The organism is Mucilaginibacter sp. NFR10 (genome assembly GCF_900100445.1).
In the GTDB taxonomy this organism is placed as follows: Bacteria; Bacteroidota; Bacteroidia; order Sphingobacteriales; family Sphingobacteriaceae; genus Mucilaginibacter; species Mucilaginibacter rubeus.
On record NZ_FMTV01000001.1, the window covers coordinates 288,358 to 346,028 of the forward strand.

At 43.4% G+C, this 57,671-nt stretch carries 43 protein-coding genes (2 of these 43 only partly in view); 24 read left to right on the forward strand and 19 right to left on the reverse strand.

The genetic code is table 11. The features are described 5' to 3' along the window. Positions 1–707: the 3' portion of a VWA domain-containing protein gene (locus tag BLP33_RS01315; RefSeq protein ID WP_090524046.1), read on the forward strand. The gene continues 436 nt to the left of window position 1, outside the view; the window shows 707 of its 1,143 coding nt (coding positions 437–1,143); its start codon lies beyond the left edge, outside the window; it ends in the stop codon at positions 705–707. A 111-nt stretch (positions 708–818) separates the two neighbouring features. Here BLP33_RS01315 and BLP33_RS01320 read toward each other — a convergent pair whose 3' ends face one another. Further along, the gene (locus tag BLP33_RS01320; RefSeq protein ID WP_090524049.1) at positions 819–2,498 is read right to left on the reverse strand and encodes a GH39 family glycosyl hydrolase; all 1,680 of its coding nucleotides are present in this window, start codon (positions 2,496–2,498) and stop codon (positions 819–821) included. 262 nt (positions 2,499–2,760) lie between these two features. Between BLP33_RS01320 and BLP33_RS01325 the strand changes: the two genes are divergently transcribed. From BLP33_RS01325 to BLP33_RS01340, 4 genes are all read left to right on the forward strand, one after another. Further along, positions 2,761–3,567, forward strand: a complete 807-nt coding sequence (locus BLP33_RS01325) for a phosphatase PAP2 family protein (RefSeq protein WP_090524051.1) — start codon at positions 2,761–2,763, stop codon at positions 3,565–3,567. 129 nt (positions 3,568–3,696) lie between these two features. Then, a complete protein-coding gene (locus BLP33_RS01330) occupies positions 3,697–4,098 on the forward strand; it encodes a BlaI/MecI/CopY family transcriptional regulator (protein WP_090524054.1) in 402 nt (133 codons plus the stop codon). Positions 4,099–4,113: 15 nt separating this feature from the next. Further along, positions 4,114–5,685: a M56 family metallopeptidase gene (locus BLP33_RS01335; RefSeq protein ID WP_090524056.1), complete on the forward strand. Its 1,572-nt coding sequence runs from the start codon at positions 4,114–4,116 to the stop codon at positions 5,683–5,685. 150 nt (positions 5,686–5,835) lie between these two features. After that, a complete protein-coding gene (locus tag BLP33_RS01340) occupies positions 5,836–6,726 on the forward strand; it encodes a hypothetical protein (protein ID WP_090524058.1) in 891 nt (296 codons plus the stop codon). A 137-nt stretch (positions 6,727–6,863) separates the two neighbouring features. On the opposite strand, the gene BLP33_RS01345 is transcribed toward BLP33_RS01340, so the two are convergent. Further along, positions 6,864–7,442, reverse strand: coding sequence for a Crp/Fnr family transcriptional regulator (locus BLP33_RS01345; RefSeq protein WP_090524060.1), 579 nt, complete (start codon positions 7,440–7,442; stop codon positions 6,864–6,866). Positions 7,443–7,577: 135 nt separating this feature from the next. Here BLP33_RS01345 and mgrA point away from each other — a divergent pair, with 135 nt between their 5' ends. The 8 genes from mgrA (at position 7,578) to BLP33_RS01390 (ending at position 19,886) form a co-directional block, all read left to right on the forward strand. After that, complete coding sequence (gene mgrA, locus BLP33_RS01350) at positions 7,578–8,576, forward strand: L-glyceraldehyde 3-phosphate reductase (protein WP_090524062.1); 999 nt, start codon at positions 7,578–7,580, stop codon at positions 8,574–8,576. A gap of 462 nt (positions 8,577–9,038) precedes the next feature. Further along, positions 9,039–9,632: an RNA polymerase sigma-70 factor gene (locus BLP33_RS01355; RefSeq protein ID WP_090524064.1), complete on the forward strand. Its 594-nt coding sequence runs from the start codon at positions 9,039–9,041 to the stop codon at positions 9,630–9,632. A gap of 55 nt (positions 9,633–9,687) precedes the next feature. Further along, complete coding sequence (locus tag BLP33_RS01360; RefSeq protein ID WP_090524066.1) at positions 9,688–10,770, forward strand: FecR family protein; 1,083 nt, start codon at positions 9,688–9,690, stop codon at positions 10,768–10,770. Positions 10,771–10,930: 160 nt separating this feature from the next. Then, a complete protein-coding gene (locus tag BLP33_RS01365; RefSeq protein WP_090524068.1) occupies positions 10,931–14,278 on the forward strand; it encodes a TonB-dependent receptor in 3,348 nt (1,115 codons plus the stop codon). A gap of 28 nt (positions 14,279–14,306) precedes the next feature. Further along, entirely contained in the window at positions 14,307–15,863 is a 1,557-nt protein-coding gene (locus BLP33_RS01370) for a RagB/SusD family nutrient uptake outer membrane protein (protein ID WP_090524070.1), read from the forward strand. Between the two features lie 170 nt (positions 15,864–16,033). Beyond that, a complete protein-coding gene (locus BLP33_RS01380) occupies positions 16,034–17,521 on the forward strand; it encodes an arabinan endo-1,5-alpha-L-arabinosidase (RefSeq protein ID WP_217633091.1) in 1,488 nt (495 codons plus the stop codon). 537 nt (positions 17,522–18,058) lie between these two features. Further along, on the forward strand, positions 18,059–18,493 hold the full coding sequence (locus tag BLP33_RS01385) for a CBS domain-containing protein (RefSeq protein WP_090524079.1): 435 nt from the start codon (positions 18,059–18,061) through the stop codon (positions 18,491–18,493). Between the two features lie 100 nt (positions 18,494–18,593). Further along, positions 18,594–19,886 (forward strand): DUF885 domain-containing protein, encoded by a 1,293-nt coding sequence (locus BLP33_RS01390; RefSeq protein WP_090524081.1) that lies wholly within the window; start codon positions 18,594–18,596, stop codon positions 19,884–19,886. A gap of 123 nt (positions 19,887–20,009) precedes the next feature. On the opposite strand, the gene BLP33_RS01395 is transcribed toward BLP33_RS01390, so the two are convergent. Next, positions 20,010–20,636, reverse strand: coding sequence for a CatA-like O-acetyltransferase (locus tag BLP33_RS01395; protein ID WP_090524083.1), 627 nt, complete (start codon positions 20,634–20,636; stop codon positions 20,010–20,012). A 143-nt stretch (positions 20,637–20,779) separates the two neighbouring features. Here BLP33_RS01395 and BLP33_RS01400 point away from each other — a divergent pair, with 143 nt between their 5' ends. After that, positions 20,780–21,622 (forward strand): isocitrate lyase/PEP mutase family protein, encoded by an 843-nt coding sequence (locus BLP33_RS01400; protein WP_090524085.1) that lies wholly within the window; start codon positions 20,780–20,782, stop codon positions 21,620–21,622. Here the strand turns inward: BLP33_RS01400 and BLP33_RS01405 are convergent, their stop codons facing one another. Next, positions 21,623–22,105 (reverse strand): hypothetical protein, encoded by a 483-nt coding sequence (locus tag BLP33_RS01405; protein ID WP_090524087.1) that lies wholly within the window; start codon positions 22,103–22,105, stop codon positions 21,623–21,625. It lies immediately after the preceding gene. A 108-nt stretch (positions 22,106–22,213) separates the two neighbouring features. Here BLP33_RS01405 and fabF point away from each other — a divergent pair, with 108 nt between their 5' ends. Next, positions 22,214–23,458 (forward strand): beta-ketoacyl-ACP synthase II, encoded by a 1,245-nt coding sequence (gene fabF / locus BLP33_RS01410; protein ID WP_090526151.1) that lies wholly within the window; start codon positions 22,214–22,216, stop codon positions 23,456–23,458. Between the two features lie 87 nt (positions 23,459–23,545). On the opposite strand, the gene BLP33_RS01415 is transcribed toward fabF, so the two are convergent. Together BLP33_RS01415 and BLP33_RS27290 are read right to left on the reverse strand one after the other, a co-directional pair. Further along, on the reverse strand, positions 23,546–25,219 hold the full coding sequence (locus BLP33_RS01415; protein WP_090524090.1) for a patatin-like phospholipase family protein: 1,674 nt from the start codon (positions 25,217–25,219) through the stop codon (positions 23,546–23,548). A gap of 94 nt (positions 25,220–25,313) precedes the next feature. Next, positions 25,314–25,487 carry a hypothetical protein gene (locus BLP33_RS27290; protein ID WP_175489889.1) on the reverse strand — a complete coding sequence of 58 codons (174 nt, stop codon included), beginning with the start codon at positions 25,485–25,487 and terminating at the stop codon, positions 25,314–25,316. Positions 25,488–25,613: 126 nt separating this feature from the next. Between BLP33_RS27290 and BLP33_RS01420 the strand changes: the two genes are divergently transcribed. After that, positions 25,614–26,006, forward strand: a complete 393-nt coding sequence (locus BLP33_RS01420; RefSeq protein WP_090524093.1) for a VOC family protein — start codon at positions 25,614–25,616, stop codon at positions 26,004–26,006. 14 nt (positions 26,007–26,020) lie between these two features. On the opposite strand, the gene BLP33_RS01425 is transcribed toward BLP33_RS01420, so the two are convergent. Together BLP33_RS01425 and BLP33_RS01430 are read right to left on the reverse strand one after the other, a co-directional pair. Then, positions 26,021–26,848 carry a hypothetical protein gene (locus tag BLP33_RS01425; protein WP_090526152.1) on the reverse strand — a complete coding sequence of 276 codons (828 nt, stop codon included), beginning with the start codon at positions 26,846–26,848 and terminating at the stop codon, positions 26,021–26,023. A gap of 14 nt (positions 26,849–26,862) precedes the next feature. Continuing rightward, positions 26,863–28,680 (reverse strand): PAS domain-containing sensor histidine kinase, encoded by a 1,818-nt coding sequence (locus BLP33_RS01430; protein WP_090524095.1) that lies wholly within the window; start codon positions 28,678–28,680, stop codon positions 26,863–26,865. Between the two features lie 275 nt (positions 28,681–28,955). Here BLP33_RS01430 and BLP33_RS01440 point away from each other — a divergent pair, with 275 nt between their 5' ends. The 6 genes from BLP33_RS01440 to BLP33_RS27295 all read left to right on the forward strand — a co-directional run bounded on the left by BLP33_RS01440 (position 28,956) and on the right by BLP33_RS27295 (position 35,446). Next, positions 28,956–29,423 (forward strand): nuclear transport factor 2 family protein, encoded by a 468-nt coding sequence (locus BLP33_RS01440; protein WP_139159908.1) that lies wholly within the window; start codon positions 28,956–28,958, stop codon positions 29,421–29,423. 176 nt (positions 29,424–29,599) lie between these two features. Further along, entirely contained in the window at positions 29,600–32,506 is a 2,907-nt protein-coding gene (locus tag BLP33_RS01445; protein ID WP_090524102.1) for a ligand-binding sensor domain-containing protein, read from the forward strand. A 2-nt stretch (positions 32,507–32,508) separates the two neighbouring features. After that, on the forward strand, positions 32,509–33,135 hold the full coding sequence (locus BLP33_RS01450; protein WP_090524105.1) for a response regulator transcription factor: 627 nt from the start codon (positions 32,509–32,511) through the stop codon (positions 33,133–33,135). Between the two features lie 592 nt (positions 33,136–33,727). Next, complete coding sequence (locus BLP33_RS01460) at positions 33,728–34,093, forward strand: VOC family protein (protein ID WP_090524110.1); 366 nt, start codon at positions 33,728–33,730, stop codon at positions 34,091–34,093. Between the two features lie 12 nt (positions 34,094–34,105). After that, positions 34,106–34,972 (forward strand): helix-turn-helix transcriptional regulator, encoded by an 867-nt coding sequence (locus BLP33_RS01465; RefSeq protein ID WP_090524113.1) that lies wholly within the window; start codon positions 34,106–34,108, stop codon positions 34,970–34,972. Between the two features lie 300 nt (positions 34,973–35,272). Continuing rightward, the gene (locus BLP33_RS27295; protein WP_175489890.1) at positions 35,273–35,446 is read left to right on the forward strand and encodes a hypothetical protein; all 174 of its coding nucleotides are present in this window, start codon (positions 35,273–35,275) and stop codon (positions 35,444–35,446) included. 79 nt (positions 35,447–35,525) lie between these two features. On the opposite strand, the gene BLP33_RS01475 is transcribed toward BLP33_RS27295, so the two are convergent. From BLP33_RS01475 to BLP33_RS01525, 11 genes are all read right to left on the reverse strand, one after another. Then, positions 35,526–37,598 (reverse strand): alpha-amylase family protein, encoded by a 2,073-nt coding sequence (locus tag BLP33_RS01475; protein WP_217633092.1) that lies wholly within the window; start codon positions 37,596–37,598, stop codon positions 35,526–35,528. A gap of 158 nt (positions 37,599–37,756) precedes the next feature. Beyond that, on the reverse strand, positions 37,757–40,096 hold the full coding sequence (locus BLP33_RS01480; RefSeq protein WP_090526154.1) for a glycoside hydrolase family 95 protein: 2,340 nt from the start codon (positions 40,094–40,096) through the stop codon (positions 37,757–37,759). A 31-nt stretch (positions 40,097–40,127) separates the two neighbouring features. Beyond that, the gene (locus BLP33_RS01485; protein ID WP_090524119.1) at positions 40,128–41,435 is read right to left on the reverse strand and encodes an alpha-L-fucosidase; all 1,308 of its coding nucleotides are present in this window, start codon (positions 41,433–41,435) and stop codon (positions 40,128–40,130) included. A gap of 95 nt (positions 41,436–41,530) precedes the next feature. Beyond that, positions 41,531–42,760, reverse strand: a complete 1,230-nt coding sequence (locus BLP33_RS01490; RefSeq protein WP_090524121.1) for a DUF4998 domain-containing protein — start codon at positions 42,758–42,760, stop codon at positions 41,531–41,533. A gap of 27 nt (positions 42,761–42,787) precedes the next feature. Continuing rightward, positions 42,788–44,026, reverse strand: a complete 1,239-nt coding sequence (locus BLP33_RS01495) for a DUF5000 domain-containing lipoprotein (RefSeq protein ID WP_175489891.1) — start codon at positions 44,024–44,026, stop codon at positions 42,788–42,790. A gap of 43 nt (positions 44,027–44,069) precedes the next feature. Continuing rightward, positions 44,070–45,980 carry a RagB/SusD family nutrient uptake outer membrane protein gene (locus BLP33_RS01500; RefSeq protein ID WP_090524123.1) on the reverse strand — a complete coding sequence of 637 codons (1,911 nt, stop codon included), beginning with the start codon at positions 45,978–45,980 and terminating at the stop codon, positions 44,070–44,072. A gap of 26 nt (positions 45,981–46,006) precedes the next feature. Next, complete coding sequence (locus BLP33_RS01505; protein WP_090526156.1) at positions 46,007–49,324, reverse strand: SusC/RagA family TonB-linked outer membrane protein; 3,318 nt, start codon at positions 49,322–49,324, stop codon at positions 46,007–46,009. Positions 49,325–49,517: 193 nt separating this feature from the next. Next, positions 49,518–51,506: an SGNH/GDSL hydrolase family protein gene (locus tag BLP33_RS01510; RefSeq protein WP_090524126.1), complete on the reverse strand. Its 1,989-nt coding sequence runs from the start codon at positions 51,504–51,506 to the stop codon at positions 49,518–49,520. A 351-nt stretch (positions 51,507–51,857) separates the two neighbouring features. Continuing rightward, entirely contained in the window at positions 51,858–53,156 is a 1,299-nt protein-coding gene (gene fucP / locus BLP33_RS01515; RefSeq protein ID WP_090524129.1) for an L-fucose:H+ symporter permease, read from the reverse strand. A gap of 15 nt (positions 53,157–53,171) precedes the next feature. Then, the gene (locus BLP33_RS01520; protein WP_090524131.1) at positions 53,172–53,936 is read right to left on the reverse strand and encodes an SDR family NAD(P)-dependent oxidoreductase; all 765 of its coding nucleotides are present in this window, start codon (positions 53,934–53,936) and stop codon (positions 53,172–53,174) included. Between the two features lie 9 nt (positions 53,937–53,945). After that, positions 53,946–55,175 carry an enolase C-terminal domain-like protein gene (locus BLP33_RS01525; RefSeq protein WP_090524134.1) on the reverse strand — a complete coding sequence of 410 codons (1,230 nt, stop codon included), beginning with the start codon at positions 55,173–55,175 and terminating at the stop codon, positions 53,946–53,948. 219 nt (positions 55,176–55,394) lie between these two features. On the opposite strand from BLP33_RS01525, the gene BLP33_RS01530 reads away from it, so the two are divergent. Further along, positions 55,395–56,270: an AraC family transcriptional regulator gene (locus tag BLP33_RS01530; protein WP_090524138.1), complete on the forward strand. Its 876-nt coding sequence runs from the start codon at positions 55,395–55,397 to the stop codon at positions 56,268–56,270. Positions 56,271–56,648: 378 nt separating this feature from the next. Beyond that, a protein-coding gene (locus tag BLP33_RS01535) for a ThuA domain-containing protein (RefSeq protein ID WP_217633093.1) crosses the window boundary here: on the forward strand, positions 56,649–57,671 show its beginning. The gene runs 2,418 nt beyond the window's last position; 1,023 of the gene's 3,441 nt are visible here — the first part of the coding sequence; it begins with the start codon at positions 56,649–56,651; the stop codon falls past the right edge of the window.

Here is a 57,671-nt window from a genome sequence, read left to right on the forward strand (position 1 = left end):
CCATAACCGGTAGTTTAAATCGTAGTACCCGCAATACAAGGCCGCGGCATAATGAAATAAACTGGGGGGCAACTATTCTTAAAAACCTTAAGCATTATCAACCCGAATATCAAACCATTATTCCCGAAACAAGGATTGGTTACGGTCGTAAGCGCTCATCATTAAAGGATGTGATCCTCTGTCTTGACCAAAGCGGATCGATGGGATCATCAGTGGTTTATTCGGGGATTTTTGGAAGCGTTATGGCTTCTATCCCAGCCATAAAAACTAAAATGGTGGTTTTTGATACGGCTGTAGCCGATTTAACCGAAGAGTTAACCGACCCGGTTGAGTTATTATTCAGCGTGCAATTAGGTGGTGGCACGGATATCAATGCAGCTTTAACATATTGCCAGCAGATAGCTCCCCGGCCCACGGATACCGTGTTGGTGCTCATTACCGATCTTTACGAAGGAGGTAACGTTGCCGAAATGCGCCGTCGTGCGGTAGAACTGGTTGCGGCAGGTGTGCAATTGGTAGTATTGCTTGCTTTAAGCGATGACGGCTCTCCATCGTATGATCATGGCAATGCACAGTTCCTGGCCGATATGGGGGTGCCCGTTTTTGCCTGCACACCCGATAAATTTCCCGATCTGATGGCCGCCGCGCTCACTAAACAGGATATTGGTATGTGGGCGGCCAGGGAAGACCTTATTATAAAAAAGTAAAGGATTGGCGATTTTACCGATAACCCACCCACCTATACGCTCGATACTTTATCAAAAGTATTACGGTTAGGCAGGCTGGAACAATTTTATAGTTTGATAGATGCTGTTTGCTTACCAGCTAAACTTTAAAAGAGCCACCCCTTGCCTTGGTAACAATACAGTGGCACCTGCCAGCCCTGATTTAGCCTGCAGCGTAACCTGTTTGCCAAACTGTTGTAATTGCCCTGCTTTTTCAAGTTCCTTAATTTGCGCAGCTGTAGGTTTTTGCGGTGAACCCATCTTTTTCCACACTTCGTAGGCATTGCTATGCTCTTCATCAATGCGGTATTGAGTTAGTTTTACAAAGGTGGGAGGTAGGTTTTCTATCCTGATCTTTACGGTTTTCCCTGCATCGTGCAGGTCATCATCATGATAGTTCCACAGCAATACGGTCATTTCTTTTTTATCTGCGGCTGCCAAAGCACCGATATCTGTATTATTTCCCCTGATGCTTGAATCGGCCACGGTTTTAAGCGAATACATCTGGTCGCCGGTTACTTTCAGGCGTTTGCCTTTCATCATGCCCAGCATCCGGAAAATGTTAAGTACCGGCTTATCAACTCCGTTTGTAGCCAAATCGCGGAACCCATAAAACCAGGGCTGGTTTTCAAACTCGAACGACCATGATACGGAGCCCATGAAGTTTACACCTAATGAGTCGGCCAGTTGATACTCGCGGGCAATAGAAGCCGCCGTATAGCTCGAATACATGGTGCCGTTACGATAGGCATTTGACGGATTGGTAGCCATACCGCAGGCCGCGCAACCTTCCGGATCCGATTCGCCTATTACTATCGGGGTGTTTTTAGTTTCGGGATATGATGCTACAATTTTAAAGCCTTCTCTGATATCGCGGATCTGCGGGGCCATGTTCATGCGCACCCGCCCATTGATCAGCGTTGGCTGCCCTTTAGCATGGAAAGAGATCACATCAATAGGTGAACCTATTTTGCCTGTTGCGTAATTGGTATCAGCAATACAATGTTTAATAAATGCGTTCAGGAATTTCATTCCGGCAGGGCTCGAGCCGCCTGCAACTTCCGGTCCGCCCACGTGCGCGGTAGGCAGGGCGCGTTTTACACCATGGGCAGCATAATCGTATAGTTTAAAGAACTCTTTCATAGTACCTTTCCAGTAGCCTATGTTTGGTTCGTTCCACACTTCCCAGTACCAGCTTTCAACCTCGGCCTGGCCGTAGCGCTGTACACAATGCTTTACCCATTGATAAATAAGCTCTTCCCATTTATTGTAATCTTTGGGAGGATAAGCCCAGCCGGTATAAACATCATCATAGTTATCGCCGGGTTTCCAGTAATGGCGATAAGGTTTGGGGTGGGTTGACAAGGCCTCGGGCATAAAACCTATCTGGGCATAAGGTTTCATACCCAGTTTAACGTAAGTGTCAAATATGCTGTCAACCAGGTGCCAGTTATAAATAGGTTTGCCGCTGGCATCCTCAGTATAGGCATTGGTTGATCCCCACTTTAACGCGGCTGTACCATCGCCGGTGGTAAGCAGGTTGTGCACACGCATGCGTACCGGTACCGGGCTCAAAGCGGCCAACTCCGACAATAGTTTACGGCCATCCTTCATGTAGGTATAGTTAGGCTCGTCGTGACCAAACCATGCCCAAAAGGGGTACATATCGCCAATTTTATCATTTAGGCTGATGGCGATATTGGCCTGGTTCTGGGCAAAAATACGGCCGCTGATAAATAATAAAAGGAAGGAGATAAGTTTGATGGTCTTCATTCAGGTAGTTTGGTGATTTATAAGGAGTACAGATCAAACATAGGTAATTTTATTTATTGTAAAAAGAACAATTAAAATAAGGGGCTGGCCTTTCAATCAATTTTAAATCACATACAACATATTGAATATTATTTACGTTAACAGCGTGTTAATTTATTGTTTACGCGCTTCAGAAATTCTACAGAATTAAATTGTATAATTGTGCTTACCAGCGCTTAATAAGGGGGATTCTTTGCAAAAGTTTAGGTTTTATTTTATTTCGATGCTATTGGCAGCATCATCTTCGCTGCCTGTTTATGCCCAGGTTAAGGATACATTACAAAAAGTTGCCGTAAAGAAGGATTCCTTGCAGAAAGACTCTGCAAGGAATATCCTGACATTGCCCGATACGGTTAAACACCTTCAAAGTAAGTTTCCGTCATACATACCACCGGCGGCTTTTATCACTTATGGCCTGCTATCGTTTAAAGTAGGATTTATACGTAATATTGATTATCGCGTACGGAATGATATGAACAAGGATCATCCCGGCTTCCATACCAAGGTTGATAACTACATGCAATACGCGCCTATCGTGTCTGTTTATGCGCTTAACCTGGCTGGTGTTCATGGTAAAAATACATTTATCGACCGTACTATGCTGCTCGTGCTTTCCGAAGCCATATTTGCCGGTACCACTTTTGGCTTAAAACGTGTTACCCACCGTGAGCGGCCCGATGGCTCTGATAAGTTTTCGTTCCCTTCAGGCCATACCGGTAACGCCTTTGTTTCTGCCGAGTTTATGGCGCAGGAGTACGGCGACCGCTCGCCCATATACGGCGGCGTTGGTTATGGCTTTGCTACCACTACAGCTATTTTGCGTGTATATAACAACAAGCATTGGTTTAGCGACATCATAGCAGGAGCCGGTTTTGGGATCTTATCAACAAAAGCGGCTTATTACCTGTACCCGCTTATCCGTAATGGCATATTCCGTGGGGGGAATGAGAAAGGAAAAAACAACAACTCCTTATTGTTGCCAACTTACCAGGACGGAAGGGTTGGATTAACTTTCGCCAAGAGTTTTTAAACGACTGATCTTATATTTATAATGTACAACCACCTTAGTATTAGGGTGGTTGTTTTGTTTTAGAGTTTTTTTTTAATAAAAAATAACTTAGCTATTGCAACGTACGTTTTTGATACGTACCTTTGGTTTATGAGTTTGTTTAAAAAGGATATTACTGCTGATTTAACGCCAACCAAAACAGAAATGGACGTTTTGCGGGTGTTGTGGCAGCATGGCCCGTCGACGGTGAGGTTTGTGCATGATAAGCTTAATGAACAAAAGGAAGCGGTAATTTACACCAGTACCCTTAAGCTGATGCAGGTAATGAAAGAGAAGGGGATGCTTGAACGTGACGAAACCAATATGAAGCACATTTACAGCGCCGCAGTTGAAGAAGACAAGGTGAAAGGGAACATGCTTGGGCGCTTTGTTGATTCGATGTATAATGGTTCGCCGAGCGATTTGATGGTAGCCCTGTTGGGTAACGACAAAACATCGGCCGAAGAACTCAGAAAAATAAAAGAGCTGCTCAAAAAAATGGACGATCAATAATTAAACTTTACAGATATGTACCTGCTCCTTAATACCAACACCATTTCCCACAGCCTGATACAGGCTTTTAGCTGGATGCTGATCCATTCGCTATGGCAAGGGATGTTGCTGGCGGTTATCAGCGCGGCGGTGATGTTCTTCACCAAAAAAGCAAGCGCGGCAGTAAGGTACAACCTGGTACTTGTACAGTTTTTATTATTTGTTGGGGCCTGCCTGTTCACTTTTACCTGGGAGTGGAGCAAGCATCCGCAGCAAAATATGGTACAGTTTGGTGATGCGATGGGCGGCAGGGCATCAGCTTTATTGAGCCTTAATGCTAATGAGATCCGGGTTTTTGCCAGTACCTGTATCGGTTATTTTACAGCCAACGCGCCAATGGTTGTGCTGCTGTGGTTTGTGTTTTTCCTGTTCCGGTCGGTACGGATGATGCGCGGGCTCATGTTTGTCCATACCGCAAAACACAGGCTGGTGTCCGAGCCTGTTGGCTATTGGAAAAACAGGGTGGAACTGCTTTGCAAAAAGCTGCAGCTGAAACGGGCAGTTAAACTACTTGAATCAGGATACGTGAAAATGCCTATGGTTATCGGGCACCTGAAGCCGGTGATCCTGATTCCTGCAGGCTTATTGGCTGGGCTGCCGTCCGAGCAGGTGGAGGCTGTACTGTTGCATGAACTGGCGCACATTCGCAGGCATGATTATTTCGTTAACTTTTTACAAACCATTGCCGAAACCGTATTTTTCTTTAATCCCGGCTTATTGTGGATCTCGTCCCTGATTAGGGATGAGCGGGAAAATTGCTGCGATGATATCGCCCTCGCCCAAACAAAAAACAAACGCGATTTTATTCAGGCATTGATCAGCTTTAAAGAACATTCGCTTTACGGTGCAAATTATGCGGTTGCATTCCCCGGTAAAAAGAACCAGCTATTGCACAGGGTAAGCCGCATCCTGGGTAATAGAAACAAAACGGTAACCTGCGGCGAAAAGGTGTTTTTGATAAGCGGCGCTATTATCCTTTCGGCTATAATAGCAACCGCAGCCTTTGCACAGATCAGGAAAGTGAATTATCCTGAAAGCAGAAATAATCATACATATAAACAGGAACAACGCGTAACATCATTTGCCGATACCCAATCTGCAGCGATTGTTAGGCAAGGAGATAAGCCGAAACATTTAAAACATAAATATCTTGTCGCTGCCCGGAAACCCGTTCATGCAAATGGAAACCCAGTTATGGCTAATGATGAACCCGTGTCTCCGCAAGAGCAGCTTGAGAGCGACGCTTTAGCAGCAAAGCAGCGGGCCGAACAGGATAATCAGCAGTCGGTAAATAATAAAGCCGGACTTAACCCCGAACAGGAACAAGCTCGCCGTGCACAGGATCAGGCCAAACGTGACCTGGAGCAGGCGCGGCGCGATCAGGAACAAGCCATGCGTGATCAGGTGCAGGCTAAACTTGACCAGGAACAGGCCGAAAGAGATCAGGCACAAGCAAAGCGCGATCAGGAGCAGGCAAAACGTGATCAGGCACAGGCAAATAAACTAAAGACAGAACCGATAAAAAGTAAAACAAGCGTTCAGGATTAGGTAAAACCTTTCTTATTTAGTCTGTAAAGCAGGGATACATACTGCTTTATAAGCTATAGTAATCAGTCATTTCAATAATCAATTTTAAACTGCCAAATGGGCGGAATGGAAAACTATTGCCCAATTTTTAACCTTTAAATCAACAGAAAAATGAAAACAAATTATTTAAGAAGTGCCCTGTTGCTGATAGCGGCAACGGCATTAACAACTGCTGCAAACGCTCAGAAACCGGGAAAGAAAACGGCCTTAAACTCTTATAACAATTACGATACTTTTGACGGCAAGGGGCGCGAACGTATCCAAACCGACTGGAACGGAAAGACTTACCAAATGGAATTGGCAAACAACAAGCTGGTGGCTTTGGCTGTTGACGGCGAAATTATCCCGTCGACCAAATGGGGTGAATACAGCACAGTTATAGCTGCCATTCGTGAGCAGATCAGGAAGGACAGGATCCAGGCAAAAAAAGATCAGGCCCAAGCTAAACGGGATCAGGAGCAAGCCGGTCGTGATCAGCAGCAGGCTAAACGCGATCAGGAACAGGCAGAGCGAGATCAGCGACAAGCAAAAGTTGAACAGGAAGATGCCGCGCGCGACCAGCAACAAGCCAAACGCGATCAGGAGCAGGCATCTAAGGATCAGGTACAGGCTAAACGCGACCAGGAGCAGGCTTCCCGCGATCAGGAGCAAGCCAAACGTGATCAGGAACAGGCCAGCCGAGATCAGGTACAAGCTAAACACGACCAGGAACAGGCGCACTTAGATCAGATTCAGGCCAAAAAAGATCAGGAACGCGCCGCCGAAGATCAACGACTGCTAAAACAGATGACAGGTGATTTAGTAGCTGATCATATTATTCCTAATGAAGATGCCCTGCGTGAACTTTCAATGAATGGCGAAGAAATGATCGTAAACGGAGTGAAGCAACCTGAGAGTGTATTTAAGAAATACAGTGCAAAATATCCGCGCTTTGCCCAAGGCAATACCAGTTATGAAAATGGCAAACGGCAGTTTAACGGCTTGCATATTCATAGGAATTAAGTATAATGCAGATGCTATAACTTTAAAATTGTTAAAGGCAAACAAGGCGTCATTGCTGCGAGGTACAAAGCAATGACGCCTTTATATTAAATGCGTTAGTTAAGTTATTAAAGAGTAAAGCTAAGTCAGCTCGCCAGTTACTTTTTCAAATTCCTCGCCCTCAGTTTACTCAAAAACTCGGGCGAGATCCCCAAATACGAGGCTATATAATGCTGTGGCACCCTTTGCGGGATGCTGGGGTAGCGATTAATAAACTCCAGGTATTTTTCCATAGCGGTAGTGGAGATGGTTTTAAACAATCGCTTTTGAACCACGGTAAGGTGCCTTTGCAGCATTAGCCTGAACATGCGTTCCAGTTTGGGAACTTCGTTAAGCAGCTTTTCTTTTGAGTCGTGGGTAAGGATGAGCAGTTCGCAATCTTCCAATGTTTCAATATTCATGTGGGCAGGGCTTTGATCCTGGAAGCTGGCCAGATCGCTTACCCACCAGTCTTCAACCGCGAATTGCAGGGTCACTTCTGCGCCGTTTTCGTCGATGATATACTCGCGGATGCAGCCTTTGTTTACGTAGGCTTCAAAATTGCAGATGTTGCCGGCAGTAAGCAGGCGGGTTTTTTTAGGGATTTTCCGATATTCCAATATCTCATTAAAAAGGGCTGTTTCCTCTGCAGTTAAACTAACCGACCGAGCCGCATAATTATTGATATTTTGAAACATGGCTCAAATATAAGCGCGATTAGGGTTACACCCGCAAACATCAGACCGCTAAATAATTTCATTTCTTGTCCCAGTTCAATGGATTTTTAAGATAGATAAGTCAATTTTGCCTCATACAATTCTTATTGATCAAATATGACTTATCTACCTGATGCAAACCGTTACCAGGATATGGAGTACCGCCGTTGCGGTAACAGTGGTTTAAAACTGCCGGCGGTATCGCTTGGCTTATGGCATAACTTCGGTGGTATCGACAGCCTGGAGAACGCCCGCAATATTTTACGTTTAGCCTTTGATAAAGGCATTACCCATTTTGACCTGGCCAACAACTACGGCCCGCCGCCGGGCTCGGCCGAGGAAAGTTTTGGCCGTATTTTTAAAGATGATTTTAAAAACTACCGCGACGAGCTTATCATTTCAAGCAAAGCCGGATGGGGTATGTGGGAAGGCCCGTATGGCGACTGGGGCTCAAAAAAATATTTGGTAGCCAGTTTAGATCAAAGCCTTAAACGTATGGGGCTTGATTATGTAGATATTTTCTATCATCACCGTCCTGACCCTGAAACTCCCATCGAAGAAACTATGGGCGCGTTGGATCTGATAGTACGCCAGGGCAAAGCTTTATATGTTGGGATCTCAAGCTATAGCGCTTCTGAAACAGAAAAAGCCATCGCGGTGTTGAAAGAACTTGGTACACCTTGCCTCATCCATCAGCCTAAATATTCCATGTTCGACAGGTGGGTTGAAGGTGGTTTGCTTGATGTGCTGGAAGATAAAGGTGTTGGCTGTATTCCATTTTCGCCACTGGCCCAGGGTTTATTAACCAATAAATACCTGAAAGGTATCCCCGAAGGCTCGCGGGCTGCAGCTCATCGTGGTAATGGTGCTATTGATGAAGATGCTATAACCGAACAAAATATAGCCAAAGCAGCAAAGCTGAATGAAATTGCATTGCAGCGTGGTCAAAACCTGGCGCAAATGGCATTATCATGGATTTTGAAAGATAAACGCATTACCTCGGTATTGATTGGTGCAAGCAAGCCCGAACAGGTAACTGATTCTATCGGTTGTTTAGCCAATATTTCATTTAGCGATGAGGAGTTGAAGTTGATCAATAATATATTGGCGTATTAGTGTCAAGTTCTGAGCCTTAAGTCTTCAGTTAAAAGTACAGAAAAGAAAAGCCTGACTAAAGACTTATAGCTAAAAAACGCAGGCCCCGCCGAAAGCCGGGGCTTTTTTGTTGTAAGTTTTTGCAAAATCTATTCCGGCTTTATATTAATTATTGTTTAAATGACACTTTATTTATAGGTTAATATGCCTTGAAAGAGCGAGAAGATTAACTAATTTTAAAGTTGAATTCTTAACAGATGCTTCCGTTAGTTATCTTTTGTAGAATAATTTAGGAGGGTGTTTTTTGGGTATTTGATTTTTTACTAAAAATATTTTAATTGTTTTTTGAACAATTAAAATAAATATTATACCTTAGATTTTCATTAGCGTGATAACCTCGCTTTAATGAAGCCAATTATATTAATTTAAACCATACTTAACCCGTACCGGGTTTTGATATAAGTAATTACAACCGATAAGGAGATGCTGGACACCGAGATTAGGTACTTGCTTAATGATATTGCTTTAAACAGCAGCAGGGCTTCCTTTAAAAGGCTGTACTTATTTTACTATGGTAAATTGTTTAGCCTCGCAAAATCGCTGGTTAAACAGGATGAACTGGCTGAAGAGATCACCAACGACGTTTTTATGAATCTGTGGACACGCCGTGCCTCACTGCCTGAAATCAATAACTTTACTTATTACTGCTACACATCGGTTAAAAACAAATCACTTACCTGCCTCGCCAAAAATCAGCTAAAAAGTGTGAATATTGATGATGTACATGCAGATGTTGCCGATTCAAGTGCAACAGGGGAGGATAAGCTGGTTTGCGAGGACCTTACCAAACTGATCAATACTACATTGAGCAAACTATCCGATCAATGCCGCCTTGTTTTTAAGCTGATAAAGGAAGACGGCCTGAAATACCGCGAAGTAGCCGATTTACTCGATATCTCCATTAAAACTGTTGAATACCACATGGGCAACGCCCTGAAAATGCTTGTGCTGGGGCTAAAGGATGCCCAAAAATTGCCCGCTGCAGTTAGTCCCGAAAAAATTTCGAAAAATATTTAATTCTCCACTGGGGTATCCCGATTATTTACAGTCTTTACATATAGAGCCGTAAATAATGATTAATAACATCTGGATACTTATTGGTAAAAAGTTAAATGGTGAAGCTTCGCCCGAAGAGTTACTTGAACTTGAGCAACTGTTACAGCAACAGGTGGATGTCGTTATGTACCCGATGGATAAGCTGGAGGAGATTTGGAAAAACGACCAGCAAATTGCCGAGGATGAAAAACTGCTAAGCAAGTGGGCTGCTTTTGACGCCGAACTTGATGCTGTTGAAGAAAAGGAAGCTGAAGAGGCTGCGCAGGTTATCGCTGTTCAAACCAAAAAGAAAAAAGCCAGGATCATTAAACTGGGCTCATTGCTGGCCGCGGCCTGTTTAATGTTGGGTGTTTTCTGGTTTACCCGTAAAGAAACCATGGTGCCGGGAAAGTCCAACGAAATAACTGCTCCTAAAAACGGGATCAGTAAAATTCAATTGCCCGATGGCAGCCGTGTTTGGCTCAATATGGGCAGCAAGCTTACTTATAATAATGATTTTGGTACCGAGGAAAGAAAAGTATCCCTGGTAGGTGAGGCTTTTTTTGATGTTGTTAAAGATCCGCAGCACCCTTTTGTAGTTACTACCACAACCATCAGCATCAGGGTATTAGGTACTAAATTCAATGTGCGTTCATATAATAATGATAAAACATCCGAAGCCGCACTCATTCGCGGTAAAATTGAACTTACCGTTTTAAAAAATCCCGAAAAAAAGATCATCCTTAACCCATCAGAAAAAATTACGGTGATCAACAACCAGGAACTACAACTTAAAAGTAATACCCCAACGTATAAGATAGCTGAAGAAACTCCGCTTATAGCACTGAGCCGTATCCACCAGGCCAAAAAGGACACTTTGCCATCAGAAGCCTTATGGCTTGAAAATAAACTGGCCTTTGACGCTGAAGACTTTGAAAACATCGCCCAAAAAATGGAGCGCAGATATAATGTGAACATCGTTTTTGAAAATGAGGATGTAAAAAAACTGCGCTTTACGGGGAAATTTCAAAAAGAATCGATTAACAAGGCTTTATTGAGCCTGCAGAAAACGGCGGCGTTTCGTTATAAAATTGACACTAACCAAATTGTAATTTATTAATTAATAAACCTTTATGAAAGAGCCTATGCGTAAATGAGTATCAAATCTGAAACCATAAAAAATGGGAAGATGTTCCCGCATCCCCCCATTATAATGTGGTACAAGTTAACTACCAGTCCTTCTATAAACCAAATAGTTAAAATAACCTTAATGCTAAATTATGAAAAAAAATGCACACCGCATTAACCCATTGCGGCTGAACCAATTTTTGAAAGTACTTCTTATGTTTAAATTTATCTGTATCCTGGTACTCGCCTCCTCGTTGCAGGCGTTTTCAAAGGGATATGGTCAGACCCGCATCAATGTTAATTTCCAAAACATGCCCCTGAAAAAGGCGTTAAAGGAAATCGAAAAAAAGTCTGACTATCGCTTTTTGTATAACGACGATATGTTGTTGAAAAACGATATGCCCGCCAGTTTAAATACAAAAGATGCATCGCTTGAAGAGGTGATGAAAATTGTACTTAACAATACCAACCTGAGTTATACGCTGGGTGATAATAACCTGGTTATACTTACAGAAAAGGGAAAGGCAATGGCCCCGGGCACTGTGAGCGGTAAAGTGACCGACGAGGCCGACCTGCCCATGCCTGGTGTTACCGTAAGGATAAAGGGCGCCAATGTAAGCGCCCAAACCGATTTGCAGGGGCGTTATACCTTAAATATTCCCGATAATAATACAGGTGGTGTAGTACTTGTTTTTTCGTTTGTTGGCTATGTGTCGCAGGAAATAACAGTTACCGGCAACTCGTTGATCAATGTACAGTTAAAAGCAGCATCCAACTCTTTAAACGAAGTAATAGTGGTTGGATACGGCACACAGAAAAAGGAAAACCTTACAGGTTCTGTTGCTGTAGTAAATCTTAAGGATGCCAATAAACGTGTAACACCTGACGTTGCCAGAGCTTTACAAGGCCAGGTTGCAGGTGTACAGGTAAATGGTTCGGGTGTACCGGGCGAAGGCGTTTCTATCCGGATCCGCGGTGTAAGCTCATTAAATAGCAATAACCCGTTGTTTATAATTGACGGTGTGCCAACATTTGAGCCTTTTGACTTCCCGAATACTGATATTGAAAGTTTGCAAGTGATTAAAGATGCATCTGCGGGCGCAATTTATGGGTTTCGTGGTGCTAATGGTGTAGTTATCATTACCACCAAACGGGGCAAAAATGGCCCGATGAAGATCAACTACAACGGTTATGCAGGCTTTCAGAAAAACCCTAAAACGTTATCCGTTACTGATAGGGTAGGTTACCAGAAAATTGTCAATGCCGCTGAAACCAACGCGGGTTTATCTTTAGCGCCGGGTAATGACCCATCATCGAGCAAATTTATTAGTAATGTAAATACCGACTGGCAAAAGTCAGGTTTCAGAACCGGCTATACGCAAAGCCATGACCTTGGTTTATCAGGCGGTAATGATAATATGAGCTATAACGTTGCTTTTGATTATTTTAACCAAACCGGTACAACCGTATCAGGCCCTTCATATACCCGGTATAACCTAAGCGGCAATATTCAAGGCAAAAAAGGTATCGTATCTTTCGGTACTAAGTTTGCCTATACCGAAGGTGATTATAATAACCTGGCATATCCGCATCTGCACGGTACAGGTAACCAGATAGTTGACCTGGTTACCGCTATCCCAACCATGCCTATTTATGATCCTAACCGCGTTGGCGGCTACGGGGGCGTTGATCAAAATACGCAAAGGGCTATCTCGCTTAATATTATAGGTGTCAATAATTTATTGAACAGCACAGGCCAGCGTAACCGTATGATGGCATCGGCCTGGATGGAGGTAGATATACTTAAGAACCTAAAATACCGCATCAGCGGAAGTTACGATCGCAACGATTTTAGAAACACTTATTTTGATCCTATTTATGATTTGGGCTGGTTTTATCCTAATACAACTGCTTATTACAGTGATGCCAGGGGCAACTATTATACCCAATTGATAGAAAACACGCTGAGCTATAAACTGAATGTTAAAAAGCATAATTTTGAGATTTTGGCAGGTACCGCGTATCAGAAAAATGCTACCAGCAATTTAACAGGTGTAGCATTAAACTTGCCCCAGCCTTATTTATTCTCACTTGACAACGTAAGTAACCCGGCTAATAAAACAGCTTACAGCAACAGCTTTATTACCAAATTTTATTCGCCGATATTTGCACGTATCAATTACAATTATGATGACAGGTATCTGTTAACCTTTAACTATAGGCGAGACGGTAGCTCCCAACTTACTCAACAGCATCGTTATGGGAATTTTCCGGGAGCATCAATCGGTTGGAACATCAATAAAGAAAAATTTATACACCTGCCAGAGGCTATTACGCAGTTAAAACTTAAAGCCGGGTACGGAATATTGGGTAACATAAACGCTTTATCTAATCCATATCCTTACCAAACCATTGTAAATGGAAATGCAAGCTATGTGTTTGGTAATACACTTGCTACAGGAACAACCCAAACCCAGGTGTTTGACCAAACCAATAAATGGGAAGGTAAAAAAACAACCAACATCGGCCTTGATTTAAGCTTGTTTCATGACCAGCTTGCATTTTCATCAGAATATTATATCAATAAAATTACCGGTGTATTGTTAGGGGTGCCTATTCCGCCTTCGGTAGGGGCAATTAATACGCCGCTGGTTAATGCTGCCTCTTTTACCAATAAAGGTATCGAGTTTACGGTAACTTATCGCAGCAGGGATACCGGTCCGTTCAATTACACCATTAGCGCAAATGCTTCAACCGTTAAGAATAAGGTGACATCATTAGGCAATGGCGGTAACCCGATATATGGTGCGTACAGCAAAACAGCAGTAGGCGGCGAAGTTGGTGAGCTATATGCTTTTAAAACCGAAGGCATTTTTAAAAATGCTGCCGAAGTGGCCGCCCATGCTACTCAAACAGGTGCCGCTCCCGGCGATGTTAAGTTTGTTGATACCGACCATAACGGTATTATCAATGATGATGACCGTGTTTATCTGGGCTCTGCAATTCCAAAACTTTACTATGGATTCAATTTTAGCGCCAACTATAAAAACATTGATGCGTCAATATTTATACAGGGTAATTACGGCAGCAAAATTGCCAATGGTGTTTATCAGGCTTTAATGACCGGTCAGTATGGCAATCAAAGTACTGATGAATTAAATTACTGGACACCATCCAATACCAATACTAATGTGCCAAGGCCAATTATCGGCGATCCGAACGCGAATGGTCGCAATTCGGATAGGTTCATTCAAAGTGCCTCATATGCCCGCCTGCAAACTGCACAATTAGGTTATACGTTGCCTGCTGCTTTATTAAACCGCACACACATATTCAGGAGCGTAAGGGTCTATTTGTCAGGGCAAAATCTTTACACAATAACCAAATACAAAGGTTACGATCCTGATTTTATTAATGATGGTACAATTAACCGCGGTTTTGATTATGGTTCGTTCCCTAATCCGCGCACTTTGCTGGTTGGTTTACAGATAGGCTTATAATTATTGATAAACATTAAACATTAGTATAATGAAAAATATATTTAAAAAGGCCATAGTTACTGGTTTAGTACTGTCGGCTTTTGCAATGGGGTGTAAAAAAAGTGATTTAAATACTGTAAACCCTAACGCGCAAACAACCCAAACGTTTTGGCAAACTTCTGATGATGCTGTAAAAGGGATAAATGCGGTATATGGCAGTTTAATTATTGATGGTTCATACATGCGTTTTTCGCCGATAGTGGAAAACACCAGGGGCGATGATGCTACAAGCTACAGTCCATGGGACCAGATCTATAACATGGGTAAGTTCAATATGCAAAGCAGTGGCGCGGGCGTACTGTTTTCATGGACAGCCTATTACCAGGGTATTTTACGCGCAAACGAAGTGCTGAAATATGTACCCGCCATTAATATGGATGCCGAACTAAAAAAACGTGTATTGGGTCAGGCCTATTTTCTGCGTGGCCTGTACTATTTTCACCTGGCCGATTTTTATAAAAACGTGCCTATGCCGTTGGTTCCTGCCGGCTCAAGTGCCGATTATTTCCAAAAACAACAGCCCCAGGATGTAGTTTGGGCACAGGTGATCAGCGATTTTAAAGCTGCCGAAGGCATGCTGCCAACAACTTACAGCGGCTTATCGCCCGATGGACAGATAGGTCGCGCTACCAGGGGAGCTGCAGCAGCGTTTCTGGGGAAAACCTACCTGTTTACAAAGAAATATGCCGAGGCGGCTGCCGAGTTCAAATCAGTTATTGATATGGGTACTTATAGCCTTGTGCCTAATTACTACGATAACTTTTTTGCCAATAATGAAAATAACTCCGAATCAATTTTTGAAGTTCAGTTTTCAAGGGATGCCGGAGGTACTGATCTGGGCTGGGGAGGCGATCCGTCATCAGGATGGGGCCGTACATCTGCCCGTGCCATCACCTTTGGCGCGGCAAGTTTTGGTTTTACAGATGTGCAGCCAACGCCTGCATTATACAATGAATATCTGCAGGAAAAAACAACCAGCGGCGGTGTTGATCCCCGTTTGGATGTAACCATGTATTACAACAAACCCGGCGAAAAATTATATAACCAGGATTTTGCCGCACGATACGCCGGCAGTTCCTCATTAAATGCCCTGTTTTGCCATAAGTATGAAAACGGCGACAGCGGCCAGGCCGATGAGTATGACTGGAGATCAGGTATCAACGAAAGATTGATGCGTTATGCTGATGTACTGCTGATGTACGCTGAGTGTTTAAACGAATTGGGCCAAACAAATGATGCTTATCAATACATCCAGCGGGTACGCAGCCGTGTTGGTTTGCCAAACTTAGCTACGGTAAAACCGGGCATGAGCCAGGCTGAGATGCGCGATCAGATAGGTCACGAACGTTTCCTTGAATTTTCGTTGGAGGGTCACCGTTTTGATGATATCCGTCGCTGGGGCTGGTTACAGGATGCAGCTAAACTGGCCTGGCTAAAGTCCCGCGACCCGGAATTTAATACCTACACCGCAGGTAAGGAGTATTTGCCGATACCGCTTAGTGAGGTGCAAACCAATGTTGGTTTGGTACAAAATACAGGGTATTAGAAAAAAGAGCGGGGGAGGTGCGATTCCTTCCCTGGGGAAGGAGGAGGAAGGGGTTTATGAATCATGGCAAATATACTGCTTGTATAAACCCCTCCCTGCCACTTCACAGTCCACCACACCCCTCCCGCGGGAGGGAATTAAAAAATTAAGTGAAAGAGATGACTAAGACGATGAATACAGCGAAAAATCTATACTTAATAACCGCACTGGCAACAATGCTGTTTTCTTGCTCAAAAAAGGAGACACCTGCGCCAACTAAAACGGATACTACCACAACTCCACCGGTAACAACAGCGTTTGATATCAACAGTATCAGTGATACTTATGCGGATATTGCGGCATTTACCTATTATCCTAAGTGGACAGTGTATAACGTGCATGACCCATCCATTAAAAAGTTTGGTGATTATTATTATTGCTACAGTACCGATGTGGCTTTTGGTACTGATGTAAGGCCGGGCTTGCAAATCCGCAGGTCGAAGGATTTGGTGCAGTGGGAGTATGTGGGTTGGGTATTTTCGTCATTGCCGGCGCAGGGATCTGCCTATATTGCGGGTAAAGGCGGTACGCCTTACAACGCCTTATGGGCACCTTATGTAATGAAGGTGGGTTCAGAGTACAGATTGTATTATTCGCTTTCATCGCCTGTAGCACGCCTGAGTGTTATCGGTATGGCGACGGCTTCATCGCCTGACGGCCCCTGGACGGAGAAAGGCCTCGTTGTAACATCAGCCAATGATGCCAGTATCCAAACAAACGCTATCGACCCAACCGTAATAACTACAACCACCGGCGAGCAGTATATGTACTACGGCTCGGCATGGGACGGCATCTATATCCTTAAACTTGACCCTTCAACCGGTTTGGCGGCCAATTCGGGCGATAAGGGCAAGCGCATTGCCAACCGGGGTTTCACCGGCGGCAAATACAATGGCAATATTGAAGGCGCGGAAGTGATCTACAACCCCGATCTGAAAAAGTATTTCCTGTTTATCAGTTATGACTGGCTGCAAACCAAGTATAATGTTAGGGTGGGGCGGGGCGATAGCCCGACCGGTCCGTTTTATGATTATAACGGGCATGACATCAATACCGATGAGGATCATGGCCCCATGATCCTTGCGCCATACCAGTTCAGCAACCAAAGCGGCTGGCAGGGCACAGGGCATTGTGCAGTGTTTGACAACGGTAGCGGGCAATATTACATGGCGCACCAGGGCAGGCCGGGTATTAACTCCTACTTTATGGACCTGCACGTTCGTAAAATATCATGGACAACCGACGGCTGGCCAATAGTATCGCCTGAGCGATATGCCAATGTTGCTCAAACAACTATAGCTGCAACCGATGTGGCAGGGACCTATGAAAAAATTACGCTGAATTATCATGTTGTACCGGGTTATGGTACCGAGCAAACCAATCCGGATTTCCAGGTTTCAACAACCTTTAAACTGGATGCTGCCGGTACTATTGATGGTAACGCTGCTGATAAATGGACATTTACCGCTCCGTGGCTTGAGCTTAAATACAGCAACGGCGATACTTACAAACTAAAAGTTGAACGTGAGCGCGACTGGGAAAATAAAATAACATCAACCCTGATATTTACCGGGTTAGATAACCATGGCACTGCCATTTGGGGAAAGAGAAAACAATAGGTTTGTTTTTATATAGGTTGGTAGCCCTTCGGTTTAATTATCGGGGGGCTTTTTTAATAAAATAAATTGAGATTGTTGGTGAAGCTATTTTGTCAGCGCCTTTTATTATTGGGGTAACTTATTCAAAAAATTACGATAAAAACAAAAAAACAAGTTGAATAAACATGGCGTCAAATCTTCTGTAAAATACGTATTGTTTTATTCTTATTAGTTTTATTTACTGACTATCAGTTAGTTGAATGTGTTTTACTGAATGGGTTAATTGTTTGATTATCAATTTGTTTCATTTTTATGCTGTCCTGCGTTTCAGACTCAAAAAATGGAACATTTATTTTTCTGCAAAAAAGACAGCTGGCGCTTCTTTAATTTTTTTTCGGGAATCAAAAAATTGGGACGCCCGTTTTGTTACAATATAAGGATTGGTTTAACTGCATGGCCGAACGGTTTTTTTAGCCTGAATAGATTTTGTTTTCCACAATCCATTGTTTTTCTGTTACTTATTCGTATCTTGAATTTACCAAATTAACCTGAGTATTTATGAAAAGTGTAAAGCATATCCTGGCCCGTAAGGGGAACAACGTTACTGCAGTACCTGCCGATACCACCGTGTTTAACGTGTTGAAACTGATGGCCGAAAAAAACATCGGCTCGGTAGTGGTAACCGAAAATGGCAGGTATATGGGCCTGATGACAGAGAGAGATTACTCCCGTAAAATCATTTTAATGGGTAAACACTCCGACGAAACCACCGCCGGCGAGATCATAAGTACCAATTTCCCGAGGATCACCCCCGAATCATCAGTTGATGAATGCATGCTGATCATGAGCGAAAATAATATCAGGTATTTACCGGTGTTTGATGTGGCCGATCAGCTATGCGGTATTATTTCAATGAGTGATGTGGTGTACGAAACTATCCATTCGCAAAGGGAAACCATTGAGCAGTTGCATAGCTATATCCAGTCAACATAAGCAAAAATGCTTTTGGATTGCTGATAATGGTTAACAGGAGATTTGTTTTTGCATAAATTAATCAAAGCAAATATTTAGGTTTGTTAACCACTCCGTTGTTATGAGGCGACCTCTTGTTTTTTTGTTTTTTATTTTAACTTCTTCTTTTGCTTTTGGTCAGCAAACGTTTGAGGCTTTTTGCAATGATTTTGTAACCGGTTACACTAAATTGCATTTGCCCCAACTGGAACTAAGCTACACAAGCGGATTAGAACATATCGGCACCGCTGCTGATGTGCAAAAACAGTTAGCTTTTTTTGAAAAAGTTAAGACTGATTTATCAGCCTTCAAAGCAGATCAGCTCAACGAACCGGAAAAAGTAGATTATCAGCTGATCAGCTATGAAGCCGCCCTTAATTTAGAGCGGATTAAACTTGAGCAGGATTGGTTAAAGAATAAACCTGCTGTAATCCCCACAGGCGGCATTATCACTATCCCCAACGGCAAAGCCTGGTATGCCTACCTGCTTAAACGCTGGACCAGTGCCAGCGCCACTCCTGATGAGATCTACCAGTTTGGCCTTACCGAAGTGGCCCGCGTTCAAAAGCATATTGAAGCTATCCGCCTGCAAACCGGGTTAAGCCAGGACGATTTTTATAAACACATCAATGATCCTTCCTTTTTTATCAGTGACCCGAAGGCAGTACAGCAAGCCTTCGAAAATACCAAAGCGGTCATTTATGCCAACATGTCCAAACTGTTTAGCAATACCAACATAGCCCCGCTAAAAATTGTAAAAGGCGAAAGCAGGCAGCTGGCACAAACGCCCGGCTATTACGATAGTAATGCGTTTTACTATAATCTTTTTGATAAGCCATACAATAAACGGCAGGTCGACTGGCTTTTTATGCATGAGGGAGTTCCCGGTCACCATTACGAGGCGAGTACGGAGGCGCAAACCAAAACATCAGCCGTGCAGCAGCTTTTTTATTATATGGGCTTTGCTGAGGGTTGGGCAGCATATACCGAAGAGTTAGGCACACAACTTGGCGTATACCAAACGCCTTATGATGAGCTGGGCAAATGGGAGTGGGACATTGTACGGGCGGTACGTGTGCCTTTGGATGTAGCGCTTAATTATTACGGCTGGACAGATGAACATGCACTGGCATTTTGGAGAAAGAATATCCGGGGGCAGGATGATATTGCCATACGCGAAATTGCCCGCATGCGCCGCTGGCCGGCACAGGTAGTTACCTACAAGTATGGCGCATTACAAATACTGCACTGGAAAGAGGAATTGCAGCAAAAGCAGGGTGCCCAATTTAACATCAGGGATTTTCATTCACGCGTGCTTGATCATGGCTCGCTGCCATTGTTTATGGTTAAGGAGAATGTGTTTAAAAAAAGTTAAACTTTTTATCTTGTAGATCAATAGACGGAAAGATAGCACCAGAGGTGCTAAAGGGTTGTAGAATAATTATTAAAGGGTTTTAGCGTGCCTGAGGTACGCAACTTCTGCGCGTTTTACGGCAGCCTAAAATCCTTTGTTCAGCAGCTCCTGGTAACAATCTATATACTGGCCCACGTGTATGCCATCAATCAACGCGTGATTTACATGGATGGATACCGGCATGGTGCGCTTACCATGATGTTCGGTCATTTTACCAAACGAAACCTTGGGGCAGCTGTCCATAAATGAAAACATGCGCGCATGCGACAGTGAGGTAAAATTGATCCAGGGTAGCGAAGAAAAACGGATCACATTGTTTAAAGCTTTGCGTTCAAGCAGGTTGTTACTTTGCACGCGTTCAATTTCTTTATTTGCATCGCGGGCAAAATCTTCGAACAAGGGATGAAAAGGCCATTCACCAAAGCCAAATGTGCCATTAGCCCGCGGAACGGTTGAGCTGGCATCAATCCGGTCATAAATAAAAATCTCGTCGCCCTCCATACGATATTTGAAAGGCTCAATAATTTGCGATGCCGCTAAAGACTGGTACATGGTATAAAGGAAAAATGAGATCCCGTTATCCTTCACAAACTTATAGGCCGCCGTTACATCAACGTTTACGTTTACGCCGTAATAGGGTTCCTCAAACTGTTTAAAAAAGTTGTAATGCTCTTTCCTGATCCAGTTTTCAATATCTACTTTTTGTTTCATAACTATTGCTGTTGCAATAATAGGGATATTAAGCCGGAAGTTAGAAGTCGTAAGTCTTAAGTCAAAAAGCAAATTTCTGACTTAATACTCGTGACTGCAGGCTAACTTTTGCTTAATTTCGATAAACATTAATCTGCCTTCAAATGTCATCAGCAATAAACAATTCCCAATATCAAAAAGCCGAAGTTTTTAAAGCACTGCATAAGCGTGATGGTTTATTCATTATCCCCAACCCCTGGGATGCTGGTTCGGCTAAAATTTTAACCGGTTTAGGCTTTGAAGCGTTTACTACTACCAGTGCCGGGTTGGCTTATGCACTGGGCCGGCCGGATGGGCATGCTCTGATCAGTCGCGATGAAACGCTTGATAATGCAAGGGCTATCATCAGTGCAACCCATTTACCGGTAGCTGCCGATTTGGAGAATGGTTTTGGCGATACGCCGGAGATTTGTGCCGAAACTATCTTAGCCGCAGCGGGAGTGGGACTGGTTGGCGGTTCGATAGAGGATGCTACGGGAAATGATAAAGATCCCATTTACAATTTCGACCTTTCGGTTGCACGGGTAAAGGCTGCTGTTGAAGCTGCGCGAAGCCTTCATTTTCATTTTACATTGACCGCCAGGGCCGAAAATATGATCCACGGGAAAATAGACCTGCAGGACACCATAAAACGCCTTGTTGCTTATGCCGATGTAGGTGCCGATGTGCTTTTTGCGCCGGGCCTCAAAACGAGGGAACAAATAAGCGAAGTAGTAAAGGCCGTTGCGCCTAAGCCCGTGAATATTGTACTTGGCGCAGCAGGTTTTGATATTAGCTTCAATGAACTTGCCGACCTGGGTGTAAAAAGGGTAAGTCTTGGTTCGGCATTGGCAAGGGCTGCTTTGGGCGCTTTTCAGCGGGCCGCTGTTGAACTTTCACAGGGAAGTTATGGTTTTGTAAATGATGCTGTTCCTTACTCGGAATTAAATAAGATTTTTGGGAAGTGATTAAACAATTTGCTTGTCATATTTAGCTAATACCCGTTGAACGGCAGGTTGTATATGCCATAGACCGATAGGAAAAAAAATAAGACAAATTATTGCTTTAAGGGCATCGCTATTGCCAACTATTTCTCCTTCAATTACTGATTCAAGCATTTTGCCTGCAAAACCACAGGCACATATGAAACCTATAACATAAATAATTCCTCCTGTTGCAGAAAACCATATTGCTAAATTATCTCCGCCAACTTGCGCAATCCTGGAGATTATTAATGCAATTATGATCAGCAGTAAAGAGAACCGAAAATATTTTATATCAGGTTTTATTACTGGAATTAAAGAATGCATAGTAACGCCTATAGCATAAATCCAGCTAAGGCCTATTAATAAGCTCAAATACATGAGTACTGTGTAGCTATTAGGGACGAAAGCCGGTATTACAATGAGAGCGAATAATTGCCATGATTTGAGTTTTAATAAAAAACGCATTTCAGATGTTTATGCATCGAAGATATGTAAAATTACACTATTTAAATGTTGAGCAAAATACCAAGTGGTATATATTTATATCTTTGCGCCGATTTTAATAAAACCATCATGTTAAACAGAGTAGTTATAACAGGTCTGGGCGCTTTAACACCGCTTGGAAATAATGTAGAAACTTATTGGCAAAACTTAATTGCCGGTAAAAGCGGTGCTGCAACCATCACCCGTTTTGATGCATCATTATTCCGTACGCAATTTGCCTGCGAACTGAAAGATTTCAATATCAAAGATCACCTTGATAAGGCCGAATTAAAACGTACCGATACCTTTACCCAGTACGCGCTTGTTGCAGCCGATGAAGCTATCAAAGATTCGGGTTTTGATCTGAGCAAAATGGATCCCTTTGATGTTGGTATTATCTGGGGCAGCGGACAAGGCGGTATGGAAACTTTTGAGGAGCAGGTAACTGAATACGCCAAAGGTAACGGACAGCCAAGGTTTAGCCCTTTCTTTGTGCCGAAGTTTATTTCAAACATGGCTTCGGGCATGATCTCTATCCGTAACGGTTTTATGGGGATCAATTATACCACGGTTTCGGCCTGTGCTACGTCCAATACCGCTATTATGGATGCCTTTAACTACATCCGTTTAGGTAAGGCTAAAATTATTGTTACTGGCGGTTCAGAAGCGCCTATTACGCCTGCTTCCATTGGAGGTTTCAGCTCAATGAAAGCGATGTCGGGCCGCAATAACGATCCGCAGCATGCTTCACGGCCATTTGATATTGATCGTGATGGTTTTGTTATGGGTGAAGGCGCCGGTGCCTTGGTACTTGAAGACTATGATCATGCAGTTGCCCGCGGCGCACATATTTACGCAGAGGTGACCGGGGCATCTATGACTGCTGATGCATACCACATGACAGCCACTCATCCGGAAGGATTAGGTGCTGCCCGTGCCATGCAGCAGGCATTGACCGAATCGGGTTTAAGCATTGAGGATGTAGATTACCTGAATATGCACGCCACATCAACGCCGGTTGGCGACTTATCTGAAATTAACGCTTTGCTTGCTGTTACAAAAGGTAAAGAAACAAACACCATCATCGGTTCAACCAAATCAATGACTGGTCACCTGCTTGGTGCCGCCGGTGCTATTGAAGCCATAGCTGCTATAAAATCAATTGAAAATCAAATAATCCCGCCAACAATCAATACCACAACTTTAGACCCCGCTATTCCGGATAATTTGAAGTTTGTATTGAAAGATGCCATCGACCATAAAGTGAAAGTAGCCATGAGCAATACTTTTGGCTTTGGCGGGCATAACGGGATAGTTGTATTTAAAGCTATTTAAAGCTCAAATGAGAAAGCTATTGAAGACTTACGAAGTTTTTTAAACTTCGTAAGTCTGGATTTTAGTAAGTTTAATTTCATGTGCTGCTTACGGCAGTAGCTTCCAGGTTTTTAGTTCGCCTTTTATCACCACCATAATTTTATTGGTTACCATTTTATTGAGGATCACCTTAGCGCCTATCCACAACAGGCTTTTGGTAAGCCACCCTAGATCTGCTACATTGAGCATAATGGTTTGAGCCCGATTTTTTAATCCATCACTAAAACGGTCTATATCCTGTTCTTTAATAGTGGGCCAGTTGTTGCCCGAACTAAATTTAATATCCGGGAATTTGATATCTTCTTCAAATACAGGGATGATCTGGTAACTATCACTTTGGGTTGATTTAAATTTGGCTTTGTCGGCATTAGCATAGCCATCTTTAAAAATAGGGTTGGTGGTAAGTGCTTTGGCTGGTATGGTAAAGTAATCGCGCAAAAAGATCTTACAATTGTGCCGGCCTAAAAAGAAATCATGCACCCTGAATTCTTTATTTAAAAAACCGCTAAATCCGCTCAGCGCACCGCAGGCTATGGCTTGCTCGCCGGTTAGGTCTGTCGATTTGCCATCGGGCGTATCTACGCGGCGCGATGGCGTGATCAGGTACTGACCTGCGCAATCCTCGTCCATAGCGTCTTTAATATTAACAGCCTTTGAGCGCATTTGCGATAGCATAGATGACAACGTTAAACCTACTACGTTTGATATAGACCTTGACTGTGAAATTGGCGTGGGCGCCTGGGTAGGGAAAGGTTCAATCATCAGCACAGTTGAAACAAACTTGTTAAAGTTGTTGTAGTCCACATCGGGCTGACCGGTAAGATCGTCCAAAACACTTCTGACTTTATCAAAAGGTTCGTTATTGATCATGCCGCCATCAACGTTGAGAGTTTGGTATGCACCGGCATCAATAGGGGTATTAACCAGGTAATTGCTTAACCATGGGTTATTGTTAACATATTGGGCATCGCGTTTAACTATCCTTGATTGCAATCCAACCGGAAAGGCGCCGGTGGCCATTGCAGCGTCGGCGGCTATATCCGTATTAATATTATTTTTCAGGTCAAGCGGCATCCAGCCGTTATTATGCCCGGCAATGGCGTTTTCTGTAAGTTCAAAGCATGCGTAATCATTATGGATGCGCATGTTATATTTGGTACGCTGCGGCGATGACGAATTAAACGGAACATTGTAGGCGTAGCCCTGCAGGTTTGTAAGCGTGGTAAAGATCTTTAAACCGGGTTTAATATAAGCGGGCAGCGGCTGCCATTGTTTTGGATCGGCAGCAACTACGCGTTTGGCAACATCATTAATAAAATCAGAATTAAGTGCCGATATTACACCCGAGCTTTTGATGTCGCTGGTATCCAGCATTTTTGTGAACATATCAGCCTGCACAAGGTCAACCCAGGAGTGGTAGAGCTTGTTTTCGGGATGTTCGGTTAAAAGATCTCCTGATGGCTTGTCGATATGGGTTATCGGGTTGTTAAGGGAGGATGCGGCCATGATACTGGTCATACCGCCTGCCGACGCGCCGCCCATTACCGGGATCTGCACCCTGTGCGATGGGACACCGGGTTCATTGCGATGCTTTTCCCATTCTGCTAATGCCTGAAGCAGGTAATCAATAACGCCTGCTGTATAGGCTCCGGCAGATACGGCGCCGGCCATACAAAGTCCTACATAAAATACTTGCTGATCTGAAGTTTTATCTGCTGCCATGAGATAGATATTAGGTTGGGTTGTTAAATTTAAAAAAAAGGATCGTACAAAATGATACGTGAAACTACGCGAGTTGATAGCGGGTTTTACCCGATCACATGGCTTTATGGGCTTTTTGAGGTTTGGGGTGTTCCCTTGGTTTAAGTTCCCGGTCAATGATCTGCCTTTCAAAGTCTTTTTCGTCTTCACGGTTAGTTTTAACTATCCATATCATTAATGCTATTAACAGGGTTGTCACAATGGCTACTATGAAATAATTGATCTGCATGTTTATATATTTGGTTAGCTCAATTTACTCCGGCTGTATTAACTGGCGATTAAATTTGAGTGTGAAATAAAATCAGCCAGGAACCCTGATTTCATGATTGGATAGGATCTAATAAAAAAATATACAATGCAGGCCCATCTAACCGCCATTACTCTTGCAGTTAAAGATCTTGACGAGGTCAAGGCATTTTATACCGGGAAATTCGGATGGCAGATGCTTGCCGAAAACGAAAAGGTAATAATGTTAAAGCTTGATAATTTGGTGCTTACCCTGTGCAGTGAGCTGCTTTTTTCAAAGTACACAAATATAAGCAATAATGCCGGAAGCAATCGTTTTTATCTTACTATAAATCTGGCTTCAAAAGCTGATGTTGAAACCAAAATAGCCCAATTGAGGTTGGCAGAAGTACAAATCCTGAAGCATCCGGCTGAAACTTTCTGGGGCGGTTATGCCGGTTTTATTGCCGACCCTGAAGGGAATTGCTGGGAGATCTGTTATAATCCGTATGTTGAAAATTAATAAATGCTTTAAATCTATAGTTGTACATGAATATGGTCGTCATGCCTTACTGCACGGCATCCGTGAAATCGTAGCTTTGGTGTTTGGATGCCCAGACGATTTTTTAAATGAGGTTCGATAAATATTTTTTTGATGACATTTTTCGATGCAAAGAGGGTTACAAGTGCCTTTGTTCGTAAACTGTCAAAAGTAAAATTAACTTTATTGCTCTGGGGAACCATTTTAGTCAAAAAGCTGTACTGCCAATAACCCTTTATCAGGCAAGCCTGTGTTGTGTTGATTTCCCCGGCGCGCGGCTCTTCACTAATTCCGTATCCGATTGGCGAAGGTGTTTTATCGGTTTCTGAGCCTGTTTTGTTATCAATATAAAAAAATGCGAGATCGAGTTTTTTACCATCGTTATGACTCAGGTGGGGCATAAGCGGAAACCCATTAATGAACGGAAAGCTCGCGTCAAGATAATTCAGGGTACTTCCCGGATACTTATCGTTCATTTCGGCGGCTACGGCAAATGCAGCCTGCTTAAGTTGCGGGCGAACATAATTATGGTTGAACAGGCAGGTTAGCCGGTTTAGCGGCTTTAAATGATTGATTTGGGAGAAGGGGAGCGGCACCCTGCCCGAAAGCCTGGCAAGCGGAGGTACAATTAAAAAAGTGGTAAGGCAATATAACACCATAAAAACTGCAGCCTTGGTGATTTGCCGGTAATATTTATTATTTACGGTTTTGTTGATTAGTTTATGCAGGCTAATTGAAATGAGATAAACCAGCCCACCAATTTGTGTAAAAACAGTGAGCAGGCAAAACAATAAAACGATGATTATGGGTTTTACTATTTTCAATCGGGATTTAAATTTCAATTTAACGGTATCGTAAACCAAAAGGTACTGCCTTTATCTACTTCGCTTTCAACCCCCATTTCGCCGCCGTGAAGCTCAATGATCTCCGCGCTGATATACAAGCCAAGTCCAAGCCCTGAGTATTGAATACCCGAGGTATCAACCCGGTAGTAGCGTTCAAATAAATGCGGGATATTCTCCGGCGGGATCCCCCGGCCAAAATCCTGTACCGATATTTTGGCCATGTTGTCCTGTTTACTGATATTGATGACAATCCGGTTGCTGTCGGGTGCATATTTAACCGCATTGTTTACAAAATTAACAACAACCTGGTCTATCCGTTGTCTGTCGGCGTATAGTTCCAGATCGGTGTCACCTGTAAGTTCAAGTTCATGTGTACCTGCAAGCCTCACGTGGTCGCAGCACTCATTGATCATTTGGGCTGCCAAAAAACGTGTTTTATGAAGTGCAAGCTGCCCCGCGGTAATTTTTGAAACATTAAGCAAGCTATCAACCAGTTGCTGCATTTTATTCAGGCTGCTATTGCCGCGGCTAATAAACTGGGGGATCTTATCAGATGAGGGATCAACCTTGATCAACCTGTCCAGCAATTGCATCGATGCTTTGATCGATGTCATTGGCGTTTTTAGCTCATGGCTGGCGACGCTGATAAAATCGTCTTTTTGCTGCTGCAAATGTTTAAACTCGGTAATATCAAGCAAGGTGCCCAGTATACGCAACGGTTTGTTTATTGAGCCATAATAAACCTTACCCTGCGTCCTGATCCAGCGTATAGAGCCGTTTGGCCAGATGATCCTCGCTTCATAAAAAAGTTTTCCGGTAGTAAGCGCGGTTTTATGAGCATTATTGCGTAGTTCAAGGTCATCGGGATGCAGTGCTTTCAAAAATAAATCGCGGGGGGCATCACGCCCAACTCCAAAAATAATGTTAAACCTTTCAGATGTAAGTATCTCGTCGGTAACGAGGTCAAGATCAAAGGTGCCGATTTCAGCAGCTTCAACGGCCAGCCTGGCCCTTTCTTCGGCTTCCTCAATTTTGCGGCGTGCAAAAACTTTTTCAGTTACATCAATGGCAATTACCATAATAGCGCTTATCTCGCCATCAAACCCTTTAACAGGCTCATAAACAAAATCAATAAATACCATTTCGGGTACGCCATTGCGTACAAGCAGCAGTTTATGCTCCTTGGCGGTAATCGGTTGCCCTGTTTCAATAACATTATCCATTACGGGGGCATACAATTCGGCCGTTTCGGGGATGGCTTCCCAAACGCCCCTGTTTTCCATTTCTGCACGTTTACGGCCTACCAGCTCAAGATACGAGTCATTCACTACTTCAATTACCAGGTTATCACTGTTTATAATGCAAATGCCCACGGGGGCTTGCCTCACCATGTTATACAAAGTATGCCTGCTCTCTTCCATCGCCTGTCGGGCATGCTCAATTTCGGTAACGTCGGTCGAGAAACAAATAACGCCAACTATTTTACCGCGCGAGTTACGTACAGCCTGGTAAGTAAACTTGTAATAATTAATTTGCCGTTTGCCGTTAATTATAAATTCGGCAGGTGCATTGTTGCCGTGATAAGTTTCGCCGGTACGGTATACTTCGCTTATGAGGCTGCTGAACGGTTGGCCCTGAAGGTCGGGCAGCGCCTCGTCAAATGGTTTCCCAATTATCGATTTGTCTTTTCCCCATGCTTTCAAGGTAGCATCATTGGCTATGGCAATGAGCTTATCCGGCCCCATACACATATACACCGGAAAAGGCGAGGCCTCAATAATGCTTCGGAAAAAGTTTTCAGTCGGTTCCAAGTTATGGCGTGGTTTTAATCGGTGAAAGATGCTCTCAAAAATAAAAATATTTTCGTACAGATTTAAATATGCAGGACAGGTTCTGCTATGGTTTATTGATAATTAAAGAATTATCTGAACAGATTTTCAGATTAATTGCAGATCTGCTCAAAAAGTGCAAAAAATGACCTTTATAGGCGAAAGGCACCAGCCTGCTGTATGGCCGGGTTGCTTGGTGTGATAGGCATATTTTTTTGATCAAAGCCTGCCCACATTTGATCAAAAAAATATCACAAATGAAAAATAAATTTTTATTGGCATGCATAGTAGGGTTATTATCTGCCAGCACCATGTATGGCCGTCCGGCCGCCGAAACAGGATACGCCAGCGTGATCCGCGACTTCATTGACAGCCACATGACCTCCAACTTTAAAAAATTAAAATCAATAATGAGTGATAATTCCGTATTAAAGTTACCCCGTGGTGAAAAGGTACTTGTACAGGAAAAAGACGACCTGGTAAGCATGATGAAAAAGGATGCCGGGACCCAGCAAAATTGCCAGTCGAATTACGAAGTGCTTGCCAAAAGCGATGCCATGGTAATTGCACGGGTTGATTTTAACTACGAAAACTGCACGCAGCATGATTACCTCATCATCGAGAAAAATGACCGGCACGACTGGAAAATTACACAGGTTTGCAAAATGTTTGAGGACATAAAAACGCCTTTAAACAATGGCAATTCTGTTGTAGCCAAAAATTAAAATTTACTCCCGTAACTGATAATAATTAATCACCCTATTGGGGTGATTTTTTTTATTTTAATTAGCTTTAATTTAACTTTTTAATTGTACCCCCATACAGGTAATTTAATTTACGTTTTTAATTGAATAAGCTATCGCGTTTCCCCGTTTTTCTGATTTTGTGTTTCCTTGCAGGTATGCTGTTGTTTACAAGCCAGGTCCATGCACAGAAATACATTTTTGCGCACTATGATATTGAGGATGGGCTCATCCAGTCGCAAATAAACAAGCTTTCCATGGATACCGATCATCGCCTTTGGATAGGTACCTTTGGCGGGGCCTGCCGTTTTGATGGAAAGGATTTTACGGCTTATACCCGCTTAACAGGTTTACCTGATAACTATGTTGCAACCATTTTTTCGGATAAAGGGGGCTGTACCTGGTTTGGTACCATGAATGGGCTTGCAAGGCTCTATAATGGCCGGATTGTGAAGTATAAACCGGATATACCGGTTAAACGCTCTTTTGTAGGCAACATAACCCAGGATGGAGAGGGAACTATCTGGGTTACAGCTGCCGGGATGCTGTTCAGGGTAAAAAATGATAAGATGCAGCATGTCCCTATTAATGATGATCCTGATATTTTTATCACCAGTTTGGCTGTTAATAGTGCAGGTTTGTTATATGTGTCTGTTTACAAAAAAGGTATTTATCGCCTTAAAGGACAAAAATGGGAACATGTAATTGATATTGATTCCCAATATAGTGAGCAAATTATCAAAAGGATTTTTTTCGACCGTTTTGATAAAAGCAAAACTTATCTTCTAACCCGCTCGGGTTTGTTATGTGCCAGGAATGGTATGGCTAAACCACTGGATATAAAAAATATTACGGGAAAAATAAAAGGTCAATTATTGTGCATTGAACAGGACGCTGATGCTAATATTTGGCTGGGTACCGATAATGGAGCATATTGTATTATGAGCGATGGTGTGATCCACTATAACTCATCAAACGGACTTACCGATAACTCTGTCCCTGATATTTATTTTGATGCAGATAAAAACCTGTGGCTGGGTAGCCTTGGCAATGGCCTTTACCGCTGCGAAGGCGACAGATATACCGTTTTTGACCGCACACAAGGTATTCCAGAATCAAAAATCGTAATGTCGGTAACTGAAGACTGGAACAAAAATGTTTTAATGGGGATTGATGGTGGTGGCATTTTGCGATATGATGGAAAAAGGACCAGCGAAGTGCCCGTACCAACCGGTTCGCCATATTTAAAGGGGGTGCAAAGTTTATATACCGATAAAAACGGCACTGTTTGGATTGGTACCGGGCAAACTGGTTTATGGCAGTATGATAAAAAGGGTTTCAGACAGGTAAAAAACAGTTCATCTTTTGCTTGTAATTTTATTACTGCCGATGACAGTGGTACTATATGGCTGGGCACGTCAATGGGCTGTTTCTATTACCAAAACGGCGAGCTGAAACAATTGGAAGGTATTCCCCCTTATTCGTCCGCAATGCTTAGCCTGGGGCGCGATTCTCTTTTGATAGGCACCCAAAACGGTGTTATGCTGGCCGTAAATAAAAAAATAGTTCCGGGGTTTAAACTTAAATCATTTCCGGCTACTGCGGTTTACAGCATGATCCGATATCGCGACCTGCTGCTGGTTGGTACAGATGATAGCGGTTTATACACCTGGGATATGACAACCGGAGCGGTAAATATTTATAATGTTGATGACGGGCTCAAAGCCAATAGTATTTACAGCCTTGCTGCTGATGAACGTGGCCGCCTTTGGATGGGTACCGGCAGGGGAATTAACCGGATGCAATACGACCCTGCAAAGAAAACTTTTTGGGTAATTGATAACATAGGCTCAAAGGAACCGGTGGTGGAGGCCAACCAGAATGCCATTATGCACCGCGGACACGAGATTTGGATCAGTACCACCAAGGCTGTTATGGTGTATAATACCATGACAAAAATGGTTCCCTCGCCGCCGCCGCATGTGTTCATCAAATCGGTACAGTTGATGAAGGAGGATGGCGAAAAACGCTCTTCTATCGACCTTAATGACTGGGCCGAGCTTAAACATAATCAAAATCATTTGTCGATATCTTTTCTTGGTGTTTACCTCAAAAATCCTGACGCGGTATCTTACCAGTATAAGCTGGTTGGGCTGGATAGTGCTTTTAGTTCGCCCATGCGCAATAATGTGGTCAATTATCCTTCGCTGCCGCCTGGTACATATACTTTCAAGGTAAAAGCCATAAGCCCCGACGGGCAGGTATCACGCAAAATGGCAAGTTTCAGTTTTGTAATTATTCCTCCGTTTTATCAAACATTTACCTTCAGGTTGCTGGCCATTTTACTGTTGGTGTTTCTTGGTTTCGGAGTGCAAAATTTAGTGCATCAGCGTAAAATAAAACGTCAAAAGGCAATTGAAGCCATGAAGCGGGAAGAGAAGTTAAAGATCCGCCAGCAAACAGCCGAAGATTTTCATGACGATCTGGGTAACAAATTAACCCGGATCACCGTCTTATCAGAAATACTAAATGCCAAAATAGATAAAGAGCAGGCGGATCAGCGCGGAATCGTAGATCAGATCAAGCAAAACGCGGCATCACTATACAACGGTACAAAGGATATCCTGTGGGCACTTGATCCTAAAAGCGATAATCTGTATGAAACCCTGAACCATATCCGCGAAATAGGGATAGAGGTTTTTCATGATGTACCGGTTGATTTTGAGTTTGCTGCCGTTGATGAAGATATTCAGCTGGTAAAACTGCCTATGGAATACAGCCGTAACATCACCATGATATTTAAGGAGCTATTAAATAACATCCTTAAACATGCCGATGCCGGACAGGTAGTTTTTGAGCTTGATCAGAGCGATAAAAGCGCGATAGCACTCCGGGTTACCGATGATGGTAAAGGGTTTGATAGCAGCGCAGCTCATCGCGGCCGGGGGATCAATAACATTAATGCCCGCGCAAAACGGATCAACGCATCACTGCTCATTAATTCGGAAGCAGACAAAGGCACATCAGTAACATTAAAGTTTAGTAAAAATCAGTTAAGCAATTAAGCATGGCCCGTAACATTAAGGTAAGTATTATTGAGGATGATGAAACCCTGCGCGATGGCTATGCCTTTTTAATTGGTGCTACCGAGGGCTATGATGTGATCAGTACCTATTGTTCATATGACGAGGCTGCTAAAAAAATAGCTGCGGATAAACCCGATGTAATCCTGCTGGATATAGAGCTGCCCGGAGTTAACGGCATTGACGCTATACCCAAATTAAAAAAGCTTTTACCCAACTGCTATATCTTAATTCTAACTGTTTACGAATCTGAAAAACAGATTTTTAACGCGCTGGCCAACGGGGCATCGGGCTATCTTACAAAAAACACCCCGTCAACCAAGATCATCGAATCGATAAAAGAAGTACGTGAAGGCGGCGGCCCTATGAGTATTAATATTGCACGCCTGGTAATCCGCTCATTTCAAAAAAATCAGGAATCGCCCTTATCTAAGCGAGAAACCCAGATCCTGGAGTTGATAGGCGAAGGCAAAAGCCGTGGTCAGATTGCCAATGAATTGTTCATCGATCTTGAAACTGTTCGTAGCCATATCAAAAATATCTATCTGAAACTTGATGTAAACTCACGTGCCGATGCCATTAAACTGGCAAGGCAGAATAAGCTGATATAGGCTTAGAGGTATTCGTGTTGTAGTTGCAACTTTCCACATTAATCAGGTTGACGGAAAATGTTGGTGACAATATCAACATTGGCGGAGCGCAGGATAGTGCGATTCCCTCCCTGAGAGGGTGTAGGGAGGGGTTTCATCGCCTTGCCTATTCCTCTGAAATGGCGGATAAACCCCTCCCTGCCAAAACACAACCGCGCCGCACCCCTCCCTGGGAGGGTGTAGGGAGGGGTTTCATCGCCTTGCCTATTCCTCTGAAATGGCGGATAAACCCCTCCCTGCCAAAACACAACCGCGCCGCACCCCTCCCAAGGGAGGAAATAAAAGAATCTTCTGAACACCAACAACTCCGAAATAATCATTCCCGCGATACCTGTCCTCACGGATCGCTTTGAAAATCCAAACCCTACTAATTCACAAATCCCCCAAATAGGGGGATACTATCCCCCTGCAGGTAAAGTACCTTTGATATGTTAAGTAGTTTTAACTGACCGGCTACTGTAAACCCGCTTCAAAAATTATCCTGTTTGCTGCCCCTGGCCAACAGGTTGGTTTCCATCATTACAATCTGGTTTCTGTTAATAGCTACTGTAAAATGAAATTGAAATATATACCTGTGTATACAGCTGACTTTGAGGGTCAAATTGATTTTTATACTCAAAAATTAGGCTTCAAAGTAACAGGCACAATGACATTTTACGAGGGTAAGGAAAGCACGGTGATCCAGTCGGATAAATTAAATGTGGCGCTGCTTGTAACTAATAATGACGGCAACAGTGATAAGAGTAATATTATCATTAACACTGCCGACTGTTTGAACGATTATCATGTGCTCCGTACGGCCGGCGTATTTTTTTGCAAGTCGCCTGCATATTTACCAGCCGGACTGGCAGCCGAATTTTTGGATCCGGCGGGCAACAAATTCATGTTACTGGAAGAAAGAAATTATAACGAACAATAAAATCATATCACAATGGACTATTCAAAAGTATTACGCAACAACAACAAGATTGTAAGTCGCACCGGCGGCCAAAGGCAGGGGCCGCAGTATACTTCAGATTTAAGCCTTCGCTTTGTATTAAACGGTAATGAACGTTATGATATTGGCCGCAGACATTTGTCCATATATCCCGATTCGTTCCTGATCCTGAACAGGGGTACACAATATTCAACCGACACAGATCTTGGCCAGCAGGTACAATCATTTGCCATCAATTTTGATCAGCAGTTTTTGCAGGATTTTAAAGATTGCTGGACCTTTGACAATGACACTTTGTTAACTAAGGGCTATGGTAACGGCAAAATACGGCCGGAGTTTAATGAAACTATATATCCGTTTGCGGGCGATATCAAGTACAATGTATTTCACCTGAAACAACACCTTGACAATGGCATGCAGGATGAAATGCTGATCAACGAATACCTGCACCATACGCTCATCAATTATTTTCATATTTATAATGATGAGATCTGTAAAAAAGCCGAAAAGCTCGATTTTTTAAACCAGGGTACCAGGGTTGAGATCCTGCGCCGCCTTAATTTGGCTAAGGAGTACCTGTACAGTAATTATAATCAGAATATTAGCCTTGAAGACCTTGCCGAACATGCCTGCCTTTCGGTTAACCATCTGTTGCGCACATTTAAGCAGGCCTTTGGTTTAACGCCGCACCAGTTTTTAATTCAATTGCGTTTAAAACGGTCATTAATGTTGTTAAAGGATACCCGTTATCCTGTAAATGAAGTAGTTGGCATGGTGGGTTTTGAATGCCCAAGTTCATTTATCAGGCTGTTCCGTACGCACTATAAAATAACACCATTAAAATACAGGCAATCAGCATGATATGAAAATGTTTTTTGTGTGCCAAGATGGTGCTTTTCACACATGTAGCACGTACTTAACACACTATGTTTGCAGTACCAGATAGTTTTTTGTTAAGGATATTTGGTCAGTTAATAGTTAATGAAAAAGTCAGTAACGCGAGGTCACTGACTTTTTGTTTTTGAGGGTAGGAGGATGAGGAGAACATAAAAATGACATTAAATGATGGTCCTGTTAAAAAAATATGCGAAAATCAACATTTGCCTTCCTTGCTGTAACATTCGCAAAAAAAGATCGTCTTTTATGTTAAAACCTACTGCTATGAAATTTTTTACCATACTGGCCGTTACCGGCGGATTGTTTTTTACTTCGCTCCAGATAGAAAAGACTAACATTGCGAGCGTTAAACACAAAAACAAATGCTGCATGAACGCAAAAAAATCAAAATGCCCGCTTGCATGCAAACGGGCAAAATTAGCTAAATTGAACAGTTAAAAACGATACAGGGTTTCATCCCTCAAAAGGCGTCCGGCGATTAAAGGGGAATCTGTTGCCGGCGCCTTTGCAGTGTTTGTTAATTCAATTCAAATTTTAATAATTCAGCATCTCCTGCTTTCACTAAAACGTTTTTTGTGTTTACGTTAGTGCCTTGCAGTAACGATTTCGCATTTGCTGCTTTTTCGGCCTCCATACCAACTCTTTTCGGGTCGATAGTGTAAACTTTATCAGTTTCACCATAATTAAACAGAGCCAGGTAAAAGCTATTGCCAATTTTTTGTGTAAACTGTTCGGTTGTACCTGTTGCGGTGTTACCTTCAACCGGCCAGAAAGCTTTTCCATTTTGGACAATTTTCAAAATCTCAGGATTCTGGTACATAGCTTTTGCTCTGTCACTCCATTGCCCATGTGTCGAAAAATCATCACCGGTTATAAACGTGCCGGTAACAACTGCCGAGAGCATCCTTGCCCTGTTTGCGCCCTCGCTTTCGGTTGAAAGTACAACATGGTCGGCATCAATGTAATTATATAGGTAAGTTTGCCACCAGCCGTAATTTACGCTGTTGAGGGTATAGCGGGTATCTTTTACAGTTTTAAAAGCATCGCATGCAATGCGCCTCATATGCGCATAACGCCCGGTTGCCAGGCTGGGGGAAATGGCCGCATAAACCAGCATCTGATCACCCAACTGGTCAACCAGGTGTTCCATTCCTTTTTTATAGGCTTGCATACCGGTGGTGATTTTGGGATCATAAAAATGGCTTGACTCGGCTGCCGCATGGCCTAAAAAGTCAATCTTGATCATTTTAAAACCACAGGCTTTTAGTTTGCCAATTACATAGTCAATATGTTGTAAGGTGCCCGGATGGGTTGGATCGGTTGCGCGGGCACCGTCGATGTCGTGATAGCTGTCGCCAACTTTTGTCCATGTTTCGCCATAGGTATAGTTACTGCCTAAAACTTTGCGGTCCGGGCCACCTTTCCAGCCCCAGTCGGTAAATGGGGCCCAATACACACCAGGTTGTAAGCCTTTTGATTTACAGTAGTCGGCAAATGATTTCAGCTTGCCAAAGTCACCTTCCCAGCCACCGCTTATCATATTATCCCAAAACGAATCGAGATCAATAAACGCGGTATTGCCGTTGCGAAATGCAGGGATGCTATCGGCAAAAAAGTTGGCTACTTTAATAGCTTTATCGTAGTTGAGTTTTTCCTGCATAACGCCCCAACTGTTCCAGCCAACAGGAGTAGGTTTTGTCCAGTTAAAAATGTAAGGTGGTTCGGCAATGCGGTTGGCTTTACCAAATTCTTCCATACCATTGCGCCAGTCGGCAAACCAGCCCACTAATACCTTAGGCGATTTAACTGTATTGCCGCTGATATAACCATGAGCAATTTTATCGCGGTTTACGGCGTCTTCTGTATAACCACCCCATATTTCAAAGGTGTTGGCGCTATCTTTTTTGGCAACGGTACGCACGCCTGTTTTCCAGGTTTCATGCTCAACAGATCCAAACACCAGGCCTTTGCGACTACTGTTATCAAAAACAGTTCCTACTTCTGCACTGGTATTGGTAAGCGGGGCTTTAAACACTTTGGAATCGTAGCTAATGAAGGTATCGTTATCAAAAGGTACAAAGAGAGAGCGGGCATCGCTGGGTATGGCCGATATATTACCGGCTATCGGCTCCATGTAATTTGTTTTCAGGTTTTTGCCCTCAACATAAAGTTCGACAAAAAAATAGCCTTTGTGCGATGGATAAGTATAAAACACCTGCATCATGTTTGGCAAATTATTGCCGCTTAGGGTGAAAGTATGTTTTACGCCTTTGCCAAAACCATCGGTTATTAAGGCTTTAGTATAAGCAACGTTTTTGTACGCTGTTGAAGTAATAAGTTTTCCGTTGATGCCGGCTTTGCTATAGCAATTACCAAGTACAGTTTTTCCATTTTCGATAACAGAAAAAGTGCCGGTTTTTTGATCATAATTAATAGTGCCAGAGGTACCGTATGAAAACGATATATTCCCTTTCGGTGTTGGCTGGATAGTAATGATTCGGGTTGATGCCGAAACAATTGCCGGCTGCCAAACACAAAGCAAGCCGGACAATTGCACAGCAATTATAAAATGTGTAAGGAATTTTTGCATGAATTTTAGGTTATTAAATGTGTAAATTACATTTTATTTATGGTATGCAATTATTGTAATTAAGTCAAATAGCATTCTTTACAATACGGCTTAATAAAGAACAATTTGTATAGATAAGACACCCTGAAAAGGATGCCTTATTTGTTTATAAGCTATTATTAAGCTTTAACGGCCATTATGCTTTTGATCTGTCCGTTAACTTTTATTTTAACCGTACGCGGAGTAGGTGAGGTTACTTTATAAGAGGTTACTTTACCATCTTTCCATTTCATATCTACGGTAAAATTACCGCGGGCCTTAAGACCTTTAACCTCGCCCTGTGCTTTCCATGCATCAGGGATAGAAGGAATAAAATCAATAAACCCTGCATGGCTCTGGATCAGCATTTCAGCAATACCTGCTGTCGCGCCAAAGTTACCGTCGATCTGGAACGGCGGGCCGGCTGATAGCAAATTAGGGTATACGCCGCCGCCTGCACCGTAGTTAATATCGGTTTTGATGGTTGGCTTCATCAACTCTTTAAATAGTTTGTAAGTGCGGTTTCCGTCATGCAAACGTGCCCACCACAATATTTTGTAGGCGATAGACCAGCTTGGGCCGTCGTCGCCACGTACTTCCAATGTTTTTTTAGCGGCTTCGGCAAGTGCGGGTGTAGCTTCTGGTGTAATCTGAGATGCCGGAAATAAACCATACAGGTGTGATACGTGGCGATGCTGCGGTTCGGTTTCTTTATAATCCTCCAGCCATTCCTGGATGCGCCCATCCTTAGATATAACACCCGGGGGCGGGAGCTTTTTCACTTTAGCAGCCAGTGTTTTGCTGAATGCCTCGTCTTTGCCCAATACTTTGCTTGCTGTTATTACATTGTTGAACAACTGGCGGATGATCTGGTTATCAATAGTTGGGCCTACGCAAATGCTGGCATGCGTACCATCGGGCAGATAAAAACTATTTTCGGGCGATGAGGAAGGTGAGGTAACCAGCCAGCCAGTTTTAGCATCGCTGATCAGCATACTGTTGTAAAACTGTGCTGCACCTTTCAGTATTGGGTAAATTTGTTTCAGGTAGTTTTTATCACCCGTAAAATCATAATGCTGCCACAGGTTGTCACATAACCAGCCCGAACCAACTTTACAAACGCCCCATGAGGCACTTTCGCCCGGTTCTGTAAAGCCCCAGGGGTTGGTAATTACATGTGCTACCCAACCATCGGCATTGTAATAGGCTTTGGCTGTTTTTTCGCCATGTGGCACCATCCCTTTAACCAGGTCGGCAAGGGGAAGGTTCAATTCTGACAGGTTAGAAACCTCAACCGGCCATTGGTTCATTTCAATGTTAATATCCAGGTGATAATCGCCGTTCCACGGGGTGTGCACTTCGTTAGCCCATAAACCTTGCAGGTTGGGTGGCAACAGGCCTACACGGGTGCTGCAGATGCTCAAATAGCGGCCAAACTGGTAAAACAGAACCGGCAGACTTTTATCGGCGTCAGGGTTGTTGCGAAAAGCGATAAGTCGTTGGTCTGTTGTTAATTTTTCGGCCTCTGAAGTGCCAAGATCAACGTTCACCCTGTTAAATAGATTTTGAAAGTTGGCGATATGCTGCTGTTTTTCCGAAGCATAAGGGCTTTTCATAGCGGACTTCAGCGCACCGTCTATTTTGCTAAGGTATTTCGGATTTTTAAAATCCGTACCTGCTGATACGTAAATGATCACCTCAGTAGCGTCTTTAATAACCAGCGAAGTAGGGGTGCTGCTTAATGAACCGCCGGTTAGTTGCGCCTTTACCCTTGCTTTGTAAGCTACGCCTTTGCCGTCGGTACCATTATCCAACTGGCCGATAAGATCAAGCTCGTTACCTGCTGTACTGGTAGCCCCACGTTCCGGGCGACTGATATTAATGCTCAGGTTAAGCATTCCCGGCTTGTCGGCGCTTAGTTTTATCACATCTACATCATTACCAAAACTGGTAAAGTACTCACGTTTGTAAGTGACACCGTTTACCTGGTAAGTAGTTTTGGCAAGCGCGTTATTTAATGATAGCTCGCGCTCGTAGTTATCGTATTTTATGTCTTTGCCCTCAATGCCCTTGTATTGGTAGTTCAGGTTAAGGTCGCCAAGCATCTGGAAGCAACCGAAAGGTACCCCACCTGATCCTTTTCCCGTGCATACAAATGATTTATCGATAATGGCTTGCGCTTCCACATTTTTACCGGCGGCAAGCAGGCTTCTTATTTCGGGCAGTTTTTTATAAGCTTCGTAGTTATTGGCATCCTGCGACGAACCCGACCACATGGTGATATCATTCAACACTACTTTTTCGGCAGTAACACCACCATCAGGCATCATCCCCAGGCGGCCGTTACCAAGCGCAACGGTTTCTTCCCAGCGCTGCGCAGGCTGCTTATACCAAAGTTTTAATTGTTTTGTTTGTGCGTGAGTAAACGTTGCAATACCTGTTATCATTACAGTTATTAGCAGAGTCGTTCTTTTTAGCATGTTTATGTTAATTAGGTTTTCTGTTTTAATTTTATTTACCTGCGGCAATTACAGGTATTTCTTCGGCGTTTTTGTTCAGTTCCAATACTATAACATTGCTGTTTGCATCGGGTAAGGTTTGTGGCAAATCAATGATATAGCCTGTGGCATCCGGTTTATAATTTACTTTGGTCCCGCCCAGCACATAAGCATTGGTTATGTTAATGCCCGGCAGGTTAGGCAGCACAATTTTATCACCTTTTTTCTGAAATATGTGCAAATAGATCTTGTTTCCCTTGCGTGTAACAGCATAGTTATCATTAGGGGCAATGGGCCCGCCTTTGGTACCATAAATGCTTTCACCGTATTTTTTTAACCATAAGCCCATTTGCCGTAATGTTTCAACTTGCCTCACTTCAATGCGGCCATCAGGCATAGGTCCAACATTTAATAGCAGGTTGCCATTACCGGCGGCTGTTTTTACCAGTGTTTGGATACACTCCTGCGCGGTTTTCATTTTATCATTAGGTTTCCATGCCCATTGCTGGCAAATGGTGATACAGCTTTCCCATGGCTCATTCATATTCAGCTGACCGATGCGCTGCTCGGGGGTTAGGTAATCACCTACTGACTGATCGTTCAGTTTTTCGCTTTCTTTGCCTAATCGGTTGTTCACAATAACGTTTGGATCAACACTTTTGATGAATTTGTAAATCTCCTGCCCGTCGGCGGCGGTCCAGGGCTTTTCCCAGTAACCATCAAACCAAAGCAGGTAAGGGTGGTATTTGGTGATGAGTTCTTTCAACTCATTCTTCATTTGCGTTTTAAAAGCTACCATATCGCCCTTAACATTCTTTGCCGAATCGTAAGGGTTATGGATAGGGTAGTTAGGGTCGTGCCAGTCGAGCACGGTATGATAGATGCAAAACAGGATACCCTGTTTTTTGCAGGCCGTAGCCAGTTCGGCAACTATATCGCGTTTATATGGTGTTTTGCTGATGTTATAATCAGTAAAAGCGGATGGCCATAAAGCAAAGCCATCATGGTGTTTTGCCGTAATCACCAGGTATTTCATGCCTGCATCCTTAGCTGCTTTTACGATAGCATCGGCATTAAATAAAACCGGGTTAAACTCCTTGTACAGGTTATCATAATTATCCTGCGCTACTTCTTTGTTGCGGCTCCAGCCAATTTCGGTGCCGCGTAAAGTTACCGGGCCGAAGTGTACAAACATGCCGAAGCGTTTGGTCATAAAATCATCCAAAACCGCTTTGGGCGTTTTTACAGATGCAGTTTGCTGAGCAAAGCTGAGTTTGATTACAGAAAACAGGTAAAGGAGAATAATTGCCGGTTTTTTCATTGCGGAATTTTTGGGGTGAACATTATAGAGGTCTTGGTCTTTATACTTTTTAAAATATGACCAGGCCGCCAGGCAGCCCGGTCATTGGGGTGTTATTATAGTAGTGCGTTATTCCAGAAGGTAAGCTCACTCATATTGGTGTAATTGCCTTCGTTGTTTGAGTTGTGTTTGATCCTGATACGGATGTAACGTACCGGCGGCGGATTAGGATCGAAGTTTACCTTTAACGGTGCGCTGCCGTCGTCGGTCCTTTTAACCTCTTTAAGCAGTTTCCAGCCTTTGGCGGTTGCCTCTGCAGTCCAGCCCGCATCATTAGCTTTTAGGGTAGTAGCAGCGTTGGTAATATCCGCTATGCCCCATACTTCAAAATCATCGGGATTATGACAGCAGTTGCGGCCTGTTTCTTCAATAGCTACAAGGCCCTTGTAAACCGCACCCATATCAAAAGTAATAACTACCGGCAACGGGCCATTGCCATCGCTATGGAAAATGTTAGGAAAGCCCTGCGGCCCTGTACTGCCATCCCAGAGTCTGTCGATATCAGTATCTCCTTCATAAGGCTTAGCATCGTTAGGTAGATATACTTTTTTGAAAAGCTTTTTATCGCAAACAGCAACAGAATTAATGGTTGGGAAATCCTCATAGTTAGCTACATAAAAGGTGTCAAGAGCATTTGCCGTTGGTTTAAAGGCCGAGATGAATTGGATCTTCGTATCCGCCTTATAGTCTGCCAGGGTAACCGACATGCTATCGGCGCTAAGTTTTCCAAAACTTTCTTTACCGGCTTTATTGGTGTATTTTATGTTTGTGAACACATTATGGGTACTGGTATCAACTTTTAGGAAATTAAGGGTAAGCTTTCCATCGGCACTGATTCCATATGGATTGGTAACATTATACCCCCTGTTTGCTAAGCCCGATTGATAAATAGGCCCATAAACTCTTACATTGTTGATATCAAGCGGAATAGAGCGGTTGCCTTTGGCATCGTACGAGAAAACAGTGAACGAATAAATGTATTCGTTCAGGTTTGGTATAACAACCGTTAAACTATCCGACGTATTGTGGTTGGTGGAATTGTAAATGATTGAATCGGCCTTATTGTTCCAGTATATCACGTAACGGGTTATGCTGGGATCGGAGCTTGGGTTCCAGGTAAGGGCGGCACGTAAATTTCCGGGACGGGAGTGGGCATTGGTTACTGTGCCCGGATACTTAACTTCATGACCGTTTAAGTATGATTCAAACTGTGTGTCTTGCTTGCTGCAACCATACAACAGGTATCCAAGCAAACAGAAAGCAGCTATTCTGACAATATTTTTCATGTTCGTTTAATCTAAATGAGTTAATACCTATTGTGGGTTACCATAAATTGAAAGTTCCATCATGTGGGCAAAGTCACCGTTTGACCATGTGTCATGCACCATAAAGCGGAAGTATTTAATAGGCGTTGAACCCGGAGGAATATTAAAGTTTACTCCCGCGGCAACAAAAGCAGCGTCGGCAGCATTGGTAAAGCCCGGTGTAAGGCCAGATGGCGGATTTGGGTAATGGTAGTTCCCGATGTTAACCCAGTCGCCAACTACAGTTCCTACAGGAGCATAATCAGGGAGCCTTACATCCTGCGGTGCGTTGACGTTTGATCCCCAGATGCTGAAATCTTTAGGGTTACCGTGTGCGTAAGCATATTGATCGGGCCTTTCCCATAAAACAAAACGGCTTAACTGTGCCGATACACCAAGACTAAAGGTAACTTGTATTGGCGCCGGTGCTCCGGGAGCTGTGTGCCAGCCGTTTGAGTAGCCGTCGGTTTTGTTATCCCATAGGTAAGGCACTTCCCAACCATAAGCTGTAGGGCTATCAGTAGGGGTTTTGTATACCGAAAACTTGCTCTTATCAAGTATCGTTTCAAATATCGGGGTGATGTTTACAATGGTAGTATCAGATATATTGCCAAATTTATCAGTTACGTATACACCAAATTTTTGTGATACCGCCGGATAGCCTCTTATAGAGTAATTAATGGTATCAACCTTGGTATAATGCTGATCGACAACCTCCAATGCCTGGGTTGATTTATCAAAGGCCAATAAAATTACACCAATGTCCTTTTGGTCGGGGTTCATAGCTTTGATGTTTACGCCGCCAAAATCAGATGTGATAGTTAATGTTGGTTTGATGAGCTTGTAAAAAGGCGTATCTGGGTGTACTTTAACTACAAGCGGATCTGACTTTACGTTAGCCCGGCTCACCGAGTAAAGTGTTACCTCATATTCCTGGCTTTTGGCAAAGCCATCAACCGTAACGGTATCTGAGTAATAGCTCGATTTAGTTTGGCGTGTAGTTTTATCATTGATGCGGTACTCGGCCTGCACGTATAGCAGGTTATCTGAGTTTGGCAAATCGTAGGTAATATAAGCACCGCCGTTAAAGTTTTTAACTTTTACGTTGGTAACCACGGCAGGCTTGCTCATATCGGTCGAAACCTCTTTAACGTACCCGTCGTTTTTTTTGCATGAATTTAAGCACGCCATAAACAACGCTGCTGCAAGCACCAGCGCTGTTATCGAATAATTTTTAATGCGTTTCATAATTCTTATCTATGTTGAATTAATTCATTTAGGTTGATGAAGGCTACCAGTAGGTGGTTTGTACCAGGTTGTTGTTAACGATCAGATCATTATCCTTTATAGGCCAGAAATAGTTTTTTAGCCCGAAAACCGGCGTTAACACGGTATGCAGCCTGTAATAGTTGCCGGCTTCGGATTCATATATATTCCAGCCCTGTAGCGGTACACTCAATACGCCCTGAATCTCTTTCCAGCGGCGAAGGTCCCATCCGCTTTGCGCCTCAAAACACAACTCAATGCGGCGCTCGCGATGTATGATGTCACGTAAACCTTCTTTAGTTGTTGGCTTGCCCGGAGTTTTTGAATAGGTTGACCATGACTCCAACACACCTTTTAAACCTGCTCTTGCCCTTACTTTATCAATATAGTTGTAGGCGTCGGCAGTTGGGCCGTTCGCTTCGTTCAGGGTTTCGGCATATAAAAGATATAAACCGGCAAGTCTCATCAGCGGCAAGTGAAATTCAATTGGCTGAAAACCATCATCATAAACTGAAAGGTAATTGGCCAGCTTTTTTGGCCAATAGCCGGTGATGTTTAGCGTGTTCAAATCTTTTGGACCTGCCAATGATCCCGAACCGCGAGCCTCAACATGGTAAGCCTGGTCCTGGTTGTAAATGCCGTTGCCATACCAGATACTACCATCAAAAGCGATATTGGCATAAAAGCGGCTTTCGCGGCCATAGTGCTCATTAATGGTTGTATAACCCTGAGCTATGTAGTATTTATCGGCGTCGCCTGCTGTTTTCAGTGCAAAACGGTTGGTATAATCATAATTTTTATCCTCGGTTAAAGGTACACCGTTAGCTGTGTAAAAAAGCTCCTGTGTTGAAATCGGAACGGCAAATGTTGAGGGGTTCGAGAAAATGTTAACCGCTGATTTTGGCGTTAGCCTTGGTGTAGCATAACCCTGGCATGGGAACGTTGGGTTTAATGCCCAGATCAGTTCGGGGTTTACATCCCATTTTTCGGTAACGGCGTTTTGGATGGTTAGCTCGTTACGCAATTGATCTGAAAGGGAACCAACTGTAGGTGGTGCGACAAAGGTGTAAAGTTTAAGCCCGTTGGCTTCGCAGGCATCAATGGCAGCTTTACAGGCATCGGCGGCACGTTTCCATTTTTGCGGGTCGGCAGTACTTGAAAATAAAGGCTGGCCATCTTTGTTTTTCATGCTGGCGTAGTCCGGGTTGCCGTTGAAAAGGGGACTGGCCTGAGTGGCTAACATTTCGGCTTTAATTGATAAAGCGGTTAGCTGGGTAATGCGGCCAAGCTCTTTTGCCTGGTTGGTGATAACCGGCGGCAAATCTGGAATAGCCTCATCCAGTAATTGTACGCAATAGTTAAATACCGAATCAACCGGCGAGCGTTTTACCCTTACCTCTTCGGTGCTGGCCGTAATATCGATATTGGTTTTTACCAGTGGTACCGGCCCATACAAGCGGCACAGGTAATAATGGTAATATGCTTTAAGGAACTTTACCTCGGCTATCCACCTTGCTTTTTCAGCTGGTGAAAGGTCAATAGGTTTGTCAATGTTTTCAAGCATGATGTTACACCTGCGGATAGAACGGAACAATGCCTGCCCGCCATTTTCACCATCCCACCAGTTCACGCCTGGGCTTGCGCTGTTTTGCGTGCCACGGATAAGGCTAAAGCCATTTTCATTAAGCGGGTGGTTGGTGAGGTTGTTGGGATAAATGATCTCCGATGATGTGGTGAAACCAATGTTTGAAGTGGGGTCATAAAACTGCTGTAAGGTTGCGTAGCAGGTAAACAGGTAGTTTTCGGCCTCGTTACGGTTCCTGAATGCGTATTCGAGGGTACCGGTATTATCTGGTGTTACATCAAGATATTTTTTACATGATGCGCCCGAAACCAGAAGCCCTACCAGTAATAAAAGTTTATAATATTGTTTCATAATACTAAGTATTGATCTGTAAAAAATTATAGGTTAACGTTGATGCCTAAGTTGAACACCTTTTGTATTGGGTAGGCAAAGCCATTACCGCCAAGTTCGGGGTCCCAGAGTTTAAAGGCGCTCCAGGTATACAGGTTAAGACCGTTAAAGTAGATGCGGCATTTGGTTACATTTAAGCGTTTTAAAATGGATGGCGGTAATGAGTAACCAATCTCCACCGATTTAAGCCTCAGGAAACTACCGTCGCGCATCCACCAGGTACTGTTTTGGCGGTTGTTTTCTATTTGATTGCCGGTTACGCCTAACCTTGGATAGGTAGCATATAAATCCTGATTTTCTTCGCTCCAGTGACTATCGGCAAAAGCTTTGATCAACTGTGTATTGCCGTAGATATATGGATCGGGGCTTTGAATAAACGGACTGGTACGGCTCGGATCGATAAAGAACGATACACGCGCCTGGCCCTGGAAAAAGCAGGAAATGTCAAAGTTTTTGATCCCTGCTGATAAGCCGTAGCCATATACAATTTCAGGCACTGTTGGATAGCCAATAAAAGTTTGATCGGCGCCGTCAATTTTACCGTCGCCGTTTAAGTCGCGGTATTTGATATCGCCACCACCCGGAGAAATGCCGTTGGTTGAAAAAATCTGCGAAGGGGAGTTTCTGGCTTCATTATCGTCAACAAATAAACGTTCGGCAATGTAACCGTACTGCCTGTTTATTTCCTGGCCTTTGTGGTAACGATAAGCTTCCTTATACTGAGGTTCTTCATAGTTGCCATATTTGCTGCTTGCCAGGGTAAAGTTGCCGCGGCCCTGCAGCCAAACATCTTTATTTATAGCAGCTTTATAGTCCATTTGAAGGTCAATACCTTTTGTATCGGCCGTGCCTATGTTGGCAGTAACATTTGGGTTTCCATATTGGTCAAGTGCCTCAAGACCCAGTGTTGTTGGCAGCGAACTGCGTGTTTGAAGAATATTATAGCGATGGTATTTATAAACCTCGGCTACTACATTGAGGTTTTTAAACATGGTGAACTCCAGGCCAAGATTTAGCTGGCGCGATGTTTCCCAGGTTACGTTAGGGTTTTCGTAGTTGTTAATGTAAACGCCCTCGCGCCTGTAACCGTTAAAGGTACCGAAGTAGGCAGGATTGCCGCCGTTAAGATTAACATCCGAAAGGAAGAAGAAACGTTGTGAACCGATGGCATCATTACCTACTAAACCATAGCTGGCCCTCACCTTCATGCGGGAGATAACATCATAAAGTCCCTGTCCCCAGAATTTTTCGTCGGATACGATCCATGAACCGCCAATGGTAGGGAAGAAACCAAACCTGTGATTGGCCGAAAAGCGCTCGGTGCCGTTATACCCAAAGTTAAATTCCAGAAAATAGCGGCTTTTAAATGAATAAGTAGCGCGGCCTGCAAGGGTTAAGTTGCGGTAAGGCAACGAATATTGAAGGGTTGGCCTGTCAAGTACCGGATCTTTAGCTGCTGAATAAACTGTTTGCTGGCGCGTACCAATCAATGATGCGCTCACATTATGATCGCCAAAGGCGTGATTATAATCCAATACACCCTGAAAATAGATGTAGGTATTCAGGTTATCAGTGCTTGGGTCGCGGTAATAGCTCAAATACTCGGTGGCTACGTTATTGCCGGTTGGCTGTGGGTTAAGCCACGTTAAGGTGTACTGGTTAGAGGCCTTATCATACGTATTCACATTATAGTAAAATGGCGAATACCCCATTTGCGACTGAAAGTATGAATACCTGTTGGTATGAAATAAGCCATGAAAGTTAAGCCCGTCGGTTATGAAATTCAGTTTCTGATTTAACTCCAACTGGGCAGATAACCTTGATTCTGAATAATTTTTATGGCCACGTAGCAATGCAGCATATGGGTTGTTGTATGCAATGGCGTTTGATGCTGAGCCTGCGTTGGCAGGTGCTGCGTTACCAAACAGTATGTGCTTAACATTGCGGTTGGCCGAATCGGCAGGGAAATATGCCGGGAACAATACCGGGCTGGTGTGTACGGCAACGTTATAAAGGTCGGTCGAGAATGAAGCATCGGCAGTAAGAGGGCCATTATACTCATTGAATGAACCGGCAAGCCTTACAATAAGCTCGGTGCTTTTACTTAAGTTGATATTAACGTTTGAGCGCAGCTGGTAGTTTTCAAACTTTACGTTGTTGTTGTTATTGTTGGCAATATCCTGCCTCAAAATACCATGGTCAACATTATATGAGCCTGATACATAGTAACGGGCCACATCGCCGCCGCCGCTTACGCTCATATCGGCACGCTGGGTAGCTGTGCGTTTTTTGAAAAGCATATCCAGCCAATCGACAGCGGGATAAACATACTTGTTGCTGCCTGCGTCGCCGCGTATGGTGGCTTCTGTATTTAATATTTTATTTTGAGAGAAGGGGAGCGGGCTTAACGGATCGCGGGTGATGGTGGCTTCGTTAAACAACTTCATGTAGGTGATTGGGTCGGCAAGCTGCAGTGTTTTGGCCGATTGTGATATGGAATTTTCCACACGTGCGTTGATCTTGGCCTTACCAACCTTACCTTCTTTGGTGCTTACCAAAATTACACCGTTTGCACCGCGGGCACCATAAAGTGCAGTAGCACTTGCATCTTTCAATATCGAAAAGCTGGCGATATCATCAACCTGCAGGCGGGCAAGGTCGGTTGTGGAAAGTTCAACGTTATCTATCAAAATAAGCGGATCTTTTTTGTAACCAAAAGTGGTTACACCGCGGATAAAGAAACTGGAATTATCCTGCCCTGGCTGGCCGCTTGGCTGAAAGGCGATGATCCCTGCAACCTGTCCGGCAAGTGCATTGGTTAAGTTACTGGCAGGTATTTTCAGATCGGCCGGTTTAACGGTTGTTACCGAACCTACTACGGCTTCTTTTCGTTCTTTTTTGCCGTAGGCCAATACCACAACTTCTTCGAGGCCGCGTTTGGACTCTTTAAGCACAATATTTACTACCAGCTTACCGGCTGAAACGGTGAAGGTTTGATCAATAAAAGTTACGTACGATACTTTAAGGATAGTACCGGGCTCGGCATCTATCACAAACTTGCCGTTAATGTCGGTAGTAGTGCCCAGGTTTTTGCGGTTGATAGCCACAATGTTGGCGCCTGCAATTTTACCGCCCAGTGTGTCGGTCACGAGGCCGGTAATGGTTACTTTACTTTGCGCGTGTGTAAATTGCGCTGAGCAAATAAAGCTCAGCAATAATAATACAAAGCAATAAAAACCCGGTGCAGACTTATGAGACCGTCTAAGCTCCCGCCGGGTTTTGATCCGTAGGTAAAATTCTTTCATAAAATTGGTTTGATAATGGTTTTTTGTTTTTGAGATTTGGTTGATGGGTTTATTTGTTTTAAGTGCCATTTAAATGCGCAGATGGTAAAAGGTTTTTCCAGTGGTAAAAGGTTTAATCATTTTTTAAATATGTTAAGTTGACAATTAAAAGTTTTGAGCTGCGTTTACAGCGTATTGCTGTTTTTTAAAAAAATTAATTGGTTAAGAAATAGAGTACCTGGCACGTGTTCCCCTTGCTGTTTTTATTCTTATCGGTGTCAATTTTCAGGCTGAGCGTGTGCTGGCCTTTTTTGAGGTCGGTACTAAAGGTTACATACCAGGGCAGATAAATCCATGAACTGAACTCTGTGTACAGGTCCATCGTTTTCTCGGTGCTTCCGTCAATGCTGTAGTTGATAATACCTGCATCCGGTCCGGATACAATGGCCATCCCAATAGCCGTGCCGGTAAAGGGCAATGTTAATGATGAGCCTGGTTTGGTAGCGATAAGCATCGGTTTGTGTACAAAGCCAGGGCGGGTGCTCAGGTTATTGTTTGGTGCCCAATCGGGATTGATGGCCCAGCCGTTTAAATTTTTTGCATTTTGAATGCTGTAATAGCGGCCATTGTTGAGGTTAAGCGCGTTAAGCGGTTTGGGTAATGGATTGGCTTTAATAGCAGCAATCTGCTGTTTGTCAAAACATGAATTAAGCAGGCTTTTTATGGTTGCGAAATAAAGCTCCTGCCCGTAAATGGCCGGGTGGAGGTCTTTAAAATCATATTGCCATGAAAATTCCTGGTTATTAAGTTTATCAGTAACTTCTTTGGCCAGGTTAATGGACGGCAAGCCGTAATGTTCTGCAATTAATTCATGATTTTTGATTTGCAGCGGGGTTTTGCCATTGTTGTAATCCCTGATCTTATCCGGATCAACAAATGACATCATGACGATGTCCATCAGCGGATTTGCTTTTTTTGCATGCCTTACGATGCCTTCCAGTGCACGTACCTCGGTAAGGCTGTCCAGTCCGTTTACGTTGTCGTTTACCGCGGCTTCAACAAACATCAAATCAACTTTGCCCGAATCAAGCACATCCCGCTGCAAGCGGAAAGCATGCGGCACACTACCTAATGAGGGGATCCCCGCCTGTATAAAATGAAAACTGGTTAAAGGAAAGCGTTCGGTAAGGTAGCGGCTTATCTTTTCGCGCCAACCGGGGTTATAGGTAATTGATCCGCCTAAAAAAGCTACTGTAGCTTTCTTGCCCGCACTAAAGATATTGAGGCTGTTAACAAGGCCGTTCCGGCAAATAAAATAATCGGTATATGGCAATATCTTTTTAACAGGATAGCTGTAGCTTATGATCATATCAGCCCAGTGCCCGGGATTTTCGATAGGGAAGTGGTGCCCGTTCAACTCCTGTGGTCCGGCGGTTACCGGGTATATCATCATCGGCCCGCCTAATGCGGTATAACGTTGAGCAAGAATATTGGTGTTTTCGGCATTGGGTACCAGTTTATCATTGATACCTATGATATGCATAACCGGTACCTTAAAAGCAGCGAGCCCGTCAAGGTTATCAATAGGATTGTCTTTGTAATCAAGCGCTTGTTGTTCGGTAAAGTGATACACCTGTTGCAGCTGTTTCCACAGAGCGGCATCGCCCGGAGCACTTAGTTTACCTCCCGGCCAGCTTTCAATATTGCAAACAGGGGCTTCATTATAAATGCAACTAATTTTATCAGGATTGCGTTTGGCCCAGCCATATACATATAAACCGCCACGACTAACGCCTTCAAGGGCAACTTTGGCAGCGAAAGCTTGTTTAGTTGTTAAATACTGATAAAAAGCATCCCAAACCTGCAAAGCATAAGGGCTGCCATATTGATCATCAACATTCACGAAAGCTACATGAAAGCCTTTGGTTAGCAGGATGCTGTCGATATCGGTATGCCAATCAGGAAATGAAGCCCGCCAAACCCATGGATTACCTTCGAGCGCCTTTTCAGGTTTTACATAGTAGGCTTTGTGAGCGCCTATGGTAATATTGACACGTTCAAAACCTTTCCAGCTATCATTAGCTGTATGTTGAATAGTATATAAGGCAGGGGCATTGCCTGTGTCGTCAATTTGTTGGTTTTGAGCTAAGACAGTACCAGCTGTGAACCCCAATAATAGCGTAATTAGTAAAGCTTTAATCATTCAATTTTGGATATAAAAATTCCACTTCAAAAACTTCGTCCTTTTTTTGGATTGTGGTTTCTGATTAAAAAATGTTTTGTAAACTTTTAGTAGCTGGCGTTTATAATCAGGGTAAAAATATGGAGGGTATTAATAATAAATTGCACTAAAATTGATTTGTTTCGATACTATTTTGACATCGATCTTTTGATTTTGTGTAAAAAACGACTTGCTGAAACAATTTAGTTGTATTAAGTGTAGTTTTCACAACAAAATAATATTGAAATGTAAAAAGTTGCGCAATATGGTATTGGTTACTTTTAGTTCATGGTTCATTGATGATGGTTCATGGCAACATCAGGTGCGATGAGGTTAGTGTCCGATTACTGTGAACTGTGGTTCTTCGGATTCATCCGAATAAGTTTTGTTTTTTACCATATAGCCTTTAACTCCGTAATATAGTACGTACACATAGCAAACCAGTGGTGCAATGAATGCCATCTTAATGCCTGAATGGTCTGATATCAAGCCCATTATTGGCGGAATAATGGCTCCGCCTACAACACCCATAATAAGTAATGACGAAGCAACCTTTGTATAATCGCCTATATTTTTGATGCTGAGCGTAAATATGATAGGATACATCACGGAGGTAAACAGCCCTACTATCGACAGGGAAATTATGGATACATAACCACCCGTAAGTACCGATACCAATATCAGCGTAAACGCACCTATGCTGCATAGGGTAAGCACTTTATTGGGTTTAACCTGCTTAAGTAAAAACGCCCCCAGCAAGCGCCCGGCTAAAACCAGTGCCATGTAAAGCGTAATAAACAGGGCCGATTTTTGCTCGGTAATACCTGTAATATTCAATGATTTTGTATAGCGGATGATAAAACTCACCACGCCAACTTCGGCACCCAAATAAGCAAAAACTGCTAATACACCCAGTATGGTATGCCTGAATTTAAATACTCCGGAGAGTTTTTGCCTGCTGTTGCCTTCATGAATTACCGGCAACTTTAAAAAGTAAAGTACTAAACATAAGGCTATAAACAACCCCGCCAGTGTTAGGTAAGGAGGAATCACAAGGTGCGCCTCGCTGTTTAAGAACGACTTAAGTTGCTCTGAAGTAAATGACTGGATGAGACTTGCCGGGATATCCTTTTCATGCAATAAAAACTTAGAGCCGATGAAGGGCCCTATTGTAGCGCCCATTGAACCAACGGCTGCAGCCAGGCTTAACCGGCTTGAGGCATGATCTGGGTCGCCAAGTTTTGAAATATAGGGAGTAGCCGTAACCTCCAGTATGGCAAAGCCTGATGCCATGGTAAACAATGCCAGCAGGAACACAGGATAATACCTGGTGGTTGCTGCCGGATAAAATATGGCGGCGCCAATAGCAGCTAATATAAGCCCGGTAAGCATTCCTGCCCTGTAACCTTTTTTTTCAATGAAGCGCCCCGCAGGCAAGGCCATCAAAAAATAAGCCCCAAAAAATGCCGACTGGATCAGCGACGATTGCAGATCCGACAGCTGGCATGCCCTTTTCAGGTGCGGGATCAGTACATCATTAATATTGCGGCTCAAATTCCAGAAAAACATCAGGCTCATTACTATCAGCAGCGGAGCCAGGTATTTTGATGCGTTACTGTTGGTTTTGTTCATGGTTAAGATCTTGTTTTATCGTCTGTATCCAAGTTCGGCGCCGCCGCTTACAGGCATAATGCAGCCGGTTACAAACCGCGCCGCGTCCGAAAGCAGGAAAACCGCTGCATCGGCTACTACATCGCCCTCAGGGCAGTAGCCTAAGGCATGAATATCGTTTAAGTATTTTTCTATCGATCCGGGATCCGGCTGTTCGGCGGCCCATTGTTTAAGCAATGGTGTCCATACACCGGCCGGCGAAACAGCATTTACCCTGATACCGTATGGTGCATAATCAAGTGCCATGGATTTGGTAAGGGCATTGATGCCGCCTTTTGTTGCTGTATAAGCAGCATGGAGGCTTTGACCAATATCTCCGGCCATACTGCTGGTGTTTAAAATGCAGCCTTTTGATGCTTTAAGTAAGTCGATACCATATTTGGTTGTCCAGAGCAGGCTCTTCAAATTAATGTTCATCAGTGCATCCCACTCACCCTCTTCGGTTTCGTCAACAGGTTTTGAGGGATGGGCTATAGCTGCGTTGTTATGGATAGCATCAAGCCTGCCATAGTGGTTCTTTATTGCATCGAAAGCTGCTTTTACGTCGGCAGCCTTTGATACATCGCCAGGAATACCTTCATGATTACCTCCAAAACGGTCGAGGGTTTTATACAGAGCACGCTCATTTACATCCATTATAAAAACCGTCGCCCCTTCGCGGATATAAGCTTCGGCGCAGGCCAAACCAATGCCCGATGCCCCACCGGTAATAAATATTACTTTGTTTAATAATTGGTTCATTTTTGGTTTTTAGCTGGTTACAAGGTCGCTGCTGTTGCCTGCTTCGGCAGGTACGGCGTAATAGCCCCCGCTAATATTGGCCGGATTTTTAAAGTATTTGGCCAAATGCGGTATATGTTCCAAAAATAAGTTTTCGTGTCCAATAGCCACATGGTTAAACAATACCAAATGCTGATGGATCTGCCCCATATCGCCCACGTGCGGTACCACAGGAATATTGAATTTTTTTGCCAGCAGGCTTATCGTCAAAAATTCGGATACACCGCCAACCCGCACGCAATCAACCTGGCAAAAATCCATGGCGCCGGCCTGCAAAAAGTTTTTAAATATGATTTTATTAGGGATATGCTCGCCCGCAGCGATTTTAAGGGGCGCAATTTCTTTAGCTAATGTTTGATGCGCCAAGACATCATCAGGGTGAGTGGGTTCCTCTATCCAGTAAGGATTGATTGAACTTAATTCTTTACATATGGAGATGGCCTGCGGCAGGTTCCATTTCTGGTTAGCATCAAGCATGATGGTTGTTTTGTCACCTGCTTGGGTACGTACCAGTTTTGCCCTGCGGATATCGCGCTGCGGATCATCTGAGCCAACTTTTAACTTCATCGCGGTAAATCCCCGGTCAATGGCGCGGGCTACGTTCTCTTTGATCTTCTCGTCAGAATAGTTAAACCAGCCTACTGATGTATCGTAAGCCTTATAACCTGTTTGTAAAACACCATTGCGTAATGTGCGGCCTGGAAAATTGCCCTTTAAAATGTTTTCTGCTTCTTCAACAGTCAATACATCTTCAAGGTAGTTGAGGTCGAGCGTTGCCACCAGTTCTTTCGGGCTTAAATCAAGCAAAAGTTTCCAGAGCGGTACCTGCCGGCTTTTGGCCCAAAGATCGAAACAAGCATTTACTATGGCTGCCAGCGCCAGCTGCATTACACCTTTGTGCGGACCCAGCCAGCGGTAGGTGGGCGAATCCAGTATCGAACGGTAAACCGAACCAAAATCGGCCATAAGTTCTTCAATCTCACGTCCTTTAAGTGTTCCGGAAAGATATTGGATAGCTTTGCATACCAGGTCGTTACCGGCCCCCAGAGTAAAGGCCAGGCCAACGCCTGTTACGCCGCTGGCAGTATGCAGCTCACAAATGGCATAAGCATACTGGGTTGAATCGTTTACAGCATCGGAGCCGGCGCCATTGCCTAAATTAAAACGCTTGTCGGTAACTTCAATTTTATTGATGTACATGTAGGTAAATATATTTTGGAAATAGTTTCAGGCCGTTCTATGCCGAAAAGCCGTAATGAAATCTTGTTCCTTGTGTTTATAAATCGGTTTATTATACCTTTCCGGATAAGGTATGATGCTGTAAAATTAGCGCGGTTTGATTTTTTACTTTCACTTTAATTGGCAACTTTCGATAGTATTTTTGCTTATATTTAGCTTTTCTCTTCATGTTTTGTTAAAATGAAACCAATTTTAGCCGTATTGTCTGACGGGGTACAGTCAGAAGACCTATTTGTTGCCAGGGAAGTAAAGCTTCCTTTTTTTTCAAGTGAGTTCCATTTTCACGAAGAATGCCAGTTGGTACACATTGTAAAAGGCTCAGGCAAGCGCATCATCGGCGATCTGGTTGATTATTTTGAAAGCGGGGAGCTTATTTTTCTTGGTTCAAATATTCCGCATGTTTGGCATAATACCCAGGAACAACCCAACGAGGATGACCCTGAACATTATGCGCATTCATTATCTATTCACTTCAATCCGTCAAAATTGCTCATGAATCTTTCGGCATTTGGTAACATACGCAAAGTGGAGTCGTTTTTAAGTAAGGCGCAAAGAGGGATGGAGCTAAAGGGTAAAAGCCGTGATATGGTAATAAAACTGATGTACCAGATAGTACAGCAGGAAGGGTTGCAAAGGATCATCACCCTGCTCGAGATCCTTAATATCATGAGTGCAGACCCGGAGCATAACCTGTTGGCCAGTATCAACTATATCAATTACTATCAGTATCATGACAGTAAGCGTATGGACCAGGTGTTTAAGTATATTTTTGACAATTTCAGGGAGGATATCTCACTAAATACTATTGCCGATGTGGCTAACATGAACACATTTGCCTTCTGTCGGTTTTTTAAGGCGCGTACCCAAAAGTCATTTACCCAGTTTGTAAATGAAACAAGAATTGGCTATGCCTGCAAACTGCTAAGTAATAAAGATAACAGTATTACAGATATAGCCTATGAGTGCGGTTTTAATAATGTATCAAACTTTAACCGCTTTTTTAAAGTGATTAAAAAAGTAAGTCCGCGCCAGTACAGGAACCAGATTTTGTCTTAGTACATGATGATTGCTTACCGGCGAAGTGAACTTTCGCTGTAAGGTGACACTTATTTCCTTAAAAATGCCCCTCACCTTATCTTCAGAACGAAGCCGGCGGCGGCCCGGTTATGCACCTCCGCATCCGGCAGATCCCATCTTGTATTGATGGTAGTAACAATTCAATTACAAACCCATTCCTGCCCAAAATAAAAGTGTAATTAATACACAGTGAGTTTTTTAAATAGTAATATTGTGTAGCCAATTGTTGAACAGCCCTTTTTAGCGATACTGCATTTCATATTTTTTTGCCTCGTTTATAAATCATTTTAGCAAGGTGATGGATTAATGCTGCTTTTATGGCTGTTCATTAAATGTAAACTAATAATAACCTCAACTATGTCATTAAAAACAAAACTCACCTTCGTTTTTTTGACAGGATTAACTTTCCTGCTGTATTCCTTTAAAAAACCATCTGATAAACCGCGTGTGCTGGTGTTTTCAAAAACTTTAGGCTGGCACCACTCATGCATCCCGTTTGGGATAGCGGCCATTCAAAAATTAGGTAACGAGAATGGCTTTGATGTGGATACCACCACCAATTCTGCTAATTTTAATGATGACAATCTTAAGAAATACCAGGCGGTAGTATTTAACTGTACCACCGGCAATGTGCTTAATGCGGTTGAGCAGGCAGCTTTTGAACGTTATATCCAGGCAGGCGGTGGTTTTATGGGGGTACACTCTGCGGCTGATACCGAGTACGACTGGCCGTGGTACGGCAAACTGGTTGGGGCTTATTTTTCAAGCCATCCCAATAATTCCAACATTCGCAAGGCAACAATAGATGTAACGGATAAAAGCCAGCCGGCCACTGCCAACCTGCCCGCAAGATGGGAGCGTACCGACGAATGGTACAATTACAAATCTATTTACAGCGGTATCCATGTGCTGGCAAGCCTCGATGAAAATACTTACGATGGGGGTACCAACGGCGCCAATCATCCCATAACCTGGTATCATGAATTTGACGGCGGCCGGGCATTTTATACAGGCTGCGGCCATACCGACGAAAGCTACAGTGATCCCCTGTTTTTGGGGCAATTGCTCGGTGGTATCAAATATGCCATGGGTAATGGCAAACCGTTAGACTACAGTAAATCATATTCTAAAGTAGCGCCCGATCAAAGTCGTTTTATCAAAACTGTGCTGGTGAGTAACATTGCCTCGCCTATGGAACTGGCGGCGGCAAAGGATGGCCGTGTGTTTTTCACCCAGTTATTGGGCAATTTTTCCGTTTATAATACCAAAACCAATAAGTTTAAATTAATCCATAAATTCCCGATCACCTATGAAGGCGGTACGGGTGTCATCGGTCTCACGCTCGACCCTGATTTTGACAGGAACCAATTTGTTTATATC

Coding starts and splice junctions, on each gene's coding strand:
- BLP33_RS01465 (WP_090524113.1), top strand. CDS start 34,106: ATGGACTATTCAAAAGTATTACGCAACAACAACAAGATTGTAAGTCGC.
- BLP33_RS01320 (WP_090524049.1), bottom strand. CDS start 2,498: ATGAAGACCATCAAACTTATCTCCTTCCTTTTATTATTTATCAGCGGC.
- BLP33_RS01370 (WP_090524070.1), top strand. CDS start 14,307: ATGAAAAATATATTTAAAAAGGCCATAGTTACTGGTTTAGTACTGTCG.
- BLP33_RS01460 (WP_090524110.1), top strand. CDS start 33,728: ATGAAATTGAAATATATACCTGTGTATACAGCTGACTTTGAGGGTCAA.
- fabF (WP_090526151.1), top strand. CDS start 22,214: ATGTTAAACAGAGTAGTTATAACAGGTCTGGGCGCTTTAACACCGCTT.
- BLP33_RS01500 (WP_090524123.1), bottom strand. CDS start 45,980: ATGAAACAATATTATAAACTTTTATTACTGGTAGGGCTTCTGGTTTCG.
- BLP33_RS01415 (WP_090524090.1), bottom strand. CDS start 25,219: ATGGCAGCAGATAAAACTTCAGATCAGCAAGTATTTTATGTAGGACTT.
- BLP33_RS01340 (WP_090524058.1), top strand. CDS start 5,836: ATGAAAACAAATTATTTAAGAAGTGCCCTGTTGCTGATAGCGGCAACG.
- fucP (WP_090524129.1), bottom strand. CDS start 53,156: ATGAACAAAACCAACAGTAACGCATCAAAATACCTGGCTCCGCTGCTG.
- BLP33_RS01390 (WP_090524081.1), top strand. CDS start 18,594: ATGAGGCGACCTCTTGTTTTTTTGTTTTTTATTTTAACTTCTTCTTTT.
- mgrA (WP_090524062.1), top strand. CDS start 7,578: ATGACTTATCTACCTGATGCAAACCGTTACCAGGATATGGAGTACCGC.
- BLP33_RS01475 (WP_217633092.1), bottom strand. CDS start 37,598: ATGCAAAAATTCCTTACACATTTTATAATTGCTGTGCAATTGTCCGGC.
- BLP33_RS01365 (WP_090524068.1), top strand. CDS start 10,931: ATGAAAAAAAATGCACACCGCATTAACCCATTGCGGCTGAACCAATTT.
- BLP33_RS01510 (WP_090524126.1), bottom strand. CDS start 51,506: ATGATTAAAGCTTTACTAATTACGCTATTATTGGGGTTCACAGCTGGT.
- BLP33_RS01405 (WP_090524087.1), bottom strand. CDS start 22,105: ATGCGTTTTTTATTAAAACTCAAATCATGGCAATTATTCGCTCTCATT.
- BLP33_RS01330 (WP_090524054.1), top strand. CDS start 3,697: ATGAGTTTGTTTAAAAAGGATATTACTGCTGATTTAACGCCAACCAAA.
- BLP33_RS01345 (WP_090524060.1), bottom strand. CDS start 7,442: ATGTTTCAAAATATCAATAATTATGCGGCTCGGTCGGTTAGTTTAACT.
- BLP33_RS01395 (WP_090524083.1), bottom strand. CDS start 20,636: ATGAAACAAAAAGTAGATATTGAAAACTGGATCAGGAAAGAGCATTAC.
- BLP33_RS01440 (WP_139159908.1), top strand. CDS start 28,956: ATGAAAAATAAATTTTTATTGGCATGCATAGTAGGGTTATTATCTGCC.
- BLP33_RS01520 (WP_090524131.1), bottom strand. CDS start 53,936: ATGAACCAATTATTAAACAAAGTAATATTTATTACCGGTGGGGCATCG.
- BLP33_RS01495 (WP_175489891.1), bottom strand. CDS start 44,026: ATGAAACGCATTAAAAATTATTCGATAACAGCGCTGGTGCTTGCAGCA.
- BLP33_RS01525 (WP_090524134.1), bottom strand. CDS start 55,175: ATGTACATCAATAAAATTGAAGTTACCGACAAGCGTTTTAATTTAGGC.
- BLP33_RS01355 (WP_090524064.1), top strand. CDS start 9,039: ATGCTGGACACCGAGATTAGGTACTTGCTTAATGATATTGCTTTAAAC.
- BLP33_RS01420 (WP_090524093.1), top strand. CDS start 25,614: ATGCAGGCCCATCTAACCGCCATTACTCTTGCAGTTAAAGATCTTGAC.
- BLP33_RS01480 (WP_090526154.1), bottom strand. CDS start 40,096: ATGCTAAAAAGAACGACTCTGCTAATAACTGTAATGATAACAGGTATT.
- BLP33_RS27290 (WP_175489889.1), bottom strand. CDS start 25,487: ATGCAGATCAATTATTTCATAGTAGCCATTGTGACAACCCTGTTAATA.
- BLP33_RS01445 (WP_090524102.1), top strand. CDS start 29,600: ATGCTGTTGTTTACAAGCCAGGTCCATGCACAGAAATACATTTTTGCG.
- BLP33_RS01450 (WP_090524105.1), top strand. CDS start 32,509: ATGGCCCGTAACATTAAGGTAAGTATTATTGAGGATGATGAAACCCTG.
- BLP33_RS01335 (WP_090524056.1), top strand. CDS start 4,114: ATGTACCTGCTCCTTAATACCAACACCATTTCCCACAGCCTGATACAG.
- BLP33_RS01485 (WP_090524119.1), bottom strand. CDS start 41,435: ATGAAAAAACCGGCAATTATTCTCCTTTACCTGTTTTCTGTAATCAAA.
- BLP33_RS01385 (WP_090524079.1), top strand. CDS start 18,059: ATGAAAAGTGTAAAGCATATCCTGGCCCGTAAGGGGAACAACGTTACT.
- BLP33_RS01360 (WP_090524066.1), top strand. CDS start 9,688: ATGATTAATAACATCTGGATACTTATTGGTAAAAAGTTAAATGGTGAA.
- BLP33_RS01400 (WP_090524085.1), top strand. CDS start 20,780: ATGTCATCAGCAATAAACAATTCCCAATATCAAAAAGCCGAAGTTTTT.
- BLP33_RS01490 (WP_090524121.1), bottom strand. CDS start 42,760: ATGAAAAATATTGTCAGAATAGCTGCTTTCTGTTTGCTTGGATACCTG.
- BLP33_RS01530 (WP_090524138.1), top strand. CDS start 55,395: ATGAAACCAATTTTAGCCGTATTGTCTGACGGGGTACAGTCAGAAGAC.
- BLP33_RS01505 (WP_090526156.1), bottom strand. CDS start 49,324: ATGAAAGAATTTTACCTACGGATCAAAACCCGGCGGGAGCTTAGACGG.
- BLP33_RS01380 (WP_217633091.1), top strand. CDS start 16,034: ATGAATACAGCGAAAAATCTATACTTAATAACCGCACTGGCAACAATG.
- BLP33_RS01325 (WP_090524051.1), top strand. CDS start 2,761: ATGCTATTGGCAGCATCATCTTCGCTGCCTGTTTATGCCCAGGTTAAG.
- BLP33_RS27295 (WP_175489890.1), top strand. CDS start 35,273: ATGAAATTTTTTACCATACTGGCCGTTACCGGCGGATTGTTTTTTACT.